The sequence below is a fragment of the Cellulomonas jepli genome, assembly GCF_047229345.1.
GTDB lineage: Bacteria > Actinomycetota > Actinomycetes > Actinomycetales > Cellulomonadaceae > Cellulomonas_A.
The window spans coordinates 1-55,574 of record NZ_JBFTER010000009.1 but is presented as its reverse complement, the minus strand read 5'-3'; the positions used below and the strand labels follow the sequence as shown (position 1 = coordinate 55,574).

56 protein-coding genes and 1 tRNA gene (1 of these 57 running past the window's edge) are annotated in these 55,574 nt (G+C 74.4%); 33 read left to right on the top strand and 24 right to left on the bottom strand.

Translation table 11 applies throughout. The features are described 5' to 3' along the window. The 3 genes in view from AB6N24_RS03790 to AB6N24_RS03780 are tightly spaced (at most 22 nt apart) and all read right to left on the bottom strand, a layout consistent with a single transcriptional unit that may run on beyond the window. A protein-coding gene (locus AB6N24_RS03790; protein WP_412868095.1) for an FUSC family protein crosses the window boundary here: on the bottom strand, positions 1-353 show its beginning. It extends 778 nt beyond the left edge of the window; the window shows 353 of its 1,131 coding nt (coding positions 1-353); its start codon is at positions 351-353; the stop codon falls past the left edge of the window. 22 nt (positions 354-375) lie between these two features. Further along, complete coding sequence (gene ygfZ / locus AB6N24_RS03785; RefSeq protein ID WP_412868094.1) at positions 376-1,671, bottom strand: CAF17-like 4Fe-4S cluster assembly/insertion protein YgfZ; 1,296 nt, start codon at positions 1,669-1,671, stop codon at positions 376-378. After that, positions 1,671-2,276 (bottom strand): heme-binding beta-barrel domain-containing protein, encoded by a 606-nt coding sequence (locus tag AB6N24_RS03780; protein ID WP_412868093.1) that lies wholly within the window; start codon positions 2,274-2,276, stop codon positions 1,671-1,673. The genes ygfZ and AB6N24_RS03780 overlap by 1 nt, the downstream gene beginning before the upstream one ends. A gap of 211 nt (positions 2,277-2,487) precedes the next feature. On the opposite strand from AB6N24_RS03780, the gene AB6N24_RS03775 reads away from it, so the two are divergent. After that, on the top strand, positions 2,488-2,859 hold the full coding sequence (locus AB6N24_RS03775; RefSeq protein ID WP_412868092.1) for a DsrE family protein: 372 nt from the start codon (positions 2,488-2,490) through the stop codon (positions 2,857-2,859). 33 nt (positions 2,860-2,892) lie between these two features. Here the strand turns inward: AB6N24_RS03775 and AB6N24_RS03770 are convergent, their stop codons facing one another. Continuing rightward, positions 2,893-3,657 carry a hypothetical protein gene (locus tag AB6N24_RS03770; RefSeq protein WP_412868091.1) on the bottom strand — a complete coding sequence of 255 codons (765 nt, stop codon included), beginning with the start codon at positions 3,655-3,657 and terminating at the stop codon, positions 2,893-2,895. A gap of 200 nt (positions 3,658-3,857) precedes the next feature. Here AB6N24_RS03770 and AB6N24_RS03765 point away from each other — a divergent pair, with 200 nt between their 5' ends. Both AB6N24_RS03765 and AB6N24_RS03760 read left to right on the top strand, forming a co-directional pair. Next, positions 3,858-4,604 carry a winged helix-turn-helix transcriptional regulator gene (locus AB6N24_RS03765; protein WP_258725787.1) on the top strand — a complete coding sequence of 249 codons (747 nt, stop codon included), beginning with the start codon at positions 3,858-3,860 and terminating at the stop codon, positions 4,602-4,604. 104 nt (positions 4,605-4,708) lie between these two features. Then, a complete protein-coding gene (locus AB6N24_RS03760; RefSeq protein WP_412868090.1) occupies positions 4,709-5,638 on the top strand; it encodes an alpha/beta fold hydrolase in 930 nt (309 codons plus the stop codon). A gap of 96 nt (positions 5,639-5,734) precedes the next feature. On the opposite strand, the gene nth is transcribed toward AB6N24_RS03760, so the two are convergent. After that, entirely contained in the window at positions 5,735-6,439 is a 705-nt protein-coding gene (nth, locus tag AB6N24_RS03755; protein ID WP_412868089.1) for an endonuclease III, read from the bottom strand. Positions 6,440-6,608: 169 nt separating this feature from the next. Between nth and AB6N24_RS03750 the strand changes: the two genes are divergently transcribed. Beyond that, the gene (locus AB6N24_RS03750) at positions 6,609-7,019 is read left to right on the top strand and encodes a hypothetical protein (protein WP_412868088.1); all 411 of its coding nucleotides are present in this window, start codon (positions 6,609-6,611) and stop codon (positions 7,017-7,019) included. Positions 7,020-7,073: 54 nt separating this feature from the next. Then, positions 7,074-7,751 carry a Crp/Fnr family transcriptional regulator gene (locus tag AB6N24_RS03745; RefSeq protein WP_309485051.1) on the top strand — a complete coding sequence of 226 codons (678 nt, stop codon included), beginning with the start codon at positions 7,074-7,076 and terminating at the stop codon, positions 7,749-7,751. Positions 7,752-7,870: 119 nt separating this feature from the next. Here AB6N24_RS03745 and AB6N24_RS03740 read toward each other — a convergent pair whose 3' ends face one another. From AB6N24_RS03740 to AB6N24_RS03730, 3 genes are read right to left on the bottom strand one after another with little or no spacing between them, the layout of a single operon-like run. Continuing rightward, positions 7,871-8,338, bottom strand: a complete 468-nt coding sequence (locus AB6N24_RS03740; RefSeq protein ID WP_412868087.1) for a RidA family protein — start codon at positions 8,336-8,338, stop codon at positions 7,871-7,873. Continuing rightward, entirely contained in the window at positions 8,338-8,496 is a 159-nt protein-coding gene (sp36, locus tag AB6N24_RS03735; protein WP_141371944.1) for a Sp36 family protein, read from the bottom strand. The genes AB6N24_RS03740 and sp36 overlap by 1 nt, the downstream gene beginning before the upstream one ends. Positions 8,497-8,506: 10 nt before the next feature. Further along, complete coding sequence (locus AB6N24_RS03730; RefSeq protein ID WP_412868120.1) at positions 8,507-8,797, bottom strand: WhiB family transcriptional regulator; 291 nt, start codon at positions 8,795-8,797, stop codon at positions 8,507-8,509. Positions 8,798-9,110: 313 nt separating this feature from the next. Between AB6N24_RS03730 and AB6N24_RS03725 the strand changes: the two genes are divergently transcribed. Further along, entirely contained in the window at positions 9,111-11,537 is a 2,427-nt protein-coding gene (locus AB6N24_RS03725; RefSeq protein ID WP_412868086.1) for a penicillin-binding protein, read from the top strand. Then, positions 11,537-12,478 (top strand): metallophosphoesterase, encoded by a 942-nt coding sequence (locus AB6N24_RS03720; RefSeq protein WP_412868085.1) that lies wholly within the window; start codon positions 11,537-11,539, stop codon positions 12,476-12,478. The genes AB6N24_RS03725 and AB6N24_RS03720 overlap by 1 nt, the downstream gene beginning before the upstream one ends. 149 nt (positions 12,479-12,627) lie before the next feature. Here AB6N24_RS03720 and AB6N24_RS03715 read toward each other — a convergent pair whose 3' ends face one another. The 3 genes from AB6N24_RS03715 to AB6N24_RS03705 all read right to left on the bottom strand — a co-directional run bounded on the left by AB6N24_RS03715 (position 12,628) and on the right by AB6N24_RS03705 (position 16,758). Further along, positions 12,628-12,993, bottom strand: a complete 366-nt coding sequence (locus tag AB6N24_RS03715) for a hypothetical protein (protein WP_412868084.1) — start codon at positions 12,991-12,993, stop codon at positions 12,628-12,630. Positions 12,994-13,288: 295 nt separating this feature from the next. Next, complete coding sequence (locus tag AB6N24_RS03710; protein WP_412868083.1) at positions 13,289-15,685, bottom strand: glycoside hydrolase domain-containing protein; 2,397 nt, start codon at positions 15,683-15,685, stop codon at positions 13,289-13,291. A gap of 14 nt (positions 15,686-15,699) precedes the next feature. Further along, positions 15,700-16,758 carry a hypothetical protein gene (locus AB6N24_RS03705; protein WP_412868082.1) on the bottom strand — a complete coding sequence of 353 codons (1,059 nt, stop codon included), beginning with the start codon at positions 16,756-16,758 and terminating at the stop codon, positions 15,700-15,702. A gap of 379 nt (positions 16,759-17,137) precedes the next feature. On the opposite strand from AB6N24_RS03705, the gene AB6N24_RS03700 reads away from it, so the two are divergent. Further along, positions 17,138-17,211, top strand: a tRNA-Pro gene (locus tag AB6N24_RS03700). A 159-nt stretch (positions 17,212-17,370) separates the two neighbouring features. On the opposite strand, the gene AB6N24_RS03695 is transcribed toward AB6N24_RS03700, so the two are convergent. Genes AB6N24_RS03695 through AB6N24_RS03685 form a run of 3 tightly spaced genes read right to left on the bottom strand, consistent with a single transcriptional unit; the run spans position 17,371 to position 20,992 of the window. Continuing rightward, the gene (locus tag AB6N24_RS03695; RefSeq protein ID WP_412868081.1) at positions 17,371-18,627 is read right to left on the bottom strand and encodes a DUF4097 family beta strand repeat-containing protein; all 1,257 of its coding nucleotides are present in this window, start codon (positions 18,625-18,627) and stop codon (positions 17,371-17,373) included. After that, positions 18,624-19,292: a response regulator gene (locus AB6N24_RS03690; protein ID WP_412868080.1), complete on the bottom strand. Its 669-nt coding sequence runs from the start codon at positions 19,290-19,292 to the stop codon at positions 18,624-18,626. The genes AB6N24_RS03695 and AB6N24_RS03690 overlap by 4 nt, the downstream gene beginning before the upstream one ends. Further along, complete coding sequence (locus tag AB6N24_RS03685; protein WP_412868079.1) at positions 19,280-20,992, bottom strand: sensor histidine kinase; 1,713 nt, start codon at positions 20,990-20,992, stop codon at positions 19,280-19,282. The genes AB6N24_RS03690 and AB6N24_RS03685 overlap by 13 nt, the downstream gene beginning before the upstream one ends. Before the next feature lie 448 nt (positions 20,993-21,440). Between AB6N24_RS03685 and AB6N24_RS03680 the strand changes: the two genes are divergently transcribed. Continuing rightward, entirely contained in the window at positions 21,441-21,908 is a 468-nt protein-coding gene (locus AB6N24_RS03680) for a hypothetical protein (RefSeq protein ID WP_412868078.1), read from the top strand. Positions 21,909-22,066: 158 nt separating this feature from the next. Next, a complete protein-coding gene (locus AB6N24_RS03675; protein WP_412868077.1) occupies positions 22,067-22,348 on the top strand; it encodes a hypothetical protein in 282 nt (93 codons plus the stop codon). A gap of 166 nt (positions 22,349-22,514) precedes the next feature. Here the strand turns inward: AB6N24_RS03675 and AB6N24_RS03670 are convergent, their stop codons facing one another. After that, positions 22,515-22,976, bottom strand: a complete 462-nt coding sequence (locus AB6N24_RS03670; protein ID WP_412868076.1) for a hypothetical protein — start codon at positions 22,974-22,976, stop codon at positions 22,515-22,517. Positions 22,977-23,635: 659 nt separating this feature from the next. Here AB6N24_RS03670 and AB6N24_RS03665 point away from each other — a divergent pair. From AB6N24_RS03665 to AB6N24_RS03650, 4 genes are all read left to right on the top strand, one after another. Further along, positions 23,636-23,872: a LuxR C-terminal-related transcriptional regulator gene (locus tag AB6N24_RS03665; protein ID WP_412868075.1), complete on the top strand. Its 237-nt coding sequence runs from the start codon at positions 23,636-23,638 to the stop codon at positions 23,870-23,872. Between the two features lie 294 nt (positions 23,873-24,166). Beyond that, positions 24,167-25,288 (top strand): suppressor of fused domain protein, encoded by a 1,122-nt coding sequence (locus tag AB6N24_RS03660; protein ID WP_412868074.1) that lies wholly within the window; start codon positions 24,167-24,169, stop codon positions 25,286-25,288. A gap of 80 nt (positions 25,289-25,368) precedes the next feature. Continuing rightward, positions 25,369-25,692 carry a protein kinase family protein gene (locus AB6N24_RS03655; RefSeq protein WP_412868073.1) on the top strand — a complete coding sequence of 108 codons (324 nt, stop codon included), beginning with the start codon at positions 25,369-25,371 and terminating at the stop codon, positions 25,690-25,692. Between the two features lie 152 nt (positions 25,693-25,844). After that, a complete protein-coding gene (locus AB6N24_RS03650; RefSeq protein ID WP_412868072.1) occupies positions 25,845-27,155 on the top strand; it encodes a HEAT repeat domain-containing protein in 1,311 nt (436 codons plus the stop codon). Positions 27,156-27,231: 76 nt separating this feature from the next. Here AB6N24_RS03650 and AB6N24_RS03645 read toward each other — a convergent pair whose 3' ends face one another. Next, entirely contained in the window at positions 27,232-27,441 is a 210-nt protein-coding gene (locus AB6N24_RS03645) for a hypothetical protein (protein WP_412868071.1), read from the bottom strand. A gap of 513 nt (positions 27,442-27,954) precedes the next feature. On the opposite strand from AB6N24_RS03645, the gene AB6N24_RS03640 reads away from it, so the two are divergent. From AB6N24_RS03640 to AB6N24_RS03590, 11 genes are all read left to right on the top strand, one after another. Next, a complete protein-coding gene (locus AB6N24_RS03640) occupies positions 27,955-28,656 on the top strand; it encodes a DUF6518 family protein (RefSeq protein ID WP_412868070.1) in 702 nt (233 codons plus the stop codon). Between the two features lie 184 nt (positions 28,657-28,840). Further along, on the top strand, positions 28,841-29,581 hold the full coding sequence (locus AB6N24_RS03635; RefSeq protein ID WP_412868069.1) for a hypothetical protein: 741 nt from the start codon (positions 28,841-28,843) through the stop codon (positions 29,579-29,581). Positions 29,582-29,716: 135 nt separating this feature from the next. Further along, on the top strand, positions 29,717-30,082 hold the full coding sequence (locus AB6N24_RS03630) for a YciI family protein (RefSeq protein WP_412868068.1): 366 nt from the start codon (positions 29,717-29,719) through the stop codon (positions 30,080-30,082). A gap of 158 nt (positions 30,083-30,240) precedes the next feature. After that, positions 30,241-30,897, top strand: a complete 657-nt coding sequence (locus tag AB6N24_RS03625) for a hypothetical protein (protein WP_412868067.1) — start codon at positions 30,241-30,243, stop codon at positions 30,895-30,897. 127 nt (positions 30,898-31,024) lie between these two features. After that, entirely contained in the window at positions 31,025-32,605 is a 1,581-nt protein-coding gene (locus tag AB6N24_RS03620; protein WP_412868066.1) for a collagen-binding domain-containing protein, read from the top strand. Between the two features lie 86 nt (positions 32,606-32,691). Next, positions 32,692-33,024, top strand: coding sequence for a YnfA family protein (locus tag AB6N24_RS03615; protein ID WP_412868065.1), 333 nt, complete (start codon positions 32,692-32,694; stop codon positions 33,022-33,024). A gap of 131 nt (positions 33,025-33,155) precedes the next feature. Next, complete coding sequence (locus AB6N24_RS03610) at positions 33,156-33,767, top strand: ATP-binding protein (RefSeq protein ID WP_412868064.1); 612 nt, start codon at positions 33,156-33,158, stop codon at positions 33,765-33,767. 129 nt (positions 33,768-33,896) lie between these two features. After that, entirely contained in the window at positions 33,897-34,757 is an 861-nt protein-coding gene (locus AB6N24_RS03605) for an alpha/beta fold hydrolase (protein WP_412868063.1), read from the top strand. Positions 34,758-34,767: 10 nt separating this feature from the next. Further along, positions 34,768-35,349 (top strand): TetR/AcrR family transcriptional regulator, encoded by a 582-nt coding sequence (locus tag AB6N24_RS03600; protein ID WP_412868062.1) that lies wholly within the window; start codon positions 34,768-34,770, stop codon positions 35,347-35,349. Positions 35,350-35,496: 147 nt separating this feature from the next. Next, on the top strand, positions 35,497-35,886 hold the full coding sequence (locus tag AB6N24_RS03595; protein WP_412868119.1) for a YciI family protein: 390 nt from the start codon (positions 35,497-35,499) through the stop codon (positions 35,884-35,886). A gap of 22 nt (positions 35,887-35,908) precedes the next feature. Further along, positions 35,909-37,114 (top strand): RNA polymerase sigma factor, encoded by a 1,206-nt coding sequence (locus tag AB6N24_RS03590; RefSeq protein WP_412868061.1) that lies wholly within the window; start codon positions 35,909-35,911, stop codon positions 37,112-37,114. 188 nt (positions 37,115-37,302) lie between these two features. Here the strand turns inward: AB6N24_RS03590 and cbhB are convergent, their stop codons facing one another. The 8 genes from cbhB to AB6N24_RS03550 form a co-directional block, all read right to left on the bottom strand. Further along, positions 37,303-40,275: an exoglucanase CbhB gene (cbhB, locus tag AB6N24_RS03585; protein ID WP_412868060.1), complete on the bottom strand. Its 2,973-nt coding sequence runs from the start codon at positions 40,273-40,275 to the stop codon at positions 37,303-37,305. A gap of 492 nt (positions 40,276-40,767) precedes the next feature. Then, on the bottom strand, positions 40,768-41,595 hold the full coding sequence (locus AB6N24_RS03580; protein WP_412868059.1) for an ABC transporter permease: 828 nt from the start codon (positions 41,593-41,595) through the stop codon (positions 40,768-40,770). A gap of 1 nt (position 41,596) precedes the next feature. After that, a complete protein-coding gene (locus AB6N24_RS03575) occupies positions 41,597-42,571 on the bottom strand; it encodes an ABC transporter ATP-binding protein (protein ID WP_412868058.1) in 975 nt (324 codons plus the stop codon). 188 nt (positions 42,572-42,759) lie between these two features. Then, complete coding sequence (locus AB6N24_RS03570) at positions 42,760-43,536, bottom strand: hypothetical protein (RefSeq protein WP_412868057.1); 777 nt, start codon at positions 43,534-43,536, stop codon at positions 42,760-42,762. Next, the gene (locus AB6N24_RS03565) at positions 43,533-44,522 is read right to left on the bottom strand and encodes an ATP-binding cassette domain-containing protein (RefSeq protein ID WP_412868056.1); all 990 of its coding nucleotides are present in this window, start codon (positions 44,520-44,522) and stop codon (positions 43,533-43,535) included. Before AB6N24_RS03565 ends, AB6N24_RS03570 begins: the two co-directional genes overlap by 4 nt. Next, positions 44,519-44,926: a GntR family transcriptional regulator gene (locus AB6N24_RS03560; RefSeq protein ID WP_412868055.1), complete on the bottom strand. Its 408-nt coding sequence runs from the start codon at positions 44,924-44,926 to the stop codon at positions 44,519-44,521. The genes AB6N24_RS03565 and AB6N24_RS03560 overlap by 4 nt, the downstream gene beginning before the upstream one ends. A 162-nt stretch (positions 44,927-45,088) precedes the next feature. Further along, a complete protein-coding gene (locus tag AB6N24_RS03555; protein WP_412868054.1) occupies positions 45,089-46,156 on the bottom strand; it encodes an aspartate-semialdehyde dehydrogenase in 1,068 nt (355 codons plus the stop codon). 2 nt (positions 46,157-46,158) lie between these two features. Next, complete coding sequence (locus AB6N24_RS03550) at positions 46,159-47,442, bottom strand: aspartate kinase (RefSeq protein ID WP_412868053.1); 1,284 nt, start codon at positions 47,440-47,442, stop codon at positions 46,159-46,161. Positions 47,443-47,697: 255 nt separating this feature from the next. Between AB6N24_RS03550 and AB6N24_RS03545 the strand changes: the two genes are divergently transcribed. From AB6N24_RS03545 to AB6N24_RS03510, 8 genes are all read left to right on the top strand, one after another. Next, on the top strand, positions 47,698-48,738 hold the full coding sequence (locus AB6N24_RS03545) for an ABC transporter ATP-binding protein (RefSeq protein WP_412868052.1): 1,041 nt from the start codon (positions 47,698-47,700) through the stop codon (positions 48,736-48,738). Continuing rightward, a complete protein-coding gene (locus tag AB6N24_RS03540) occupies positions 48,735-49,904 on the top strand; it encodes an ABC transporter permease (RefSeq protein ID WP_412868051.1) in 1,170 nt (389 codons plus the stop codon). The genes AB6N24_RS03545 and AB6N24_RS03540 overlap by 4 nt, the downstream gene beginning before the upstream one ends. A 146-nt stretch (positions 49,905-50,050) precedes the next feature. Then, positions 50,051-50,980: a 3-oxoacyl-[acyl-carrier-protein] synthase III C-terminal domain-containing protein gene (locus AB6N24_RS03535; protein WP_412868050.1), complete on the top strand. Its 930-nt coding sequence runs from the start codon at positions 50,051-50,053 to the stop codon at positions 50,978-50,980. A gap of 16 nt (positions 50,981-50,996) precedes the next feature. After that, complete coding sequence (locus AB6N24_RS03530; protein ID WP_412868049.1) at positions 50,997-52,367, top strand: preATP grasp domain-containing protein; 1,371 nt, start codon at positions 50,997-50,999, stop codon at positions 52,365-52,367. Next, positions 52,364-53,689 (top strand): type III PLP-dependent enzyme, encoded by a 1,326-nt coding sequence (locus AB6N24_RS03525; RefSeq protein WP_412868048.1) that lies wholly within the window; start codon positions 52,364-52,366, stop codon positions 53,687-53,689. Before AB6N24_RS03530 ends, AB6N24_RS03525 begins: the two co-directional genes overlap by 4 nt. A gap of 66 nt (positions 53,690-53,755) precedes the next feature. Continuing rightward, a complete protein-coding gene (locus AB6N24_RS03520; RefSeq protein ID WP_412868047.1) occupies positions 53,756-54,055 on the top strand; it encodes an acyl carrier protein in 300 nt (99 codons plus the stop codon). 11 nt (positions 54,056-54,066) lie between these two features. Continuing rightward, positions 54,067-54,945, top strand: a complete 879-nt coding sequence (locus tag AB6N24_RS03515) for a hypothetical protein (protein ID WP_412868046.1) — start codon at positions 54,067-54,069, stop codon at positions 54,943-54,945. Then, a partial coding sequence (locus tag AB6N24_RS03510; RefSeq protein WP_412868045.1) for a hypothetical protein occupies positions 54,942-55,574 on the top strand: 633 nt, incomplete at its 3' end. The genes AB6N24_RS03515 and AB6N24_RS03510, both read left to right, overlap by 4 nt.

Genomic DNA, 55,574 nt, shown 5'->3' with positions numbered 1-55,574 from the left:
GAGACGAACAGGACGAGCGCGATCTGCCAGGGGCCGCTCCCGATGACGTGCACGACGAGGTCGCCGAGCCCGACACCGATCGCGACGCCCACGGCGAGCTCCGCGACGCGCCGCACCTGCCGGTCCGCGCTGAACCCGAGCGCGACCCACGCGCAGACGGGTGCGAAGAACGGGAACTCGTGGCCGAGCGCGTAGTAGGCCAGCGCCCACGACAGGCCCGCCGCGACCGCGGCCTGGAGCGTCGGGACGAACGACGTCCGCACCCGCGCCCGGCCCTGGCGCACGCGCGCGGCGACCTGCACGCGGGCCGCCCGCCGGAAGCCCGGCTCGTCGGGCGTGGTCGCCTCGCTCACGCGCGCACCACCGCCCGGACGGTCACAGGCTCGGGCGCTGCCCCAGGCCGCGCGTCAGGGGCCCGCGGGCGGCGGGCCGGTCGGCCGAGACCCCCTCGCCCGCGACGACGACCTCCTGGCCGGCCGCGACCGCCCCGCCGTCGCAGTCGACGACGAGCTCGGCGTCCACCGGCGTCGAGCGCTTGACGACCGCGAGCGCGACGGGCCCGAGCTCGTGGTGCCGCGCGACGCTCGTGACCTGACCGACCGCGCGCCCGGCCTGGCCGCCGTTCGCGAGGTCCCCGAGCTCGCGGACCTCCGCGCCCGGCTCGGGCAGCAGGTGGCCGGACCCGTCGAGGTGCAGCATGACGAGCCGGCGCGGCGGTCGGCCGAGGTTGTGCACGCGCGCGACCGTCTCCTGGCCGCGGTAGCAGCCCTTGACGAGGTGCACCGCGGTGCGCAGCCAGTCCAGCTCGTGCGGGATCGAGCGGTGGTCGACCTCGCGGCCGAGCCGCGGACGCCACGCCTCGACGCGCACGGCCTCGCTGGCCCACGTGCCGACGAGCGGCCAGCCGGCGGCCTCGCGCGCGGCGACGGCCTCGGCGAGCTCGGCGCGCGGCACGAGCACGAGCCGCCACGCCCGGTCGAGCCCGGGGTGCTGCGCGTCGTCGGGCCCGTAGCGGGTGCCGCCCGGCGCGGTGTGCGGCCAGGGGTCGCGCCAGGTGATCGGCTCGCCCTCGGCGCCCTCGGCGGAGACCGGCTCGCCGATCGCAGCCCAGTCGTCCGTCACGTCGGCGACCTCGACGCGCAGCGTGAAGCGCATGCGGTCCAGCCACGCGGCGAGGGTCGGCGCGTGCGCGCCCTCGGTGATCAGCCAGGTCGCCTCGCCGTCGTCGACGACGCCCGCGGCGTGCTCGACGTGCCCCTGCGGGCTGAGCACGAGCAGCTCGGTCGAGGTCCGCGGCGCGAGGTCCGTGAGGTGCTGCGACGTGATCGAGTGCAGCCACGTGAGCCGGTCCGGGCCCGCGACGCGCACGACCCCGAGGTGGGACTGGTCGACGACCGCTCCCCCGCGGGTGAGCGCGCGCTGCTCGGCGGTCGGGTCCCCGTAGTGCCACGCGACGCCGGCGTCCGGCCCGGCGCCGGCGACGGCCCCGCGGCGGCGCAGCAGCGGCGAGGTGTGCCGGGGCGGTGCCACGACCGCCGTCGCGTCACCCTCGGTCAGGCCCTGCCCGACGGCGCCCGCGGCCCCGGTCAGCGTCCCGGCGCCCTCGGCGAGCGGGGTGTCCGGGGTGCCCGTGACGGCCTGCCCGAGCTCCGGCCCGGTGCCCGTGGTCATCAGGACCCGTCCCGGACGAGGCGCGCCGACGCGTACGACTGCATCGGGTGGCCGAACGCCGCGATGTCGTGGGCCCACATGAGGTCGCCCTCGACGAGCCCGTAGAGCCGCTTGCCGGCACTGACCTCGGCACCGGTCGCGGTGCGCGCGATGAGGTCGCTCACCAGGTCGATGCGCCCCTTGCCGACCGCGCCGACGTACAGCGCGACGTGGCCCGACGGGTCGGAGAGGAGCACCTCGACGGGGTGCTGCTCGTCGGTCAGCTCGTCCGTGCGCTCCGGCGGGACGCGCCAGTAGCCGGACTCGGTCGCCCACACGGGCCCTGGTCCGTCGACCGGGCCGGGCGGCACGTCGTCGTGCGCGGGACCGTCGGGCGTCACGCCGTCCGCGACGAGGGCGGCGGCGTCGTCGGGCACCTCCACGAGGCGGATGGTCGACGTGTACGCGAGGTACGGGCCGCCGTCGTGGGTGAACTCGACCACCTGCGTGAAGGGAGCCTCGTCGATGCCGGGGTACCCGACGACGCCCTCGCCGGACCAGCGTCCGACGAGCCACGCGAGCGGGTACACCTCGGGAGCGAGTCCCTCGGGCAGGGTGAATGCCATGGCTGCCTTCCTCTGTCGGACCGTGCGGGACGCGCCCGCAGCAGCCCGGCCTCAGGACCCGGTGGTCAGCGCTGGCCCTTGAACAGCCGGTACACCACGTACACCGAGAACCAGCCGATGGTCAGCGCGGAAGCGACCAGGAGACCGATGAACACTGCTTCGAGCGTGTGCATCCCCCGATCCTAACGACCCCCACCCCTACGCTCTTCCCGTGACGACCCCCAGGCGCTCGCTCGTGATCAAGTCGACATCCGGCACCGACCGGCCCGAGGCCGCGAACCAGGCCCTGACCGTCGCCGCCGCCGGTGTCGCGGCCGGCGTGGACGTCAGCCTGTGGCTGACCGGCGAGTCGGCGTGGTTCGGCGTCCCGGGGCGCGCGGCCGACCTCGTGCTCGAGCACGCCGCCGCCGCGCAGGACCTGATCGAGACCGTGCTCGAGGGGGGCCGGGTCACGGTCTGCACGCAGTGCGCGGCCCGCCGCGGCATCGGGCCCGACGACGTGCTGCCCGGTGTGCGGATCGCCGGGGCGGCGGTGTTCGTCGAGGAGTCGCTCGCGGAGGGCGCGCAGGCGCTCGTCTACTGACGCGCGGCGTCGAGCCGGCGCGCAGGCTCCGGCTCAGCCGACGAGCACGCGCCCGACGACGTAGACGAGGATCCCCGTGACCGGCACGGGCACGACGAGCGCCGCGATCGCCGCGGGCCGGCGCGAGAGCGCGGGCAGCCGGTCGAACAGCTCCTGGAGCGAGCTCACGAGCACCCCGACCCCGATGCCGAGCAGCGCACCGGCCAGCGGGTCGATCGACGGCAGCACGAGCCCGCCGACGGCCCCCGCGGCCGCCGCCACGCCGGTCGTCACACCGGCGCCCGTCCAGCCGTGGAAGGGCAGCGCGGACGCCGCCGAGCCCGCCGCGAGCGCGAGCGCCCCGGCCACGAGCAGGCTGGCCCCGCCGGGCGTGTGCTGCGTCGCGACCCAGCCCGCGGCGGTGACCGCGATGAGCGTCCCCGCGACCGTGCCCGTGACCGACTCGACGAGCCGCTCGCGCCCGCCGCGCCGCGCGAGCTCGTTGACGAACGCGAGCAGCACCGAGAACGCGAACACGACCGGCAGCCCGCGCAGGTACGGCTCGTCGACGGTCCGCTGGACCGTCGCGACGGCACCGACGCCGACGAGGGCGATCACGATCGACGAGCCCAGCCGGCCCGGGAGCTGCGCCAGGACCGGCCAGCCGATCGCGAACGCGACGGTGAGCAACGCCACGACGGCGGGCAGCGCGTACTGCGCGTACGGCACGTCGAGCACCGTCGGGTCGCTCACGTAGCCCGCGACGGCGACGAGCGCCGCGAGCGCGGCCGTGGAGACCGCACGTGTCGAGACCTGCACCGGGACCTACCGCACCCGTCCGGGGACCGTCGCCTCGCCCGGCACGGACGGCGCCGGGGTGGGTCGGCTCACGGGCACGGACGGGGTCGAGGAGCGGGGCACGGCGACGATTGTCGCAGACGGGCCCACCCGGACAGCCGCGTCGAGGACCGCGCCGAGCCTGTACCGTGAAGGCCACTCCCAGGCTAGGAGGTCCGCCGGTGGCAGATCTGCTGCTCCTCACACCGTCCTCCGGGGGCTCGGCACAGGTGCTCCCGGCACTCGGCCTGCTCTCGCACCGGGTGCGGGTCCTCCCGGTCGAGCCGTCGGCACTCGTCGACGCGCCCGACGCCGACATCCTCGTGCTCGACGCACGCCGCGACCTCGTGAACGCCCGCACCACGTGCCGGCTGCTGCGCGCCACCGGGCTGACCGTCCCGCTCGTGCTCGTCCTCACGGAGGGCGGCCTGACGGTCGTCACCGCCGAGTGGGGCGCGGACGACATCGTCCTCGAGCACGCCGGCCCGGCCGAGGTCGAGGCCCGCTTCCGCCTCGTCATGGAGCGCGCGGCGACCGCGGGGTACGACGACGCCCCGCAGGAGATCTCCTCGGGCGAGCTCACGATCGACGCCGGCGGGTACACCGCGCGGCTGCGCGGCCGTCCGCTCGACCTCACCTACAAGGAGTTCGAGCTCCTCAAGTACCTCGTGCAGCACCCGGGCCGCGTGTTCACGCGCGCGCAGCTGCTGCAGGAGGTCTGGGGGTACGACTACTACGGGGGTACCCGGACGGTCGACGTCCACGTCCGCCGGCTGCGCGCCAAGCTCGGCCCTGAGCACGAGCAGCTCATCGGCACGGTCCGCAACGTCGGCTACCGCTTCGACCCGCCCAAGGACCGCCGGACGGCCGCGTCCCTCGAGGCCGACGCCGAGCCGCTCGAGGACGCCGGGCTCCCCTCGGACGCCTGACGGCGCCCACCCGCCCACCTGTGCGCCACCGCGGTGCCCGCCCGGTCACCCCGGACGGATGACGGCGGCCCCTGCGGACCCCGCCAGGCGGTAGGTTCCCCGGGGTGACCGTCGACTCCTCCACCCTGCTCATCGACGGACCCTGGCGGCACCAGCACGTCGCCGCGAACGGCGCCCGCTTCCACGTCGCGCTCGCCGGGCCGGACGACAACGACGCCCCGCTCGTGGTCCTCCTGCACGGGTTCCCGCAGTTCTGGTGGGCGTGGCGGCACCAGGTGCCCGCGCTCGCGGAGGCGGGGTACCGGGTCGCCGCGATGGACCTGCGCGGGTCGGGCGGCTCCGACAAGCCCCCGCTCGGCTACGACGTGCCGACCCTCGTCCGGGACGTCGCCGGGCTCGTGCGCTCGCTCGGCTCGCAGCGCGCGGTCGTCGTCGGCAGCGGCACGGGCGGCGAGGTCGCGTGGGCGATGCCCGCCTACCAGCCCGACGTCACGCTCGCGGTCGCGGCGCTCTCCGCCCCGCACCCCCTGCAGGCCCGCTCGCAGCGCGGCGCCGCGCTCCGGCTCCGCGCGGCCCGTCACCTCGCGTTCTTCCAGCTCCCGCTCCTGCCCGAGCGCGCGCTGACCCGCACGGACCTCGTGGTCCGCCTCCTGCGGGAGTGGTCGGGCGGCACGGCGTGGCTCACGCCGGAGGTCGCGACCACGTACCGCCGCGCCGCGTCCGTGCCGTTCGCCGCGCACTCGGCGATGGAGCAGGTGCGCTGGCTCGTGCGCTCGGGCCCCCGCATGGACGGCCAACGCCACCTCGCGGCCCTGCGCGCGGCCGAGGCGGTCCCGGTCCTGCAGCTGCACGGCGGTGCGGACGGCTGCCGCTCGGCGCCCTACGCCGCAGCCACGGGGCGGGTCGCTCGCGGGCTCGGCGCCGGCTACCGGTTCGAGCTCATCCCCGGGAAGGGGCACTTCCTCGCCGAGGAGGCGCCCGAGCGGGTCAACGAGCTGCTGCTGCGGTGGCTCCGCGAGGTCGCGCCCGTCTGACTCCGCACGACCGGGACGGCGGCGCGGTCGTCGGGCGTGCTCGCCCTGCGGGAACGGGCATCGCGGGGGCCGCGGCGCGTGGTCGGGCCGCGGGCGTCAGCCCTTGAGCATCGCCTCGGCGCGCTCCGGGTCGGTCTCGCCCACCCCGTACGACGGGCAGTCGAGCGCGACCGGGCACGCCCCGCACGCGGGGTTGCGGGCGAAGCACGTGCGCCGGCCGTGGAAGATCAGCCGGTGCGACGCCATGGTCCACTCGCGCTTCTCGACGAGCTCGCCGAGCTCCAGCTCGACCTTGACGGGGTCCTCGGACTCCGTCCAGCCGAGCCGCCGGGCGAGCCGGCCGACGTGGGTGTCGACCGTGATCCCCGGGACGCCGAACGCGTTGCCGAGCACGACGTTCGCCGTCTTGCGGCCGACGCCCGGGAGCGTCACCAGGTCCTCGAGCCGCGCCGGGACCTCGCCGCCGAACCGCTCGACGAGCGCCTGCCCGATGCCGATGACCGCGTCGGCCTTGGCGCGGAAGAAGCCGGTGGGGCGCAGCACGTCCTGGAGGTCCTCGCGGTTCGCCGACGCGTACGCCGCCGCGTCCGGGTAGCGCGAGAACAGCTCGGGGGTGACCTGGTTGACGCGCACGTCGGTGGTCTGCGCGGACAGCACGGTCGCGACCAGCAGCTCGAGCGGCGTCGTGAAGTCGAGCTCGCAGTGCGCGTCGGGGTAGCGCAGCGCGAGCACCCGGTTGACGCGCCGGGCCCGGCGCACGCGCGCCAGGTGGGTCTCGGTGTTCCACCGGCGCGTCGTCACACGGGCAGCCTACGGGGCGGGGCGTCCGCGTGGTCCTCGTTGGGCCCGCCGGGTGATCGTGACCTGCCCGGACGCCACGCACCTCAAGTCCGCGCCCTCCCGCGTCGAACTACCGGGTGAACCGCCGACAGGGCGGCGGCGCAGAGACGGGAGCGGACGGATGTCGCTGGTGGTCGAGACCTCCGTGGCCGACCGGCTGAGCGACCACCGTGCAGCCCTGAACGCCGAGCGCCGGCGGGTCGCGCACTGGCGCCGGCTCGTCCGGGCCCGCCTGGACGTCGCGATCGCGGTCATCACGGTCCCCGAGCCGCTCGGGGTCGACGGCGAGACCCTCCTCCCGGCAGGCGCTGCCCCGGACATCCCGCGTCACGTCGAGCTGCTCCGCTCGCTGCGCGCCGGTCTCCCGATGGCCGAGGTGCACCAGCTCGAGGCGCTGCGCGACCTCGACGGCCGGCTCGCGCGCTACCAGGCGGAGGTGGACGTGGCGTTCGCCGCGGCGACCGACCGCTTCGTCGAGCACCTCGCCGAAGAGCCCGCCACGCCGCCCGCCAGGACCCTCGTCCGCCCTGACCGGGGCTGATGCGGCAGACTGTCCCCTGGCAGCAGTGTCCGGCGGAGCGGGTGGAGGTCCAGCGTGGAGGACGACGTCGTACTGTCGGCCCCGTTGTTCGTGAACATGGACCCCGAGGCGGCCCGTGCACTGATCGCGTCGATGTCCCCGATCGAGGTCAGCCGGGGTGACGTGCTCTTCCACGAGGGCGAGCGCGGTGACCGGCTCTTCGTGATCACGTCCGGGAAGATCAAGCTAGGCCGGCGCTCGAGCGACGGCCGCGAGAACCTGCTGTCCGTGCAGGGACCGGGTGAGATGTTCGGCGAGCTGTCGCTGTTCGACCCCGGCCCGCGCACCGCGACCGCCACCGTCGTGGCCGACGCGCGCCTGCTCGAGCTCGCCCACTCGGCGCTCATCGCGTGGCTCGAGGCGAACCCGACCGTCGCGATGCACCTGCTCAAGGCGCTCGCGCACCGGCTCCGGCGCACCAACGAGGCGCTCGCGGACCTCGTGTTCTCCGACGTGCCCGGCCGGGTGGCCAAGGCGCTGCTGGACCTGGCGACGCGCTTCGGCGAGACCGTCGACGAGGGCATCCGCGTCGCGCACGACCTGACGCAGGAGGAGCTCGCCCAGCTCGTGGGCGCCTCCCGCGAGACCGTGAACAAAGCGCTGGCCGACTTCGCCGCGCGCGGCTGGGTCCGCCGCGAGGGGCGCGCGGTCGTGCTCCTCGACGTCGACCGCCTGGAGCGCCGCGCGCGCTGAGCCGCACGCAGCACGCACCGACGAGGGCCCCGACCGCACGTGCGGTCGGGGCCCTCGTCGGTGCGGGTGCGGGCCGCCCCGGGCGGGCGGCGCCGTCGGGGGTCGGTCGGGCGGCGCCGTCAGGCGACCTCGGCGACGACCTCGACCTCGACGGGCGAGTCGAGCGGCAGGACCGCGACGCCGACCGCGGAGCGCGCGTGCACGCCCGCGTCCCCGAGGACGTCGCGGAGCAGGTCGCTCGCGCCGTTGATCACCGCGGGCTGCCCGGTGAACGTCGGGTCGCTCGCGACGAAGCCCACGACCTTGACGATCCGCACGACGTTGTCGAGGCCCCCGGCGACCGACGCGACCGCGGCGAGGGCGTTGAGCGCGGCCGTGCGCGCGAGCTCCGCGGCGTCCGCCGGGTCCACGAGACCCTCGCCCGTGCCGACCTTGCCGGTCCGGGGCAGAGCGCCGTCGACGAAGGGCAGCTGCCCGGAGGTGTAGACGTACTGCCCGGTCCGGACCGCCGGCGTGTACGACGCGACGGGCGCCGCGACCGGCGGCAGCTCGAGGCCGAGCTCGGCGAGCCGCTCGGAGGCCCCCATCACGCGCCCTTGGGTCGCTTCAGGTACGCCACGAGGCCCGCGTCGGGCCCCTGGATCACCTGGACGAGCTCCCAGCCGTCGGCACCCCACTGGTCGAGGATCGCCTTGGTGGCGTGGATGATCAGGGGGACGGTCGCGTACTCCCACGTGGTGGCCATGGGCCACACCCTAGCGGGCGGCCCCGACCGGCTCCCCCGTCCCGACGAGCTCTGCCCGCCACGACCGGACCTCGGGCCGCCGGCGCAGCAGCGCCCGGCGCTCGCGCTCCGTCATGCCGCCCCAGACCCCGAAGTCCATCCGGTTGTCGAGCGCGTCCGCGAGGCACTCGAGCCGCACCGGGCACCCGGTGCACACCGACCTCGCCTCCCGCTGGGCGGCCCCCTCGACGAACAGCGCGTCGGGGGACACCTTGCCGACGCCGCACGCGGCCCCAGCGACCCAGTGCGCGTCCTGCAGCATCGTCGCCACGCAGATACCTCTCGTCGACCTCCGCCGGTCGATCCGGCGCCCCGTAGCGCCTGAGCGCCCTGCGGGGACCGTAGTGCCTGGTGACACCAGCCCACAGTCCTCCGATCGGGTCATCTTCTGCCGTTTTCACCCGATTTGCCCCGTGCCGGGCTATTGGCCGCCCGCCGGACAGCACGACGACGGCTCGCGATCCTGTGCGGGCGCGGGAGGAGCGGCGGAGGAGGTGTGCAGGTCGCGTGGAGACGGGGACCTGCGTGACGGTCGCCACGTCGCGTCGTCAGCCGCCTCACGTACCCTACGGACCATGGCTACCTCTGTGCGCGGCCGTCAGGTCAACGCGTTCCAGGCGCTCGCGCTGCTCCTCGCGTTCGTCCTCATGGCCGGCGTCGGGGGCCTGCTCGCCGCCGGGCTCATCCTGCCGGCCGTCGCCGTCACGAACGGTGCGACCGACCTGACGGTCACCGCGTTCGACGACCTGCCGTCCGAGCTCGGGGAGCAGCGACCGCTGTCGGAGAAGTCGACGATGCTTGCGGCGGACGGCTCGGTGCTGGCGACCTTCTACCACGACAACCGCATCGTCGTCGCCCTCGACCAGATCGCGCCCATCATGCGCCAGGCGGTCCTCGCGGTCGAGGACAAGCGGTTCTACGAGCACGGCGGCATCGACCCCACCGGCATGGCGCGCGCGACCGTCAAGACCCTCCTGAGCGACCAGAAGGAGGGCGCGTCGACGCTCACGCAGCAGTACGTCAAGAACGTGCTCATCGAGAAGGCCAAGCGCGAGGACGACCGCGACGCGCTCGAGGCAGCCCGGACCGCGGAAGGCGCCGAGGGCATCAGCCGCAAGCTCCGCGAGGCGAAGCTGGCCATCGCGCTCGAGAAGAGCATGCCGAAGGACCAGATCCTCGAGAACTACCTGAACATCGCGCAGTTCGGCATCGCCATCTACGGCGTCGAGGCGGCAGCGCAGTACTACTTCAGCAAGCCCGCCGCCGAGCTCACCTACCTCGAGGCCGCGACGATCGCCGGGATCACGCAGGCGCCGACCAAGTGGGACCCCGTCAAGAACCCCGTCGACGCGACGAACCGCCGCGCGACGGTCCTGGGACTCATGCGCGACCAGGGGATCATCACGCCCGAGGAGCACGACGCCGGGATCGCGACGCCGATCGAGACCACACTCCGCGTGCAGAACACGAAGCTCGGCTGCAGCACCGCCGGTGAGGTCGTCCCGGGGTCCGGCTACTTCTGCGACTACGTCACGAAGGTCATGATCCACGACCCCGCGTTCGGGGCGACGCTCGAGGAGCGCCAGGAGCTGCTGTACCGCGGCGGGCTGACCATCACCACGACGCTCGACCCACGCCTGCAGGCCGCCGCGGACGCCGAGGTCAAGAACGGCATCCCCGTCGACGACGCGTCCGGGATCGGCTCGGCCATCTCGGTCGTCCGGCCGGGGACCGGCGAGATCCTCGCGATGGCGCAGAACCGCAACTACAACAACACCGCGAGCGCGACCGAGACGTCCGTGAACTGGAACGCGGACAACCTCTACGGCGCAGCGAGCGGCTTCCCGCCCGGTTCGACGTTCAAGCCGTTCACGCTCCTCGAGTGGCTCAAGCAGGGCCACAGCCTGCGCGAGCAGGTGAACGGTGCGGTGCGTCCGCTCAACGAGAACCAGTTCCGGGCGTGCGGCAAGAAGGGCAAGAACAGCCCGTACACGCCCGGCAACGCCGAGGGCAAGGGCGCCATGATGTCGGTGCTCGACGCGACGAAGAACTCCGTGAACCTCGCGTACCTCACGATGGCGACGCAGCTCGACCTGTGCAACATCATGCAGGGCGCCGAGCAGCTCGGGATCCACAAGGCGGGGGGCAATTCCGGGGACGGCACGTTCGACCCTTTCCCGGCGAATGTGCTCGGGACGAACTCGGTCGCGCCGCTGTCGATGGCCGAGGCCTTCGCGACCTTCGCCTCGGGCGGCACCCACTGCTCCCCGATCGCGATCACGAAGATCCTCGACGCCAACGGTGCGGAGCTGCCGGTCCCGTCGGCGAACTGCGCGCAGGCCATCGAGCCTCGGGTCGCCAACGCGATGAACTATGCCTTGAGCAACGTCTGGTCGGGTACCGCGAGCTCGGTCGACGCCCCGCCGTTCCCGTCGGCCGGGAAGACCGGTACGACCTCCGAGAACGAGCACACCTGGTTCGTCGGCTACACGCCCGTCATGGCGGCGTCGGTGTGGGTCGGCTACCCCGACGGGATGTTCCAGATGAAGAACGTCCGGGTCAAGGACAAGGTCATCCCTCGTATGTTCGGCGCGTCCGTGGCCGCCCCGACGTGGAAGCGGTTCATGGAGCAGGCCCTTGCGGGCCAGGAGGTCCCGGCGTTCGGCGAGGTGTCGCCGACGGACCTCAACGGCAAGCAGATCGGTGTCCCGAGCGTCCTCGGGTGGGACCCGGGCGAGGCGCAGCGCATGCTCGAGTCCGCCGGCTTCGCCGTGGTCGTCGACCCGACGCAGGTGCCCTCGACGATGGCCGCAGGACGCGTTGCGGGTCAGTCTCCGAGCGGTGAGGCACCGACGGGGGCGACCATCACGCTCACCGTCTCGAACGGGCAGCGGCCGCAGGACGGTCAGCCGCAGCCGGCGCCCGGCCAGGACGGCGGCCAGCAGGGCGGCGGCAACGGCGGCAACGGCGGCCCCGGTCGTGGGAACGGCGGCAACGGCTGATGCCGGCCGGTACGGCGCGGGCCCTCGGCGGGCTCGCGCTCGGTGGCGTGGGCGCGCTCGCGTGGGCCTCGCTCGTCGAGGTGCGCTGGTACGCGCTCCGTGAGGTCACGGTCCCCGTGCTGCCCGCGGGCGAGGCGCCGCTGCGCGTCCTGCACCTCGCGGACCTGCACCTCGTGCCCGGCCAGCGCCGCAAGGTCGACTGGGTGCGCGACCTCGCGTCGCTCGACGCCGACCTCGTGATCGACACGGGCGACAACTGGGCGCACCTCGGCGCGATGGGCCCGCTGCTGCACGCGCTCGAGCCGCACCTCGCGAAGCCCGGTGCGTTCGTGATGGGCTCGAACGACTACGTCGCCCCCGTCCCCAAGAACCCGGGCCGCTACCTGCTGCCGGACTCGCGCGGGACCCGACGCCAGACGCCCACGGAGCTCCCGTGGCGCGAGCTCGCTGCGCGCTTCCGTGGCGCCGGGTGGAAGGACCTGACCAACCGGCGCGACGTGCTCGACGTGGCGGGGCGGCGGGTCTCGCTCGTCGGGGTCGACGACGCGCACCTCGACCAGGACCGCTTCCCCGAGGCAGGGGGCACCGACGACGCGCGCACCGGGGCGACGCCCGTCGACCTGCACCTCGGCGTCACGCACGCGCCCTACCGGCGGGTGCTCGACGCGATGCACGCCGACGACGCGGACCTCGTCATCGCCGGTCACACGCACGGTGGGCAGCTCGCCGTGCCGTTCTACGGCGCTCTCGTGACGAACTGCGACCTCGACCGGGGGCGCGCCAAGGGTCTGCACGGCTGGCCGGGCGCGCGACCGGACCGCTCGGGCGGCGACGGGTCGACGTGGCTGCACGTCTCTGCGGGCCTCGGGACGTCGCCGTACGCCCCTGTGCGCTTCGCGTGCCGCCCGGAGGCGACGCTGATCACGCTCGTCGCGCGCTGACGCTGCACGGCGGCCACGCGCCCCGCACCGCGCTCCGGTCGCTGCCGTTCACCAGCCGCCCCGCCCGGGAGCGAGCAGTGCGCGCGTGCTGAGCGCCCTGACCGCTCCGCCGCGAGCTCGTCCCGCAGACGGGGACGCTCGTGCCACGCTCACTCGAGAGTGACCTCGACGAAGGTGTCGACGTACTCGGGAAGCGGGAGGCCGTCGGGGCAAGGCGCGCCGACGAGGTCGACCTGAGGGTCGTCGCCACCCCGCACCTCGAGCTGCGTGCAGAGCCGGACCACCACCTCGCTGGAGAACCACCCGCCCCCCTGGTTCTCCGACACGTCGTAGACCATGACCAGCTCGAGATCGCCGTCGCCGAGCTCGTGGATCGCTGCCTGCCGGCCGAGAGCCGTTCGCGACCACGCGTCCGTCGCGTCACGGACCGTCGCCGCGCCGCTGTGCGCGCGCATCGCCTCCCGGAGCGCAGCCGCGTCGTCGAGGGCGCCCGCCCGGGCGTCGGTCGTCGCCATGTCCACCGAGATCGACTCGTCCGGACCACAGCCCGTGGCGACGAGCGCGAGAACGCCGAGGCCGGCACCGCCCACGGCCCGGCGGAGCGCCGTCGGCCCGGGCCCCCGGGAACCGTCCGCTCGAGGAGCGTGGCGTGCTGCTCCCGCCCGAGGGCGACGGGTCGGCGACTTCGATGTGCCCTCCTGCACAGCGAAGGGGGAGGACGCCCCGCGTGCGCGAGCTGACCGGGAACAGGACCAGCGCCTCACCAGTCGCCTCACGAAGCCGCCCAGCCGAGCACCGGACTCGGCTGCTTCACGAGAGCGGGCGCCCCGCGAGCCGCCACAGCACGGTCACGAACGCCTGGGCGACCGCCCGGGCCTCGCCGCCGAGCTCGCGCCGGCTCGTGACCGCGGCGCTGCGCTCGCCGGGCCGCCGGGTGCCCGAGAACTGCGCGACCGGGCCGTCGCTCCACGGGGTCCGGGGGTCGACGAGCGCCGCCACAGCACTGCGGGCGGTCACGTGCCTGCCACCGAAGCGCGCGTCGAGGAACTCCGCGAAGCGCCACGTGGGGTCCAGGGCGGACCGCACGAGGATCTCGCGCACGACGTCCGCGACGCCCCGCGACGGGTCCGCCTCGCGGGCCCGCGAGACGAGGTACGCGTCGACGTCCGCGACGAGGTCGGCGCGGGTCAGTGCGCCCGTCCCCGTGCCGATCCGCTCCGCGAGCCAGGTCTGAGCACCGCCGCGCGGCTCGGGGCCGGACTCGCGGGCCGTGGCGTACTCGGCCCAGAGGGCGACGAGGTCCAGGGCCCAGCTGCCGAGGTCGCCGCGGCCGACGGTAGCCGGGTCGTCGCCGAAGCCCGCGATCGACCAGGCGCGCGCGCTCGCCGCGAGGTGCGCGAGGTCGCCGTCGTAGTCCACGGGACTCGCGGCGGGCGGCGGGGTGGCGAGGAACCGGGCGCGCGCCGCCGCGACCTCGGACGCCGCCGGCTCCGGGAGCCGGGTCTCGGCGAGCGGTGTGGACGCCGTCCAGGCGGCCGTCGCGAACCTGCCCGTCTGCGCGTGGTGCAGCACGAGGTCGTCTGCCTGGGCGCGGGCCTCGTCGGACGCGCCGCGGAGCGCGACCTCGGCCTCGAAGCGCAGCTGGGTCAGCGACCAGAACATCTGGTGGAAGCCCGCGTCGTCGGTGCCGCGCGGGGTCTCGACGAGCCCGTCGGCGCCGACCGGCTCGGCCCTCGGGGAGCGGATGACCTTGTCGATCGTCACGACGCCCGCCCCGGCGCCCACCGTGAGGGTCTGGACCTGGTCGTACGCCCACTGCGGGGGCAGCGGGAAGCCGAGGTTGCCGCTCCAGCCCCGGGACATGCCCGCGACGAACGCGCTCACGGCGAGCTCGCGGGCGCACACCCGCGCGCACACGTTCCGCGAGCCGTACACGCCGACGCGGTACTCCCCCGCCCGCGCGGCGCCGATCCCGCGGTTGACGCCCTCGAAGTAGCGGATGACCCGCGCGTCGATGTCGTCGTTCGTCGCGTCGTAGTCGACCGCGAAGTGGATGACGGCGCCGGGCAGGAACCCGAGCTGGCGGGCGCGGCGGGCGGCGGCCAGCCCGTGGCCGTAGCCGATCTCGTCGGTGAAGTACTTCGCCTCGTTGCCGAACTCCTGGTAGATCGGGAACGTGGTGAGCCCCGCGGCCAGCACGTCGTCGAGCTCCGTGCGCCGGTACCGCTTCGTCGCGACGCTCATGTAGCGCCCGACCGTCCGGTAGCCCGCGTCGCGCAGGGCGGTCGCCGTCGCGGGGGTCAGGGGCGTCGAGGTGTCCGCCGCGGTGCCGGGGCGGTCCGGGTCGCCCGAGCTCACGAGGAGCGAGGCCCAGGTGGCGAAGTCACCGACGCCGGTCGGGGTGAGCTGCACGAAGTCCTGGAACGCCGCCACGGCGTCCGACGTCGCGGTGCCGAACGTGCCGTCGAACGGGGTGTCGTAGCCGTTGCAGAGCAGCGCGCCCTGGAACAGCCGGACGAACGCCGCCCGCTCGTCGGTGCTGCCCGGCTCGACGTACGCGGGGCCGCGCAGACCGGCCTGCGTACCGGGACCGAAGTTGCCGTTCGCGACGCCGTCGGCCATCCCGATCTCGTACTGCACGCCGAGCATCAGGCCGCGCTGGAGGTCACGCGCGTAGCGCCCGTCGCACGGGACGACCGCGAAGTCGAGCCGGGGCAGGTAGCGCGCGTTGAGCCACTGCTGGAACGCCCGGACCTCGTCACGCCCGCCCGGCACCGTGAGGTAGGCGTCCATGCTGAGCAGGCTCTTCATCACCTTGACGTCGACCGCGGGGGTCGTGCCGGGCAGCCCGAGGTCCTGCAGGGCGCGGACGACCGCGAGCGCGAGCGCGTCGTCGAACACCCCGTCGCGCACGTCGCCGCCCTGGTAGCCCTTGCACCACAGCGCGCACCGCAGGATCCGCACGACGTTCGACGCGGGGCTCTGCGGGGTCAGCGTCCCGACCTGGGCGGCGAACCGTGCGCTCGTCGTCACGCCGAAGTTGTCCGAGAGCGCGGTGATCCCGAGCTCGACCTGGAGCCCGCGCGTCAGGGCGAAGACCGTGCGCCAGCCCGTCACGCCGTCGACCTCGACCGGCGTGTAGCCCGCGACCGCGCCGTACGTGCTGTTGACCCAGGCCTGCGCCTCCTGGACCCAGAAGTCCGCCATCGTCGCTCCCCCGCTCAGGTCGTGCCGCACGTGGCGGACTCGGCGTGCGGGGTGCCCGAGGACGTGAGGTCGCTCACGGAGTACCGGCCGGTGGCGCGCTGCGGGCGCGCGGCGTCGTCGACCCCGGCGAGCGTGACCGTCGCGTAGTGCAGTCCGGCGACGTCGTGGCCCGAGCCGGACGGGGTGACGTCGAGCGCGACGTCGAGCACCGCGTCCGCCGGGACCTCGTCGCGCAGGTGCACGACCGTCCGCAGCAGGTCACCCACGCGCGTCGAGACGACCTCCACGCGCGACCGGTCGAGCGGGGCGCCGTCGAGGCGCAGCTCGGACGCGGTCACCGCGGCGACGAGCCGGGCGTCGAGGTCGACCGTGACGCGCGCGCCCGCGGGGACGGGACCGGGCCCGACGCCGGCGACGCGGACGCCCACGGGGAACCGGTAGCTGCGCGCCGCACCGGCCGCGCCGACGCCGCACGACGTCCACGCGGCGGCGAGCTCGGCACCCCACGGCTCGCGCGGCGCGGTCGTCGACACGTCGGCCCACCGGTACTCGCCCGCGCCGCCCGTGAGCGTGAGCGCGAGCGGGACGACGTCCGCGACGTTCTCCAGGGGGTAGAGCGCACGCGGCACGAGCGGCAGGAGCACGAGCGTCGGGGCGTCGTGCGGCTCCGCGCCGGGCGCGCTCGTGAGCCCGAACCGCAGCTCCGTCGCGCCCTCCGGCGTGCGCTGCTCGGCGACCGGGACGGTCCAGACGCGGCCCGCGCTCGACAGCATCACGTCGCCGCGGCGTGCGAGGAGCCGGGGGTCGAACACCAGGACGCCCGCGAGCTCCGGGGTCGACGGCGTGAGGCCCCGCACCTCGAGGACCCGCGGGACCTCGGCGAGCGTCTCGGTCGCGAAGTCGGCGTCGAACCACGCGAGCGTCGTCGTCTCGACCGCGGACGACGACCACGGCCCGCCGGCCGGCACGGCCTCTGCCGCCGGCCCGTCGTGGCCGTGCGCGCTCGTCGCGAGGCCGACCGCGCCGGCCCCGGCCCCCAGGACCGCGAGCGCGGTGCGACGGGTGATGTCCACTGTGCCCCCCTCGGTCCAGGCCGGCGACGACCCTGTCGACGACAACGAGCGACGACCGGAGCCGCCGCGACGAAACACGGTGTCAGACGCGTACCGGATGAGGCAACCCTCATGCACCGCGCGTCGCGAGGGTTCCGCGGAGCGCGTAGGCGGAGTACCCGGCGGTCGGTGAGCGCCCTGTGCGCGGCGGCGTCCGGTGCGCGGCCGGCACTGGCCCCGGCCCGAGGCGCGGTGCGGGGATGCCCCCCCGGTGGGGCGGCGTCCCACACATCCTCGTCCCGTCGAAGGCGTCCCCAGCCGCCAGAGCACGCGGACGTCGTGGCCGTCGGGGGCCGTTTCGACCTGCGCCCCCGACTCCGCTATCCTGAGCAGGCTCAACCGGGGTGTGGCGCAGCTTGGTAGCGCGCTTCGTTCGGGACGAAGAGGTCGTGGGTTCGAATCCCGCCACCCCGACCGGGTGAGAGCAGAGGGCCCCGACCAGCGGACGCTGGTCGGGGCCCTCTGTCGTGCCACCCGCAGCCGGGCCTGCCGATCGCGGAGGCCGGTGCCGCGCACGGCGGGCCGGGCGGGGTGACGCCCGGCCCGGCCGGCGCGGTCCGGTGGTGCTCCGGTTCAGCGCGGCCCGAGGTAGGACACGTCGCCGCTGCCCGAGCGGATCGACACCGAGCGCGACGCCGACGGGTCGGTCGCGGCCTCGACGAACTGCTGGCCGTCGGCCGTCGAGATCTCGAGGCGGACCGGCGTGCCCGTGCCGTGCACCGTCACGGGGCCGTCGCTCGAGGACGCCTCGACGTTCCCCTGGACCGCCGCGACCGTGACCGAGCCGCTGCCGGAGACGGCCGTGGCGTCGCCCGTGACGTCGCTCACGTCGACCTGACCGTCGGACGACCGCGCCTCGACCCTGCCCTTCGCGCCGACGACCGCGACCTGGCCGCTGCCCGAGACCGCGAGCGCGTCGCCGTCGGCGCCCAGCACCTCGACGGACCCGTCGGAGCTCTGCGCCTCGACCCGGCCGCCGGCGTCCGCGACCGCGACGCGACCGCTGCCGGAGCGGGCCACGACCTCGCCGTCGGTGTCCCGCACGTCGACCGACCCGTCGCTCGTCCGCGCGTCGACGGTCCCCCGCACGCCCGCGACCTCGATGCCGCCGGACCCGGAGCCCGCGAGGACGTCGCCGCCCGCGTCGACGACCCGCACGTGCCCGTCCGACGAGCGCGCCTCGACGCCGCCCGTCGCGTCGTGCACCTCGACGCCGCCGGAGCCGGAGACCGCGAGCACCGTGCCGTCGATGCCGTCGACCGTCACGCTTCCGTCCCCCGAGCTCAGGTCGACGTCGCCGGCGATACCGGTCGCCACGATGCTCCCGGACGAGGACCGCACGACGACCTGGGTGTCCTCGGGGAGCCGCACGTCGAGGCCCGCGGTGCAGCTCCCGAACCAGATGCCCGTGCACCGGTGCTCCACGACGAGCCGGTCACCCTGCAGCTGGCCGCCGAAGGAGGGGTCGACGAACCCCGAGCGGCTGCGCGCCACGACCTCGACGTCCCCGGTGCCCACCGTGACCTCGACCGGGCCGTCGGCGACGAGCTCGACGACGTCCGCGGGTGCGAAGTCCCGCTGCTCGGTGGCGGTGCTCTGGGCGAGCGCGTCCGCGCCCTGGAAGCCCGCGAGGAGCAGGAGCCCTCCGCCGACGATCCCGCCGGCCCAGGTGAGCGCGCGGGCGCCCGGCCCGCGCGGGGACGGTGCGGGCGGCAGACCCGTCGGCGGCTGCCCGCCGCCGGGCGGCGGTGCGTCCGGCGTGCGCGGGGCGCCGGAGGCCCCCGGGGTGAGGACCGCGGTGTCCGCGAGCGGCTCGTGGTGCGTGGTCATGGTCGGTCTCCTCCGGTGGGTTCGTGCTCGAGCCAGCGCAGGACCGCGAGCACGCGCCGGTGGTCGTCACCGTCGGGGGCGAGGTCGAGCTTGGTCAGGATGGACGTGACGTGCTTCTCCACGGCGCCGAGGCCGATCACGAGACGTTCGGCGATGGCCGCGTTCGAGCGGCCCTCCGCCATGAGGCCCAGGACGTCGCGCTCACGCGCCGTGAGGGCGTCGAGCCCGGCGCGCCGGCCGCGGGCGAGCAGCTGCGCGACGACCTCGGGGTCGATCACGGTGCCGCCGCCGGCGACCCGGCCGACGACGTCGAGGAACTCGTCGACGTCGGCGACGCGGTCCTTCAGCACGTAGCCGAGGGCGCGCACGTCCCCGGCGAAGAGCTCCGCGGCGTAGCGCTGCTCGACGTACTGCGAGAGCACGAGCACCGGGAGCCGCTTGTGGATGCTCCGCAGGTGGACCGCGGCGCGCAGGCCCTCGTCGGTGTGCGACGGCGGCATCCGGACGTCGGTCACGAGCAGGTCCGGCAGGGCGTCGGCGCGGCTCATCGCGGCGACGAGCTCGTCGGCGGTCTTGTGGGGGGTCACCTGGTGGCCCTCAGCCTCGAGGAGCCGGGTCAGGCCGTCCAGCAGGAGGACGGAGTCCTCGGCGATCACGATGCGCACGGCACCTCCACGGTGAGTCGGGTGCCGCTGCCGACGGGGCTGTCGAGCGTCAGGGTGCCGTCGAGCACCTCGACACGGCTGCGCAGACCGTCGAGCCCGCTGCCGGGTCGGGCGGTCGCGCCGCCGCGGCCGTCGTCGACCACCTCGAGGCGGAGCACGGAGTCGTGCACCGTGGCACGGACGGTCGCGGTGCGGGCGCCCGAGTGGCGGGCGACGTTGGTGAGGGCCTCGGCGGTCACGAAGTAGGCGGCCGCCTGCGCGCTCGGGCCGGCGGCGGCGAGCGACGCCGGGTCGGGCACGTCGACCGTGACCGGGACGGTGCACCGCGCGGCGAGCGCCGAGAGCGCGGCGTCGAGCCCACGGTCGGTCAGCACGGCCGGGTGGATGCCTCGCACGAGGTCGCGCAGCTCCGCGAGCGTCTCCTTGACCTCGCGGTGCGCGTGGTCGAGCGCCGCGGCCGCGGCCACCGGGTCCTGCGCGGCGGCGCGCTTGGCGACGCCGAGCTCGACCCCGAGCGCGACGAGGCGCTGCTGGGCGCCGTCGTGCAGGTCGCGCTCGATGCGGCGGCGGTCGTCCTCGGCGGTGCCGACCGCGCGCGTGCGCGTCTCGCGCAGCTGCACGGCGCGAACCTCGGCCTGCGACGCCCGGTCCTGCGCCGCCTGGGCCGCGACCCGGGCGGCCTGCACCGCGGCGGCGCTCCGCGGCCACCCGAGCAGGCCCCGCGCGAGGCGCACGTGCAGCAGCGTGAGGGCCTGCAGCCCGAGCGGCCACACCCAGGTGCCCACCAGGCCGGCGAGGACGAAGAGCGGCACCCGGCTGACGGGGACGTCCGTCGACGCCACGTAGAGCGGGAAGGCGACCCCTGCGAGCGCGAAGCCGCCGAGCACCCAGATGAGCAGGGCCTGCAGCCCGGTGACGCCGAGACCCAGCAACGCGTACGCGAGGTGGGCCCAGCCCCGGACGTCCGTGAGCACGCCCCACGCGCGACGCCACAGGCGGGCATCGACCGCCCGGCGGTACTCGGGTGCGGGGATGTCGACCCCGAGCTGGGCGTGCAGCCGGCTGCGCTCGAGCCCCGCGAGCGGCCGGGCGACGAGCAGCGTCAGCGTGAGGAGCGGGATCCCGACGACGAGCAGCGCGAACGCGACGGAGAACGCGAGCGCCGAGACCAGCGCGATCGACGCGGCCAGGAGGAGCCACATCCCGACCGTCGCCTGCGACACCGCGCGCCACGTCGCGGCGCTGACCGGTGCGCGCAGCAGCTCGCGGCCGCCGGTGAGCGCGGGGGCGACGACGCGCAGGTCGTCGTCGACGCTCAGGGCGGGGGCAGCGAGCGGGTGCGGGGTCGCCGCGGGGACGCCCGTCGCGGCCCGTGCGCTGGGCGTCGGCGCGGTGGCGGCCGGAGCTGGTGCGCCGGTGGTCGGCACACCGCCGCTCGGCGCGGGAGCGGTGAGCACGGCCGTCGGCGTCACGTCCGCGGCCGCGGGGGCCGGACGTGCGTACGCGGGCACCCCCTGCGCGGCGGGCGTCACGGGCACGGCGGGTGCGCCGCCCGTGGTGGAGGCGGGCGTGGTCGAGGCGGGCGTCGGGGCGGTGGGGGGCGCGGCTGCCGCGGACGGCTCGGTGGCCGGGTCCGCGGGCCCGGCGGAGCCGCTCGGTGGGGCCGGCGCCGGGGTCGGCGCGGGGACGTCGGAGGTCATGGGGACGACGCTAGGCCCCGGCGTGCACGCGGCCCCAGCCTGCGGTCCCCCACGTCCCGGGTGGGGGCTGCCCCACCTCGCAGGGCGGTCGTGGCGTCGCGCTCCTGGTGCCGCGGCGGTGCGCTGAACAACCCGACACCAGCCTGGCCCTGTGCCGCTGACGACCTCGGCTTGCTGTCCCGGGGTCGAGCGCTTCGATGCACGGTCGACGACGGAGCATCTGATCTCCTCGGCGCACAGGCCGCCGGCAGCGCCACAGTCACACAACTCATCGGCACTGCACCGGAGCCGCCGGACGTTGAGTGCGCGAGTTCTGAACGCTGCCACGCCGAGCCGCCCCACGGACCTGCGGGCGTGCACTCGAACGATCGTTTGAGTACATCCGTGGGAGGGCACGACGGGTCGCGGCGCCTGACGCGTCTGCATGGTGACGGCTAGCGTCGCTCCGGTGACCATCACCCCGAGCCGCCCGCCAAGCTTGCCCACCTTCGCGGTCGGCGCCTCGGCCATCGCCGCCCTGCTGCTCGTCAGCGCGTGTGCCGACGGGGGCCTCGGGCGACGTGCGGCCGAGGACGCGCAGCGCAAGGCGCTGCTGGTGATTACCCGGGTCGACAACGCCGTCGCGGAGGAACCGGGGTCGCGCGGCCAGGTGCTCGCCGAGGCGGTGGCGGCCGCCGCGACGTCGATCGGCGCCTTCATCACGACGAGCGACGTGACCTCCTCCGGCGTGGAGCTCGGACTCGAGATCGACGGGAATGCGACCAGCGGCGGTGGGCTGTTCGTGAGCTCGGCGGACCGTCGGCTGTGCCTCGTGCTCACCGTGGATCCCCGCGAGGACCCGCCCTCGCGGCTCCAGGACGTGGAGTGCACCGACCTGCCGCCGGGCTACAAGGAGATCGACGTCGACGATCAGTGAGGTAGACGACGCTCCGGTGGCTGACAGCGCATGGGCATCGCCGAGCTTCCTGAGATGGTCCTCACGTAGCGTCTCGACACCGCCAATGGGCCCCTGTCTCGTGCTTGCCGTACCCAAACCTTCGTTCAGGTGCACCCGTCGGCCCGGAACGGTCGATCATGCGCCTCGTCGGCGGTGCGCAGTCAGCCGACGATCGAATGCTCCAGACCATGCTTCGACGTCGTCCCGGACCTACGGCTCCAGCAGAGGCCGAGTTCTCCGCCAACGTGATCGACGCCGTGACCTTGGCGCCGGACCAGCGCTCCCTGACGCTGATCATCGTGGCTGACGAGAGTCCCACGGGCTCCGACCGACAGACCGAGGCGCTGCAGTGGAGGGTGAACGACTACGCGGCCTACGCCCTCGTCGGGCAGATGGCAGTCGATTACCCCGGCTGGTGACCGCCCCGATCAGCACGAGCGATGGCCCCTCGTCACGGGGGCGGTCGTAGCCGATCGCCGTGCCGTCGGCTCAGTACACGTGCGGCATCACACTCCCCCTAGGCACGCGGCGACCAACTCGTCGCCGGACTCCACGCCGACGTCGCAGCGGCCGCCGCCGACCGGCTCACTTCCGGGTCATCGTGGAGTCGTACCCACCCCCGCCCGGGTACACCCAGGCGCCGTCGAGCACGCGGTCGCCGTCGCTGAAGCTGCCGCGGAAGTATGCGGGGCTGCCCTTCGGACCGCCCCAGATCGTCAGCGTGTCGCCCTCGAGCTCGTAGGTGTAGTCGAGGGTGTTGCCCTGCGAGTCGTAGAACCGCGACGCGAGGTCGGTTCCCGCGGGCTCGCCGAACGGGCGCAGGTGGCCGATGATCTCGAGCCCGGTGATCCGCTCGCCGTGCTGCTCGAGCTCGACGTGCTGGAGCAGGAAGTGCCGGCCCTCCATCCACTCGTAGCGCACCTCCCCCTCGGCGCCGCCGGTCACGGTCCACTCGCCCACGAGCCGGTCGAGAGCCGCCACGGCGGCGCTGGGCGCCGGTCCGTCCGCGCCACCGTCGGTGTCGATTACGTTCTGGTCGTCGCTCATGCCGTCCTCCACCTCGTCGAACGAACCGGTGCGGTCCGCTTCCCTGAAGCTAACGGACCGCTGCGGTCCGTTCAAGAGGTAGCCCGACCGACATGTCCGCGACCGCACCCCGGCGCGGCGGCCGCGCCCACGAGGCAGCAGTGAACGACGGGCGCATCTTCGACGCCGCTCGTGCAGTCCTCACCCGTGACCCACAGGCACCGGTCGCCGAGGTCGCCGCCGCAGCCGGCGTGGGCAAGTCGGCCCTGTACCGGCGCTACGCGAGCGAGGGTGCTCCTGCTCCAGGCGGTCGCCGTGGACATCACCCCTGCTTCATCGTCCTCATCGAGGACGCCCACCGGGCGCTCGACGACGGCGCGGACGGTCCCGCGGGCCGTGGTCGACGCGGATCTGCACGCGGTGCTCATCACACGGGGGCGCTTGCCGGGTCGCCAGGCCTCGGGTAGTGCATGAGTCCGAAGTGTGTCAGTCCGGCGGGCCATGCCCGGGGTCCGTGCGACCGGCTCGGCGGGCGGCACTCGGCGACGCTGCGGCGGAGCCACATTCGCCCGCGAACCCGCGTCACGAAGTCGTCGGTGGCCCATCTCCTAGAGCGAAGGCGCAGGCAGACCTCGGGGTAGTCACCCCGCACTGCGCACTCTGGCCCGGGGGGGACCACCATGACGATGCTCGACACAGACCGACCCACCACCGCAGCGGCCGATGTGCGCCTCACCGGCCGCGAACGGGTGGTGCTGCTCGAGCTGGCCGAGAACGTCACTCTCGAGGAGATCGCCGCCCGGCTGTGGGTCACCCGCAACACCGTCAAGACCCAGGTCCGGACCGCCTACCGCAAGATCGGGGCATCCACCCGCGCCGAAGCGGTCGCCTGGGTCCGGGCCTCTGGCCTGCGCTGACCCGCACACCGTCGCAACGGGGCCCAGGTCCTGACCGGCAGGGGCTAGCGTCGGCGTCAGGGCGCGGCGGGGAACCGGTCGGCAAGATGCGCCGCAACTACGGTCCGCTCCTCGGCGGTGAGGTCGCCGTCACGCGTGAGCATCTTGCCCAGTCCGCGGCGCCCGAGGAGCGGGACGTCCCCGATGCTGGCAGCTGAGCACCGCCATCCGCCGTGATCGTTCGACAGCACCCTCGCTCGTGGCAGGGGACTGCTTCACCTCGTGGCGGCGCTCCGCGCGCCTCGGGCTCAGGGGATGCTGGGACACGTGATTGTTGAAGGTGGCGCCCCGGGCATCGCCGCTGCGCTGCGTGCGTTGTACGGGCAGACGGAGCCGGACTTCCGCTGGGTGACCGAGCACCGCTGGCAGGACGGGGGCCCCGATCCGCTGGACGAGGTCCGCGTCTACACCCGGGCCGACCCGGTGCCGCACTGGCACTACGTCGCAGTCGGCTTGACCTCGACCGCGGTCGGCACGCCGGACACCCGCCACGTCCTCGACGATCCCGAGGACGGTCGCGGCTGGACCTTCGAGCTCACCGCCCGCCTGGCCCGCACCGACAGCCCCGAGCACGAGCACCCCCCGGTGTTCATGGCGAACCTGCTGCAGAACCTCACGCGCTACGTCGTGGAGACGTTCACCCCGTTCGGGCCCGGCCACACCATGGACCTGTACGGCCCGATCCAGCAAGACTCGACCACACCCGTCGGGCACGTCCTGTTCATGGAGGACCCCGAGCTCGGACGCGGCCCCCGCGGGGACACCCGAGAGGCCGGCGCCGAGGCGATCGACTTCCTGCAGGTGGTCGGCCTGACCGCCGACGAGGCTGCCGCGAAGAAGACCTGGACCGACACAGGGTTCGCTGCGCTGTACGAGCAGTACTACCCGCTCCTGGTGACTCGGCTCGACCGGGACTCGATCCTCACCGTCCCGCGCGCGCTCGCCGCTGTCGAGGCAGGCCGCGCCGCAGACGGGTCCTCCCTCGGGGGACTGGTCGTCGAGCAGCTCACCGTCACCCAGGCCAGCCGCCTCGCACGGTTCCGACGTCGAGCCCACCTGACCGTCACTCTCGGCGCCGACGTGGTGGAGACCCTGCGCGTCGCACTCCCCCTGCGCATCGGTGCCGGGGACGACTTCTCCCTCGAGAGCGAGCACGCCTGCGTGACGTTCTCACCCGAGGCGCACGTGGACCCGCACGAGCACGAGCCGGGCCACTGGGTCATCGCCCTGACCCCACACCAGGCCCACGCCGTGGCCGCGCAGCTGCTTCCCCGAGCCGGCACCTACCGCGCAGCCGAGCTGGCCACCGTCGACTTCCTCGTCGAACCCACCACGGTCCGCGACCACGACGACACGCCCCTCCGCACCATCGGCTGAGCGTGACACGCACCTCAACTTTCGTTTCGGTGCACGTAGCGCGCGTTCTCCTGCTCAGCGGTGTGCGGCATGCTCGCCCTGTGTCTGAGAGCCGCAACTCCTGGGGTGGGCTATCGGGCGAGCTGTTCGCAGACATGATCCTGGAGCGACTCGCCGGGGAAGGATTCGCTGGCGAGGTCGAGGTGATGCCGTGGTCGGAGCTCGAGGGCGGGTTCAGCGTCACGGTCCGGTCCCCGGAGCCGGGCGTCCTGTGCTGGGTCGTCGACTGGGTGGACGGCGTGCGGATCCTCGATCCCAACGCGGACGACCTCACCGTTGCACAGGCGATGGAGTACATCTGCCTGCGCAGCCACGGACACACGGCGAAGGAAGCGTCGAAGGCGGTTCGGCACCGCCCTCGGTGAACCCCGTCCGGTGACTGCCGTCGAGATCGGCGCGTCGCCGGACACCTCCGCCCCCACCCCCCGTGAGACCTCTACCCACTGGCGCACTTCGCGTTCCGCCGTCGGTGCGAGCGCGCCGCTGGTCCGAGGAGCACGGCGGCTACGGTGCCGTCGTGGACTCGCTCTCCGACCTGCCGCTCGCGACTCTCGTTGCGGCTGCGCTCGAGGAGGCACGCCACGGCACCAGCGACGCGCCGCCGCTCCACCTGCTCGAGCTGCACCGGCGCGCCACCGACGACGTGCTCGACCTCGCGCTGCGCTCGACGGCCAGTACCGACCCGGACGAGCGCGACCTGGGCATCAGCATCCTGCGCGAGCTCGGCCCCGCCGACGCGGCCCGCCGGCGTCCCTTCAGCGACCGGGTTGTCCCCCGCCTGCTCGCGCTGCTGCACGCGACGAGCGACCCGGCGACCGAGCGGAGCCTGCTGCAGGCGCTCGCCTTCAACGGCGCGCGAGAGTCGCTCGAGGAGTTCCTGCGCCGCGTCGACCACCCCGACGACGGAGTCCGCGTCACCGTGGCATTCCAGCTGCCGGGCCTGACGGACCCGGACCGTCCGAGCGCCGCGGTGCTCGACGCCCTCGAGCACCTCACCCACGACGCGGACGCCGACGTCCGGTTCTACGCGCTCTACGCCCTCGTGGCGGAGGACGGCTTCGGGGTCGATCCGGCACGCGCGCTGCGCGCCGCCCGACACCTCGTCGACGACCCTGACGGCGTCGTGCGCGATCTCGCTCGGGCCCACAGCGCGGAGCGGATCGCCACACCGCTCGGCCCGCTCGCGCTCCGCCTGACCTGCGGCGGGGTCCCGCTCGGGGTGCCGTCCGCATCGTCGGTCCTGCCGTCCGGGGCGCGCACGGCCCGGTGGGACGACGTCGGCGGCCTCACCATCGACGTCCTCGTCGTGCCCTACTCCTACGACAGCGTGCTCCTCGAGCACCCGCGGTGCACGTGCTGGGGCATCGAGTGGCGCCTGCACGCCCGGATCGACACCGGGACGATCCGTGTCCACGCGCAGCTGTCGGACGGCATGGAGGGTGTGCGCGGCGGCGGCTGGCACCTCGCGGCGACGCTGTTCGCGGACCCCGACCACGCGCTGGCCGTCGGCGGGCCCGCGCACGACGCCTTCGACGACGAGCTGGTTGCGGGGCTTCAGGCGCCGTCGTGGCGGGGGTCGTTCAGCGGGCAGACGCCGCCCTCCTACGGCGCGGAGGCGAACCTCCGCGGCCTCGGCTGGCTGTTGCCCGGGCTGCGCGCCGGCGAGAGCGCGGCGACTCACGTCGCGGTCGCCTGGACCCGACTCGGTCCGGAGAAGGCCGACGACGCGACGGAGTGCGCTGTCGACATCACCCGCGCGAGCCTGCGCCGGGACGCCGGAGTAGAGGCGCCGGGCGCCGCTAGTCATGAGAGCACCAGCGCGTCCTGAACCTCTCCCGGCGCCGAGAAAGGCCCTGGGCCGTGAGACATGCACCCGAACCATCGTCCAGGTACAGCGGAAACCCCTAGGGGCGCAGCCCGCGACGCTCCAGCTCAGCCTCGGCCGCCTGCAGCTTCGCCCGCCACATCCGGGCCGCCTTCGGGTTCCGACCCGCACCTCGAGCGACCGACTGCTCGGCGCTCTCCCGCGCCACCCGCACGCGGTCCCGGACGCCGTCGTTCGACAGGCCGGGAAGGTCGCTCTCCCACTGATCGATCAGTCGGCTCCTGGACATCGCCACCTCGCGCTCGTCGCTCTCTTCACGCTTCGCCCGCCGGGACACAGCGCCGCCCGCGCCCACCCGCCCGGGCAGCCGAGCTCGGTGCGCACCGTAGCTCGGCACCTTCTCGACGCACTGAGTTGGCCCAGCGCAGGCTCCCACGCGTACGGCTGTTCCGCAGGACCCTGGCACCCCGCTACGCGTACATGTACTCAAACTTTCATCGGCATGGCTGAGGAAGCTCGACGCCTTCGCAAGCTGGGGCTCCCCCTCATCACCGCGCAGCACCGGCCACTCGCCCGGAGAAACGTGCACCTAGACGATCGTCTCCGTGCACCCACCTGGCGGCGGGCTCATGTGTGCCGCTGGTCGGTGCGGCGCCGTCGCCGGCACCCCCGCTGCCGAGCGCGCGGCCGTGGGTGAGCGATGGCTGACGCCCGTCTGTCAGACCGCGGGATGAGGACCGTGCGTCGGTGATCCGACCACGCGGCGACGTCAGAGCCACCTGCTGTGCTGCAGCGTTCGACCATGAGCGAAACTGCCGTCACGACGATAGCCCCGCGCACCGCACCAGCCGGGGTCGGGCGGCGCCTCGGCCAGGGCGAGGGGTTGGGCGCAGCACTGGTGCTCGGCGCGGCGGTCGTGGTCGGTGTGGCGTGGGGGGCGGCGACGTCCGGCTTGCAGACGGTGCTGCCGTGGCCGTTCGCGGGACTGGCCAACGCGGTGGGCCCCTGGGTGGCTCCCGCATTCCTGGTCGGCGCGTGGAGCAGGCGACCCTGGAGCGCGGTCCTGGCGGGTGTCCTGGTGTGCTTCGGAGAGGTCGCCGGCTACTACGTCACGTCCGCGCTGCGGGGCTTCGGCGTCAACCCGGCCATGGTCCTGATGTGGGCCGCCACGGGTGTGCTCGGCGGGCCGGTGCTGGGGGCGGCCGGGTGGTGCTGGCGGCGTGCCCGTTCGCTGCGCACAGCCACGCTGGGGGCGGCGCTGCTGGGTGGGGTCTTCCTCGCCGAGGGTGTGGTCACATACGGCGTCTACCTGCGCTACCCGGGCGATGCCGTCGTCTTCTGTGTCCTCGGCGCCGTCCTGGTGGCGGGGCTCGGCGCTACGGCGTCAGCGGCGCGGGCGGCTGGTCCACGTGCTCGAGGCGTTCGCGCCGCTGCGGCGTGGCTGCTGCTGGTCCTGCCGCTGGGTGCTGCAGGAGAGGTGCTGCTGCACAGCGTTATGACCTGAAGGGCTGCGATCGGTCGGCAGCGTCCGGCTGACCATGAGCAAGCGAGCCTCCTCGGCACGACGAGTTCTTCGCCTTCGTCGAGGTGCACCGCCATCGGCGCCGGCGTCGCTGCGGTCCGAGCGGCCGACGAACTCACCCGTGCCGGGGCGCGTGGGTGCAGCACGGCTCTGGGAGGCTCGATCCATGACGGTCGCGGATCGCGAGCTCCGCGCCTCGGCACCCTCGCTGTCCGACGACGAGATGGGCGCCCTCGCCGCGGACCCGAGCCCGCGGGTCCGCCGGGTCGTGGCCGGTCGCGACGACCTGACCGCTTCTGCGGCCGGCGCGCTCGCCGGCGACCGGGACCGGGAGGTTCGCGAGCGGTTGGCGGACAACCCCGCATGCCCGGCCGGGCTCCTCGGGCACTTGATGGACGACCCTCTTTGGCGCGTGCGGTGGACCGCCGCCCAGAACACGTCCCCGGACCCGGCCGTGCGCGAGACCGCGCTGCGGTCCCCGCGCCCCGACGTACGCGAGGCACTTGCCCGACGACGGGACCTCACGCTGGAGATGAGCACGGCCCTGGCCGGCGACCCGCACGTCGACGTCCGCCTGCAGCTGCTGTGGAGCTCTCCGTGGCAGCAGATCCCGGTCCACCTCGCGGCGGATCCCTCTCCCCGAGTCCGCGCCGAGGTCGCCGGTTCCGACAGGGTGACCGGGACCCCGTTGCGCGAGCTCGCCAGCGACAAGACCGCAGCGGTGCGTGCGGCTGCCGCGGGAAACCCCCGTACCCCGCGCGACGTCGTCATGAACCTGGCACGGGACCGCTCGACGGCGGTGCGACGGGCCCTCGTCGCACTGCGTCCAGGCGACCCGGAGGTCTCCGCCGCCCTCCGCGACGACCCCGAGCCCGACATCGCGCGCCGAGCAGGCCGCCGCCCCTGACCCGCCTCGCACACCCGCGGAGCACGAGTCGCGCCCGACCAGGTCGTCGCCGGCTGTTGCGCCCGCGATGAGTTTCGGCAGGTCACGGGGTCGGAACCTTCGACAGCACCGACGGGACCACCTGGGAGGGACCCCATGCCGCAGTACTTCCTCACCGTGCCGCACGACTCCGCCGAGGAGCCGACCATGCAGTCGATGCAGGACATGGACCCGGCCGCGCTCGCGGCCGTGGTCGCCGAGATGGATGCCTTCAACGCGGACCTGACGAGCTCCGGCGCGTTCGTCGTCGCCGGCGGGCTCATGCCGCCGTCGACCGCCGTCACCGTCGACGCGACGGGCGGCACGACCGCTCGCACTGCCGGCCCCTTCGTGGACGCCCCTGCCTACGTCGGTGGCTTCTGGGTGATCGACGTCGCCGACGAGGAGGCGGCGGTGCAGTGGGCGGAGCGCGCTTCGAAGGTCCTCGAGTCCCGCATCGAGGTGCGTGCACTGCAGGGCTGACGCACGGACGGCGCCCGGTCCTCGCACACGGGGCCGGGCGCCGGTCCGTGGTGGTGTCGCGCCAGGGCCACCACGGACGGGTGCTTCCGCCCTCACGTCGGCGCATCGACTGTCGATCTACCCGGGGACGGCGTATCGACTGTCGAGAGGGAGCGGTGATGGCCACGTCGAGCGAGAGCCCCGCTCGGGAGCAGGGCAGCATGACGTCAGCGATCGTGGTCGGCGCGGTGACGGTCCTCGCCCTGCTGGGCATCGCTCAGGGCGTGAGCATCGCGGCGCGGGCCGCCACCGACGCGACGTGGGTCGTCTCGGTCCCCGTACGCGTGACGCCGTCCCTGCCCGACGACATGCCCCAGACGGGGCTGATCGTCGACGAGACGGCGACCATGGAGCGCATGCCGACCGCCCCGGGCGGCGGCCTGATGATGTGGCTCGAGCACGCCGACCCGCTCACCGCGCGTCTCGCCGCCGCGCCCGGCTGGATCGCGTGGCTGACCGCGGGCGTCGTCGTCCTGCTCCTGCTCCCCGTCGTCCGCTCCACCTCGAGCGGGCGACCGTTCGCCGCCGGCAACGCCGGCCGCGTGACCGCCACCGCCCTCACGGTCGCGGCCGGCTGGGCGCTGGCCACGGCCCTCCCCGTGCTGGCTGCGCGACGGGCCGTCGAGCGTGAGCTCGGCAACGTCCCCGCCGCCTGGTTCGAGCCGCGCCTCGAGCTCCAGTGGTGGCCCGTCGCCTTCGCCGGCGCGCTCGTGGTCCTCGCGCTCGCGGTGCGGCACGGCACGAAGGTCGTGGCCGACACCGACGCACTGGCCTGACGGAGCCTGAGCCGGACCACCGCGTCGTGTCCCACCTCGGCGCGCTGCTCGACGACCGCGGCACGACGCTGAGGGCCGTCCCACAGCCGGGGTTGCCTCACGGCCGACCCGCTGATTGCATCGGTGGATGCGGCGACGCCGAGGTCGAGGGCTGGGGACGCTCGCGGTGTGCTTCCTCGCGCTCACGGTGCTCGCGCCGCCGGCACGCGCGGACGTCCCGCCGGTCAACCCGGTGACGCTGGGAACCGTGCCCGCGGCCAACGGCGGGTTCTCGGTGTTCGTCGAGGGCGACACGCTGCTGGCGGCGGACGAGTCCGAGGGGTCGATCGCGACCGGCGGGGACCTGACGTTCGCGTCGACGTACAACGTCGCGTTCCAGACCGACATCGGCCGGACGGGCGGCATCGGCCTGCTCGTCGGGGGCGAGATCGTGTGGCCCGCCACCCAGAACATCCTCCGGGTCGAGCAGGGCCAGATCCGCGTCTTCGGCGACCCCGCCACGTTCGACTTGCGGAACACCGACCAGAACGGCGTCCCCGACCTGCCCTGGCGCGTCGTCCCCGAGGGGGCGGCCTACGAGTCGGAGCCGCGGGTCGAGGGCCGCATCGGGCAGGACCCCGCCACGGTCGACGACCCCGTGCCCGGCCTGGACCTCACCGCCGCGTTCACCCGCTACCGGGCCCTGTCCACCGAGCTCGCCGCGTGCCCGGTCAACACGCGCCTGCTCGACGCGAACGGCAACCCCGTGACCCTGCCCGCGCCGCCCGGCACCAACGCGGTCCTCCAGCTGACCCCGGGCGTCACGAACGTCCTGACGATCAGCGGCCCCGACCTCGGGAGCCTGTCGACGCTCGGCTTCTCGCCGGTGCCGACGGCGAGCACCCCGCTCGTGGTGAACGTCCTGGGCGAGCGGCTCGACGGACGTGCCCCTCAGCTCACGGGTGTCGGCGGTGTGCAGGCTCCGTACATGCTGTGGAACCTCCCGGAGGCCACGTCCGCGCGGTACACCGGCGCCGGAGCCGTCGAGGGGACCGTGTACGCCCCGTTCGCCGACCTGTCGTGGGACACCACGATCAACCTCCAGGGCAACGTCGTCGCCCGGAACTTCGAGCACGCCACGGGTGCGTTGGGCACCACCCCGCGTGAGCTGCACGACTTCGCCTTCGACACCACCGTGTCGTGCCCGTCCGCGACGGGCACGGTGACGCTCGTCAAGCAGACCGCGGGCGGCGGACCGGCCGCTCCCGAGGACTGGACCCTCACCGCGGACGGCCCGACGGCGGTGTCCGGGGCGACCGGGGACCCCGGCGTCGTCGCCGCCCCTGTGGCCCCGGGCGACTACGTGTTGTCCGAGTCCGGGGGCCCCGACGGGTACTCCCCCGGCGCGTGGACCTGTGACGGCGGGATCCTCTCGGACGACACCCTCACCGTGGCGGCCGGCGAGGTGATCGTCTGCACCGTGGTCAACACCTGGCTCGGCGGCGCGACGCCCACACCCACCCCGTCACCCACCCCGCCGGTCCCGTCCCCGTCCCCCTCGGCGCCCGGGCCCGTCGGTCCCGGCGCGCCCGGCACCCCGGACGACAGCTCCCAGCTCGCGGCGCTCCCCGCGACGGGAGGCCCGACGGGCTCGTTGCTGGCGCTCGCGCTCGGTACGACCGCCGTGGGCGCGGCGGTCCTGCTGCTCCGGCGCCGGGCCGGGAGCTGAGCCGACGGCACGCCGTGGCCCCGGAGGAAAGCATGTGCGGGTGCTCGCGCGCGACGGTCGGGAGCTGACCCCGGGAGACTGCACCCATGACGTTGCTGCGTTCCCTCACCCTCTTCGCCGTGGCGGCCCTCGCCGAGATCGGCGGTGCGTGGCTGGTCTGGCAGGGCGTCCGCGAGCACCGCGGCGCCCTGTGGATCGGCGCCGGCGTCGTGGCCCTCGGCGCCTACGGGTTCGTCGCGACCCTGCAGCCGGACGCGAGCTTCGGGCGCATCCTCGCCGCGTACGGCGGGGTCTTCGTCGCCGGCTCCCTGGCCTGGGGCATGGTCGTCGACAAGTTCCAGCCCGACCGCTGGGACGTCACCGGCGCCGCGATCTGCCTGCTCGGTGTCGCCGTCATCATGTACGCGCCCCGCCCCTGACCTCGCGCACCCCTCCCTGCAGGACGTCCGTCCAGATGTCCTACAGTCGCCGGGTCCGCCGCCGATAGATGAACTGTCAATCAAAATGGCGGTGGTCGGACCTCGGTCACCGCGAAGGTCCGGGGGGACTCATGATCGAAACGCTCGACCACGTGCACACGCTGACCCGTACCGGGGTGCACCCCGCATCCCGCCGCTCGACCCGGCGCACGCACGCTCCCGTGGGCCGCCCGGCCCGCCCGCGGGTCCCCACGGACGGCGCCCCGAGCGACCTCGCCCCCCGGGCGCAGCGCACCGCGCCCGTCCTGCCGGCGCCTCAGCCGAGCCCGGACGGCTTCGGCCTCGACCTCGGGGCGCAGGCCGGTCCCTGGCTCGTCACGTACGTGCGCCGGCGCATCGCCAGCAACGCCGCCTGCTGCTGGGCCACGCCGGACGAGAGTCTCGTCATCGAGCTCCTCGCCAGCGAGATCCTCACCAACGCCGTCATCCACGGCCCGGCGGGCGGTGATGTCGTGGTCCGCACCGCCTACCGCGAGGGCACGTTCAGCGTCGCCGTCAGCGACCAGAGCACCGAGCTGCCCGTGCTGCGCGACCCGCACCCGACCGCGACCTCGGGGCGTGGCCTCCACGTGGTCGACAGCTCGGCCGCCGCGTGGGGCATCGACCCGAGCGCCACGGGCAAGACGGTCTGGTTCACCTTCCGCCTCGCCCGCGGGTACGGGACGCACGCCCGGCAGCGCTGAGCCCGCCCGGAGCACCGAGAGCACCGGGAGCACCGGGAAGCACCCCGACCGCCTCCGCGACCTGGTGTTGACTCCGCTCGCTAACGGCATTAGCTTATGGCTACAGCCGTTAGCCACCTGGAGGACGTCGTGACCGCTCCCACCACCCACAGCCTCACCCTGGACGACGGCACCCTCGTCTACGACCTCGTCGGCGAGGGCCCGCTCGTCGTGCTCGCCCACGGGATGGGCGACAGCCGCCGGTCCTACCGCTTCCTGGCCCCCGCCCTCGCGGCCGCGGGCTACCGCGTGGCCAACCTCGACCTCCGCGGCTGCGGCGACTCCAGCCTCGCGTGGACCGGCTACAGCCGCACCGACATCGCCGGCGACCTGCTGGCCCTCGTCCGCCACCTCGTCGGGACCTCGGGCGACCGGGCCGTCCTCGTGGGCCAGTCGATCAGCGGTGGCGCCGCGACCGTCGCCGCTGCCGACGCACCCGACCTGATCGCCGGGGTCGTCGAGCTCGCCCCGTTCACCCGCACGCAGTCCGCCGACCTGGGCGGGCTGCTGCGGAGCAAGCGGTACCGCACGTCGGGGACCCTGCTGGCCCGGACCCTCCTCCTGGGGAGCCTGCCGGCGTGGATGGCGTACCTCGAGCTGGCCTACCCCACCAAGCCCGCCGACTGGTCCGACGAGAGCGCCCGCATCCGCGCCTCGATGAGCGAGCCCGCCCGGATGAAGGTGCTGCAGGCGATGGCGAGGTCCAGCCCCGCCGACGCCGGCGCCCGGCTCCCCGACGTGACGTGCCCCGTCCTCGTCGTGGAAGGCGGCCTCGACCCCGACTGGGCCGACCCCCGCGCCGAGGGTGAGCGCATCCTGGCCGACCTGCGCCCCGGTCTCGGTCAGCTGGCCGTGATCGACGAGGCCGGGCACTACCCGCACGCCCAGACGCCCGACAAGCTCCTCGCCCTCGTCCTGCCCTTCCTGACCCGGACGCTGGCCCGTGCCTAGGGCCGGGCTCGTGCCCGCCGTCGTCACGGAGGCCGGCGCCGCCCTGGCCGACGAGGTCGGCTTCGCCCAGCTCAGCATGGGCCTGGTCGCCGAGCGGCTCGGCGTGAAGACGCCCTCCCTCTACAAGCACGTCGGCGGGCAGGCCGACCTCGCCCACCGCATCGCCGTCCTGGCCTCCGACGAGCTGGGCGACGCGATGGGCGACGCGATCCAGGGCCGGGCCGGCGGCGAGGCCCTCGCTGCGGCCGCTCAGGCGCTGCGCACCTACGTCAAGGAGCACCCCGGCCGCTACGCCGCGATCAACAGCGCCCGCCCCACCGGGCCCGACGACCCGTTCGTGGCCGCGAGCCGCCGCGCGCTGAGCGCCCTGTCGGCGGTGCTGCGCGGGTACGACCTGCCCCCGGAGCAGGAGGTCCACGCGCTGCGGATGCTGCGCAGCGTGCTCCACGGCTTCGTCACCCTCGAGGTGTCCACCGGCTTCCGGTACGACACCGCCGTCGACGAGAGCTTCTCGTGGCTGGTCGGCTTCCTCGACCACGGCCTGCGGGCCACCGCCGCCCCGACCGACGGCGAGCCGGACCCCGCTGCGTGACCGGTCCGCGGGAGGTCGGCGCCGGCCCGGGGTGCGGGTCCACGACGGACCGCAGGACCATGTCGAGAACCGCGGGCCGGATGCGACACCCTGTCGAACGGCACCACCGAGGGGCCGTCACGACGAAGGAGACGCACCGTGCGCTACATGATCATGATGGACTACGGCGGCGTCGAGTCCGCGACCGAGCCGATGGACCGCTGGACCCCCGAGGAGCTCCAGGCGCACTTCGCGTTCCAGGCCGCGCTCCAGGCGGAGCTCGTCGAGCGCGGTGAGTTCGTCGACGGGCAGGGCCTCGCGTCGCCCGACCAGGCGAAGTTCGTCGTCAGCGACGGCGTCGGGGCACCGGTCGTCATCGACGGCCCCTACCCCGAGGGCAAGGAGCTGCTCGCGGGCTACTGGCTGGTCGACGTCGACTCGGTCGACCGGGCCGTCGAGATCGCGGCGTCCGCGTCGGCGGCGCCGGCCCAGGGCGGCCGGCCGATCCAGCAGCGGATCGAGGTGCGCGAGGTCATGAGCGCACCGTCGCCCGAGTGACGTCCCGACCGGCACCGCGACCATGACGACCGACGTCGAGGGCCTGCTGCGCCGGTGCGCGCCGCAGGCCCTCGGCGCCGTCGCACGGCGGCACGCCGACTTCGCCGCCGCGGAGGACGCCGTGCAGGAGGCGCTGCTCGCCGGGGCGCAGCAGTGGCCGCGCGACGGGGTCCCGGACAACCCGGTCGGCTGGCTCGTGCGGGTCGCGGTGCGGCGGCTCGCGGACGAGCACCGCGAGGTCACCGCCCGCCGGCGCCGCGAGGAGGTCGCCGCCGCGCGCGACGAGCGCCTGCCCGTCGACGTCGAGCAGCACGACGACACGCTCACCGTGATGCTGCTGTGCTGCCACCCCGCACTGACCCCGGCCGCGGCGATCCCGCTCACCCTGCGCGCCGTCGGCGGTCTGACGACCCGGGAGATCGCGGCCGCCTTCCTCGTGCCGGAGGCGACCATGGCGCAGCGCATCAGCCGCGCCAAGGCGACGCTGCGGAGGTCGGACGTCCCGTTCGCGATGCCCGCGCCCGGCGACGTCCCGCGGCGCCTCGCGCTCGTCCGGCACGTCCTCTACCTGCTCTTCAACGAGGGTTACGCGACGAGCGCCGGGCCCGACCTGCTGCGCGTCGACGTCACCGGCGAGGCGATCCGGCTGACCCGGCTGCTGCACGCGGCCGTGCCCGACGACGCGGAGGTGACCGGCCTGCTCGCGCTGCTGCTGCTCACCGAGGCCCGCCGGCCCGCGCGGTCCGGCCCGCACGGGGAGCTCGTGCCGCTCGCCGAGCAGGACCGCTCGCTGTGGGACCGGACGCTCGTCGTCGAGGGCGTGCGCCTCGCCACCGACGCGCTGCGCGCCGGACGCCCGGGCGAGCACACCCTCCAGGCCTGCATCGCGGTGCTGCACGACCAGGCGCCCAGCTCGGAGGCGACCGACTGGCCCCACGTCCTCGCGCTGTACGACCGCCTCCTCGCGCTCACGGGCAGCCCCGTCGTGGCGCTGCACCGGGCCGTCGCCCTCGCGATGGTGCACGGCCCTGCACGCGGTCTGGCCGCGCTCGACGGCGTGGCCGAGCGCCTCGGCGGCGGGCACCGGCTGCACGCCGTCCGGGCCCACCTGCTCGAGCTCGACGGCCGGCCGGGCGACGCCGTCGAGGCCTACCGGCACGCCGCCGCCGCCGCGACCAACCTCCGCGAGCGCGAGTACCTCACGCTCCAGGCGGCGCGCCTGGCCTGAGTCGCCGGGGCGGCTCGCCGCCCGACGCCGCGCGCACCCGGCGCGTCCTCGGGAGGTGAGGAGGCACGCCGACGCGGCGGTGCGTCGCTCGGAGCGGCCGGGCGGAGCCGGTCGCGCACGGCCGCAGAGCCGGTCCGGACGAGCGGACCGACCCTGCGGGGCGTGCGTGGTGCTCCGTGCTGCGGGCGTCAGCCCACGGTGCAGGGAGCCCCGTTGAGCGTGAACGCCGTCGGCTTCGGGTTCGAGCCGGTGTGCGACCCGTTGAACCCGACGTCGATCGTCCCGCCCGCGGCGAGGTTGCCGTTCCACGGCGCGTTGTCCGCGGTGACGGCGGTGCCGCTCTGCGACCAGACCGCGCTCCAGCCCTGCTGGACCTTCTGGCCGCCCGCGAACGAGAAGCCGAGCTTCCAGCTCGAGAGCGCCGCGCCGGTGTTGGTGACCTTGACCGACGCCGTGAAGCCGGAGTTCCAGTCGCTGGTCGTGTAGGTGACCTTGCAGGCACCCGGCGTGACCTCGGGGCTCGTCGTGACGCTCAGCGCCGCGGACGGCGTCGAGACGTTCCCGGCGGCGTCCTTGGCGCGCACGGTGTACGAGTACGCCGTGCTCGCCGTGAGACCGGTGTCGCTGTACGACGTCGTCGTGGCCGAGCCGACCCGCGTCGCGCCGCGGTACACGTCGTACCCCGTCACGGCCACGTCGTCCGTGGACGGCTGCCACGTCAGCGCGACGCTCGTCGCCGTCTTGCTCGGCGACGCGAGGCCGAGCGGTGCCGACGGCGGTGTCGTGTCGACCGTGCCGCCGCCCTCGTTCGTCGTGACGCTCAGCGCCGTCGACGGGTCGGAGACGTTGCCCGCCGCGTCCTTCGCCCGCACGGTGTACGAGTACGCCGTGGCGGCCGTGAGGCCCGTGTCGGTGTAGGTCGTGCCCGTCGCCGAGCCCACGCGGGTGGTGCCGCGGTACACGTCGTACCCCGTCACGCGGACGTTGTCCGTCGAGGCCGTCCAGCCCAGCGTGACACTCGTCGCCGTCTTGGCCGTCGAGGTCAGGGCCGTCGGGACGGTCGGCTTCTGCGTGTCGACGGGCGGCACCCCGCCGTCGCCGAACAGGCGGTCGTAGTCGGCCAGGGCCGTCGCGATCGCCGTCTGCGCCCAGAAGCGGTGGTAGTTGAACGTCGGGGCCGGTCCGCCGTCGAGGTATGCCTTGACCTTGGGCCACGCCGGGTCGTTCTTGAGGAAGCTGCGCATGTCGAGGAAGCTCACGCCCGGCTTGATGACGTCACCGTTGGGCATCGTGCCCGTCCAGCCGGCGGGGACGTAGACGCCGTCGCCGGTCGTCGAGGTCATGACGTCGTCGAGACGCTTGAAGTCCTCGCGGGTCTCCGTCGTGGAGACGCCGATCGAGTCGCGGTTGTTGGTCCAGATCGCGTCGAGCAGACCCTTGGCCGCGGCCTGCGCCTCGGCGTGGTCGGCCTTGGCGGCGTAGTACATGAGCGTCCGGGCGAGCGCGCCGGCGACGCCGACGTCCTGGCCCTGGCTGGCGACCTCGACGCGCAGACCGGCGTTGGTGCCGGGGCTCGCGGGGTTCCAGGTGTCCGGCTGACCGGTCCACCTGAGCGTCGACGGGACGGCCCAGTCGGCGCCGCTCGCCTTGGTGTGCGCGAGGGCCCACGGGACCCACTTGTCGAGCAGCGCCTTGGCCTTCGGGTTGCCGGACGCGTTGTAGAGCTGCGCGATGCGCTCCATCGACCACACCTGCATGCCGAACCAGGAGTTCGACGGCGGGTCGTGGTAGACGGGAGCCTCGGTGTAGCCCATGCCGTAGAACGTCGCGGTGCCGGCGGGCGGCGTCGCGTACGCGCCGTCCCAGCTGTTCGTCGCGCCACCGGCGATGCCGCCGTCGGCGGACTGCAGCCACTGGTAGAACTCGAGCTGGCGCTCGAGGCTCTTGGTCCAGTCGGACACGGCCGTCGCACCCTTGGGCTTGAGCGCCGAGTCGGTCGACAGGGCCCAGGCCGCCATCGGGTTCTGGTACCCGAAGTGGTTGTGGCTCGAGCCGATGCGCCACGCCCAGCCGGCGCTGGAGTCGGTCGCGCCGCCCCACGCGTAGTACCAGGAGAGCAGGTAGTGGGCGCTGTCCTTGCCGGTGCCCGCCGCGCAGCTCTTCGAGGTGCAGCCGATCTTCTTGAAGTACTTGTCGAACAGCGCGTAGCGCAGGTAGTCGCCCATCTTGGCGGCCTTGGCGACGGTGCCCGAGATCTCGGACGCCTTGCCCTGGTCGGTCGCCCACTGGTTGGCCCAGTACATGGCGTCGATCGCACGCGCGTCGGCGTCGGGGGCGTTCGTGTACTTCCACTGCTTCGCGTACGACGCGTCCTTGGTGAACAGGTCGAGGAAGCCGTTCTTGCCGCCGAACTCGAACTCGTCGCACGAGGGCTGCGGGATGGTCTCGTAGACCGACTCCTGCGGGCCGCGCTGGAACGTGTTGATGTACGACGTGCCGGCGCCGGGGCCGTTGGTGCAGCCCGCGCCCGGCGACGCACCGAAGCCGTAGACGTTGTCGACGTCCGCGAGCCAGTGCATGCCGTAGATGTCGTCGGTGCCGTGCGCTGCCTTGAGCTCGGCCGCGATCGGGTCGGGGCCGACCGAGACGCCCGACTCGAGCGCCGACGGGTAGTTGCTCGGGTGGTTGAACTCGCTCGCGTACGACGCCGGCGCCGAGGCCTTGTAGAACGAGTTGGTGGGCTGGTCCGCGGCCTGCGGGATCATGTACCGCTCCATCGTGGCCCACGCGTCGTTGAGCGGCTTCCAGTCGCCGGTCGCCTCGCCGTAGGCGCTCTCGAGCCAGATCCAGAAGCTGTACGCCTCGGACGTGGTCTCGTGCCCGTAGTCCGGGGCCTCGACGATGAACGTCTCGACCGAGTGGTACGGGATGCCCTGCGGGCTGAAGTAGCCGCTCGCCGGGTCCTTGATGTCCTGGTACATCTCGAGGAAGCGCTGCTGGTACTCGCCCCCCTCCTCGATCGCGGCGGGCGCGACCGCGGGTGCGGCGGCCGCGGGCGCGGGTGACGCCAGCGCGGGCTGCATCCCGCACACGGCTACGAGCGACGACACGCCCAGGGCGGAGACCGCCCAGGCGACACGTCGTCGGGTGAGTCCTGACATGCGAAGTTCCTCTCGTCGAAGGGCGCCGGTGAGGGCGCCCGGGACGCGGTCCCGCTGCGCCGGGAACGCCGGTGGCCCCGCCGCCGGGCCGTCCCGGCCGTGCCGTCCATGGCGCGACCGGAGGGTGGGCGGCCCGCGTCGCGCCGGCCCCGCGTCGCTGCGGGTCCCGGTCCTGCGCGTGCTGCCCGGCGTCGCCCCCGCTGCGGCAGCGGGGGCCTCCTGCACGCCCGCCGTCGACGTCGATGGGAGCGCTCCTACAACCTTGCGGCCGCGGGCGTTCGTCCGGGGCCGTCCGCCCGGCGGCCGTGCGGACCGGGCCGTCGTCGGCGCGGTCCACGCGCCCGGCGCGCGAACAGCGCCCACAGTGGCACCCGCCCTCACCGGCGACAGCCCCGTGAAACGATTCGGCGTCCGCGGGGGCCTGGCACGTGCGCGTACCGGGGGCGCGACGACGCCCGGGCGACGGTTCGCCCGGGCGTCGTGGAGGGGGCCTCAGGACCAGCGGAAGATCTTCGCGGCGACCGGCACGCCCACGAGCGTCCACGCCGCCATGACGAGGAGCTCAGTCGCGGGGAACGGCTGGCCGTACCAGCCGGCACCCATCGCCTGCGAGGCCGCGCCGACCGGCGTGTACTGGCTGATCGTCTGCACGACCTCCGGCATGAGCGGCAGCGGCATCCACACGCCGGCGAAGAACAGCGAGACGAAGTACAGCAGCATCCCGACGCCGTTCGCCGAGGCGGTGTTCGGCGCACGGGCCGCGATGAGGCACCCGACCGCCATGGTCGACGTCGCCCCGAGCACGAAGCCGAGGACGAGCGCGAGCGGGTCGGCCGGCAGGGAGATGTCGAGGACGACGACGCCGAGGACGACGGCGAGGACCGAGGCGACGAGGAGCGTCGCGACGTTGACCAGCACCTGCGCGGCGAGCACGCGGGAGCTCGGCAGCGGCGTCGTGGCGAGCCGGCGCAGCACGCCGTTGCCGCGGTACGTGGCGATGGGGGTCGGGAACGTCGAGAACCCGACCGTCGCGATCGCGAGCGCCAGGACGATCGGGGTGTAGCCCGTGATGGCCGTGATCTGCGACAGCACCGGGTCCTTGTCGTCGAACGGCTGGTCGGCCCACGGCATGAACAGCCCGAGGACGACGAGCAGCACCGCGGGGAACGCGAGCCCGAAGAAGGCGGCCGACGGCTCCCGGAGGAACAGCCGGGCCTCGGTCCGGGTCACGTGCGCGAGCACCCGGCCGCTCGTGGCCGTCGTGGTCGCGGTGCGCGCCGGGGCGGGCGCGGGGGTCGGGGTCAGCGGGGCGGCGGTCATGTCAGGCCTCCGAACGGGTCAGCAGGGAACGGGAGCGACGGCCGGTGCCGGCGTCGCGCGACCGGTCCTGGCCGGTCAGGGTGAGGAACGCGTCCTCGAGGGTGCCGCGCTCGAGCCGCACGTCGTTCGCGCGCACGCCCGCGGCCGACAGCGCGACCATGACGTCCTGCACGATCTCGGGGCCGCCGCGCACCTCGTAGGCGAGCCCGTCGTCGGGCCCCTCGACCGCGTGCACGTCCGGGACCCCCGCGAGGACCGCCGCGACGCCCGGCTCCGGGGAGCGGAACCGCAGCACGTGCTCCCCCGCCGACTGCGCCGCGAGCTCGGCCGGGGTGCCCGTCGCGACGACCCGGCCCGCGTCGATGAGGACGATGCGGTCGCACAGCCGCTCCGCCTCCTCCATGAGGTGCGTGACCAGCAGGATCGTCACGCCGCGGTCGCGGACCTTGCGGACCACGTCCCACGTGTCGCGCCGCGCCTGCGGGTCGAGGCCCGTCGTGAGCTCGTCGAGCACCGCGACCTGCGGGTTGCCGACGAGTGCGAGCGCGATCGACAGGCGCTGCTTCTGGCCGCCCGAGAGCGCCCGGAACTGGGCGTCGCGCCGGTCCGCGAGCCCGAGGTCGTCGAGCAGCTCGAGCGGGTCCGCGGGATCGGCGTAGAACGACGCGTACAGCTCGGCGGCCTCGCGGGCCGTGATGCGCGCGGGCAGCTCGCTCTCCTGGAGCTGCATGCCGAGCACCTCGCGCAGCGCCGCACGGTCCCGGGCGGGGTCGAGGCCGAGGACGTCGACGCGGCCCGAGTCGCGGTCGCGCAGCCCGGCGAGGCACTCGACGGTCGTCGTCTTGCCGGCGCCGTTCGGCCCGAGGATCCCGACGATCTCGCCGCGGTGGACGGTGAGGCTGACGTCCTCGACGGCGAGCGTCGAGCCGTACGACTTGCGCAGGTGCTCGACCTGGATGACAGGTGTGGCGGTCATGTCGTCCCTCCGGGGTTCGGTGGTTCGCGTGGTGCTGCGGTGCGCACAGGGGGCCCCTGCGCGGCGGTGCGTGGTGGTGCGTCGGGACGTGCTGAGGGTGTGCGGACCCGCGGGTGCGGCGGTGCGCCGTCCCGTGGGGCTGCGTGAGCGGGTGGTGCGGGCGGGCCGCCGTGACGACCCGCCCGGGCTCAGGTCGTGACCGGGTTGAGCGCCGCCCGCCGCGTGATGCGGTGGAACGCGGCGGCCTGCGCGGCGATGATCAGCACGCAGAGCGACACGCGGGCGAGGGCGTCGTCCCCGCCGGGACCGAGGCGCTCGACGACCCAGGCCAGGTCGAACGGTCCGGCGTCGCTCGCGAGGAGCGCGGTGACGAGGAAGAGGGGACCGATGGTCAGCGGGAGCGCGAGGGTCCCCCACCACCCGCCGGCCCGGTAGTAGACGATGCCGACGAGCAGACCGCTCACGACGCCGCTGCCGAACATGAGCAGGTAGTCGAGGAACAGGCGGCCCAGGTCGACCGCCGTGCCCGAGGACGTCGCCGAGAGGCCGATGTCCGTGAGGGCGTGCGTCCAGCCGGCCCGCTCGTAGACCAGGCGCTCCACCTGGATCAGGAGCGTCAGCACCCCCGCGTAGACCGCGGCGGTGACGACGGAGGCGACGAGGGCCGCCGTGGCGAACGCCCTGCGGGTCATCCCCGCGGCGACGTGCGTCGGGAGGTAGGTCGTCGCGATGATGATCGTGAGCGAGAAGGGGAACCAGATCCCGCCCTGCCGCGCGAACTGCACGACGCTCGTCGTGACGTCCCCGAACCGGTCGACCAGCAGGATCGCGACCGTCAGGACGACGACCGCGATGCCCCAGAACCACACCGCGAGGTACAGCAGCATCGTGAGCAGGTGCCGCGCGGTCCGGGCCGTCGGGGTCCGGCGGCGGACGGCCGGGCGGGCGAGGGTCGTGGTGCTCATCGCGGGACCTCCGTGACGGTCGGGTCGGAGCCGGTCGCGCCGGTGCCGGTCAGGGACCCGGTGGGAGCGGCGGAGTCGTCGGACGATGCGTCGGCGGCGGTGCCACCCGCCGCTCCGCCGCGGGCCGTCAGGTGCACGAACAGGTCCTGCAGGTCCACGGGCCCGAGCTCGACGCCCAGGTCGCGCGCGCGCGCGTCGTCGTCGCCGGCCGGCGGCCCGAACAGGGTGACCTGCGCGGTGCGGCCGAGCTGCTGGCGCCCGACCACGGTGCGCCCGGCGGCGAACCGCTCGACGGCGTCGGACGGGCCGGTCGCGGTCAGGCCGCGCGTGCGCAGCTCGTCGGCGGGCTCGGCGAGCAGCAGCGTGCCGTGGTCGATCACGACGACGTGCTCGAAGAGCCGCTCGATCTCCTCGATGAGGTGGCTCGACAGGACGATCGTGCGCGGGTGCTCGACGTAGTCGGCGAGCAGCGCGTCGTAGAACGAGTACCGCGACGGTGCGTCCATGCCGAGGTAGACCTCGTCGAGCATCGTGAGCTCGGCCCGGCTCGCGAGCCCGACGACGGCGCCGAACGCCGACTTCTTGCCGCGCGAGAGCTTGCTCTGCTTGGCCTTCGCGTGGAGCTCGAACGTGTCGAGCAGCCGCTCGGCGAGGTCGCGGGAGAAGTGCGGGCGGGCCTGCTCGACGAAGTCGAGCGTCGCGGACAGCTTCTCGTCGGCGAGCACGTCGCCGCTCTCGCGGATCAGGCACGTGCCGGCCATGACGCGCTCGTTCTCCCACGGGTCCTCGCCGTCGACGAGCACCTGGCCCGACGTCGGGCGCCGGAACGCCGCGAGCGTGGACAGGAGGGTCGTCTTGCCCGAGCCGTTGCGGCCGAGCAGCCCGGTGATCGAGCCGGCCGGGATGTCGACGGTGAGCCCGTCGACCGCGGTGTCGTCGCCGTAGCGCACGGTGAGGTCGCGGACCTGCACGCCGAAGCCGCTCACCGGGCACCTCCCTGGGCGACGCCGCGGGCCGCACCGTCGGGACCGAGCCGGGCCGCGCGGTCCTCGATGCGCTTGACGACGTCGGCGACCTCGATGCCGAGCACGTGCGCCTGGTCGACGACCGGGTCGACGACCTCGGCGAAGAAGCGCTCGCGCCCGTCGGCCTGGAGCGCGCTGCGGGCGCCCGTCGCGACGAACATCCCGACGCCGCGGCGCTTGTAGAGCACGCCCTCGTCGACGAGCTCGGCGAACGCCTTCGCGGCGGTCGCCGGGTTGATGCGGTACGTCGTCGCGTACTGCGTGGTGGACATGACCTGCTCCTCCTCCTGCAGCGTCCCGTCGAGGATGCTGCTGCGGATCTGATCGGCGATCTGCAGGTAGATGGGGTCCCGGCCATCGAACACGGCGTCCGCCCCCTCGTCTCTGGTCTGGTGGTTCGTTACTGGACTAATGAACCACAGGACCGGCGCGGGCACAAGGGGTCCTGCCCCGACGGGCGGTCACGGACGCACGGAGGCCCGGTCCACACGTGGACCGGGCCTCCGGAGACGCTGGGGTGCGGGCGGTCAGACGCCCGTGCGCAGCCCCGCCGCGACGAGCTCCGCGACCTGCACCGCGTTGAGCGCGGCACCCTTGCGGAGGTTGTCGTTGGAGATGAACAGCGCCAGGCCGCGACCCTCGGGCACGCCCGGGTCCTGGCGCAGGCGGCCGACGAACGACGGGTCGGCACCCGCGGCGAGCTGCGGCGTCGGGACGTCCGCGAGCTCCACGCCCGGTGCGCCGGTGAGCAGCTCGCGCGCGCGCTCGGGCGAGAGCGGGCGGGCGAACTCGGCGTTGACCGACAGCGAGTGCCCGGTGAAGACGGGGACGCGCACGCACGTGCCCGAGACCAGCAGCTCGGGCAGGCCGAGGATCTTGCGGGACTCGTTGCGGAGCTTCTGCTCCTCGTCGGTCTCGTGCGAGCCGTCGTCGACCAGGTTCCCTGCGAGCGGGATCACGTTGAACGCGATCGGCGCGACGTACTTCTGCGGGTCCGGGAAGGTCACCGCGCGGCCGTCGTGCACGAGGGCCACCGTGTCCTGGTCCTGCACCGCGCGCACCTGCGAGTCGAGCTCCTCGGCGCCCGCGAGCCCGCTGCCCGAGACCGCCTGGTACGTCGAGACGATCAGCCGCTGCAGGCCGGCCTCCTCGTGCAGCACGCGCAGCACCGGCATCGCGGCCATCGTCGTGCAGTTCGGGTTCGCGATGATCCCCTTGCGCGCCTCACGGATCGCGTCCGGGTTGACCTCGGACACGACGAGCGGCACGTCGGGGTCCATGCGCCACGCCGACGAGTTGTCGATGACCGTGACGCCCGCGGCGGCGAACCGCGGCGCCTGCGCCTTGGACGTCGCACCCCCGGCGGAGAACAGCGCGATGTCGAGCCCCGTGGGGTCGGCCGTCGCGGCGTCCTCGACGACGACGTCGGTGCCCTTCCACGGCAGCGTCGTGCCCGCCGAGCGCGCGGAGGCGAAGAAGCGGATCTCGGCGACCGGGAAGTCGCGCTCCTCGAGCAGGCGGCGCATGACCGCCCCGACCTGCCCGGTCGCGCCGACGACGCCGACGCGCAGGCCGTTCCCCTGGGTCTCGCTCATGGTCAACGCCCCGTCCCGCCGTAGACCACGGCCTCGTCCTCGGTGGAGTCCAGCTCGAACGCGGTGTGGACGGCGCGCACCGCGTCGTCCAGGCTCTCCGCGCGCGTGACGACGGAGATGCGGATCTCCGAGGTCGAGATCATCTCGATGTTGATGCCGGCGTCCGAGAGCGCCTCGAAGAGCTTCGCCGAGACGCCCGGGTGCGACTTCATGCCCGCCCCGATGAGCGAGAGCTTGCCGATCGCGTCGTCGTACTGCAGCGACGCGAAGCCGATCTCGCCCTGCTGCTCGGTCAGCGCCGTGATCGCCGCGGCCCCGTCGGACTGCGGGAGCGTGAACGAGATGTCCGTCCGGCCCGTCGCGGCGGCCGAGACGTTCTGCACGATCATGTCGATGTTCGCGCCCGAGGCCGCCACGACGTGGAAGATGCGCGCGGCCTTGCCCGGCACGTCGGGGACGCCGACGACCGTGACCTTGGCCTCGCTGCGGTCGTGCGCGACGCCCGCGATGATCGGCTGCTCCATCTGGCCTTCTCCTTCGGGTCCCTCGGCGGGACTGTTCGTCACCAGTGTTCCGGTGTGGCCCGAGAACGACGAGCGCACGTGCACGGGCACGCCGTAGCGGCGCGCGTACTCGACGCAGCGCAGCACGAGCACCTTGGCGCCGCTCGCCGCCATCTCGAGCATCTCGTCGTAGCTGATCCGGTCGAGCTTGCGGGCGCTCGGCACGATGCGCGGGTCCGCGCTGAACACGCCGTCGACGTCCGTGTAGATCTCGCAGACGTCCGCGCCCAGCGCCGCCGCGAGCGCGACCGCCGTCGTGTCCGAGCCGCCGCGGCCCAGCGTCGTCACGTCGTTCGTGTGCTGCGTGACGCCCTGGAAGCCGGCGACGATCGCGACCGACCCGTCGTCGAGCGTCGCGCGGATGCGGCTCGGCGTGACGTCGATGATCCGGGCCTTGCCGTGCGCGGTGTCGGTGATGACCCCGGCCTGCTGCCCGGTGAACGACTGCGCCTCGACGCCCAGGTTGGCGATGGCCATCGCGAGCAGCGACATCGAGATGCGCTCGCCCGCGGTCAGCAGGATGTCCATCTCGCGCGACGGCGGCAGCGGCGTGATCTGGTTCGCGAGGTCGATGAGCTCGTCGGTGGTGTCCCCCATGGCGGAGACCACGACGACGACCTCGTTGCCGGCGCGCTTGGCCTCCGCGATCCGCTTCGCCACGCGCTTGATGCTGGTCGCGTCGGCGACGGACGAGCCGCCGTACTTCTGCACGATGAGGGCCACGGGGTGTGCTCCGGGGGAGTCGACGGGGGCGGTCGACGGCGAGGGCCGGCGGCGCCCGGCGGGGCGGGGTGCGGGCGGACGCACCGCTGCCGGACAGGACGGGGCGAGTGTAGATCGGTCCGGTGGACGGACCGTCGCGATTTCGCATGGCGGGACCGCCGTCCGGGTGGAGCCTCCGTACCGCTCCGCGGCGCGCACAGGATGTGCACAGCGTCCGCGCCCGGCGGCCCCGGCCGCTGCCCTAGCGTGACCGTCATGTCGCTGACCGCGGGAGACGCCGCTCTCCCACCTGCCGCGCCGCACCCCAGCCAGCCCGTGCCGGGCGGCCCGCTCGGGCGCACGGGCGTCGTCGTGCACGACGTGCACCGCGCGTTCGGTGCGGTGCGCGCGCTCGACGGCGTCTCGTTCGAGGCCCGGCCCGGGCGCGTGACGGCGCTCATCGGCCCCAACGGCTCGGGCAAGACGACGCTGCTGCTCGTGCTCGCCGGGCTCCTCGTGCCGGACTCCGGGCACGTGCGCGTCGGCGGCCACGACCCGGTGACCGACGGCGTCGCGGCGCGCGCCCGCACCGGGTGGATGCCCGACGCGTTCGGCACGTGGGACTCGCTCACGGCGCGCGAGGTCCTGCTGACGTTCGCCGCCGCCTACCGGATCCCCCCGGCGCCGGCCCGCGCGCGTGCCGCCGAGCTGCTCGAGACCGTGCACCTCACCGAGTACGCCGACCGGCCCGCGAGCGTCCTGTCCCGCGGCCAGAAGCAGCGCCTCGGGCTCGCACGAGCGCTCGTGCACTCCCCCGACGTGCTCCTGCTCGACGAGCCGGCGAGCGGCCTCGACCCGCGCAGCCGTGTCGACCTGCGGGTCCTGCTGCGCTCGCTCGCGGAGCGCGGCACGACCGTGCTGGTGTCGAGCCACGTGCTCTCGGAGCTCGACGAGCTCGTGGACGACGCCGTGTTCCTCTCGCGCGGACGCACCGTGACGCCCGAGGTCCTCACGGCACCGGGCAGCCGGCGCCCGTGGCGGGTGCGCGCGCTCTCCCGCACGGCGCTCACCACGTGGCTCACGTCGGTCGGCGCCGCGTGGACGCCCGACGACGCCGCCGAGCCCCCGACGGGCTTCGAGCCGCCCGAGCCCGGCGCCCCCGACCCGGGGAGCGTGCTGCTCGACGTCGACGGCGACGAGGGCGCCGCCCGGCTCGTGCGCGACGCCGTCGCCGCGGGCGTCCCGATCGTGTCCCTCGCGCCCGCGGGCGGGGCGCTCGAGCAGGCCTACCTGACGCTGGACGAGGAGCGACGATGAGCACGGTCACGACCGGCGGCGCGGCCGTCCCCGACGCACCCGCACCCGTCCCCGCCGCGCCCGGCGGCCCCTCCGGACCCGGCACCTGGCGGGTCACGTGGCAGGGCGTGCGGACCGTCGCGACGCTCGAGCTGCGCCAGCGCGTGCGCTCGACGCGCTGGAAGATCGCGCTGCTCGTGTGGTTCCTCGTCGTGGGCGCGATCACCGCGCTCGCGTGGGCCGCGATGGCGTCGGTGTCGTCCGGGACGGGCATCGAGCAGGAGCCGCTCGGGCCGGCGATCTTCGGGCTCGTCGTGTTCTTCGTGCTGTTCCTCGGCCTCGTCGTCGCGCCCACGCTGAGCGCGACCGCGATCAACGGCGACCGCTCGGCGGGCACGCTCGCGATCCTGCAGGTCACGCTCCTGTCCCCCGCGGAGATCGTGCTCGGCAAGCTGCTCGCGTCCTGGACGGCGGCGCTCGCGTTCCTCGTCGTGAGCGTGCCGTTCCTCGTCGCCGGCCTCGCCGCGGGCGGCACCCCGGTGCTCAGCGTCGTCGTGTGCCTCGTGGTGCTCGCGCTGCTGCTCGCGGGCGTCTGCGCGATCGGCCTCGGCTTCTCGGCGCTCACCGCGCGCTCGGCGGGCTCCGCGGTGCTGACCTACCTCGCGGTCGCGGGGCTCACCGTGCTGAGCCTGCTCGTGTTCGGCCTGACGATCCCGGCGGTGTCGAACCAGCCGCAGGAGGTGCGCGTCTGGACCGTGCCGAGCACGTACGACTGGGAGGACGGGCGCGTGCCCGAGTGCGTCTGGGAGACGCAGACCCAGTACGTGAGCCACACCGAGCGCACGTGGTGGCTGCTCGCGATCAACCCGTTCGTCGTCGTCGCGGACGCCGCCCCCGCGGCCGAGCGGGACGACGCGTCGATCGGTCTCGACCTGCTCGGCGGCATCCGCCTGGGCGTCCGGGCGCTGCGCGCCGGGCCCGCCCCGGAGCAGGACCGCTGCTGGACGGGTCAGGAGAGCGGCGAGTCGTACGTCTCGCCCGTCGCCGAGCGCGACATCGACGACAGCGCGGTGTGGCCGTGGGGGCTCGCCGCGAACCTGCTGCTCGGCGCGGCCGGCGTCGCGCTCGCCGTGCGGCGGCTGCGGATCCCGCAGCGCACCCTCGCGCGGGGCACCCGCGTGGCCTGAGGCGCCCTTCCGGGCCCGCACCGGGCGGGTCGCCCCACCCCCGGAGGTGACGTCACCGGTTCGTCAGTCAGTGGTCAGCGGTCTGTCAAGGCGCGTTCGTAGCGTCTGCCCCGAAGGCCGACCACGACCGACCGGGGGACCGACGCATGACCGCGATCGTCGACGTCGCGACGTACCTGCCCCGGCAGGTGCCGCTCGCACAGCGCCAGGAGGCGCTCGGCATCTCCGACCAGGACCTGCGCCGCTACTCGCGCGCCTTCGGCTACGAGCAGGTGTGCTTCGACCCCGACCAGTCCGAGGCGCAGATCCTCCTCGGCGCCGCGACCAAGCTCACCGGCCTCGCCGGCTGCGAGGACCGCGTCCGGTACGTGCTGCGTCCCCGCACCGTGCGCTCCGCCTCGCCCTACCCGCACTCGCCGCTGCGCGAGGTCACGCAGGCGCTCGGCCTCGAGCACGCGGAGGTCTTCGCGCTGACCGAGCAGGCGTGCGCCGCGGGGCTGCTCGCGATCGACACCGCGGGTGCCCTCCTCGCCGCCGACCCCGACCCGCGGGCCCTCGCGCTGGTGCTCGTCGGGGAGAAGACGCACGGGACCGTCGGGCAGCTCATCCCCGGCATGGCGGTGCTCGGCGAGGCCACCGCGGCGGTGCTCGTCGCCGCCCACGGCGACCGCGACGTGCTCCTCGGGTACAGCGCCTCGATCGAGCCCATCCCGGGCTCGGGCCTCACGATGGGCCCCGACGCCGTCGCCGCCTTCGGGGCCGTCTACGGGTCGTCGCTCGCGGCGGTGATCGACTCGGCCCTCGGTGCGGCCGGCCTGACCGCGGACGACCTCGCGCTGTACCTGCCGCACAACATCAGCAAGATGCTGTGCCTGCGCACCGCGAGCAACCTCGGGCTGCGCCGCGACCAGGTCGTCACCGAGAACATCGCCGAGACGGCGCACTGCTGGGGCGCCGACACGTTCCTCAACTACCGCACGGCCGTCGACGTCGGCCGCCTCGAGCCCGGCGACCACTACCTCATGACGTCCGTCGGCCTCGGCGCGACGTTCTCCGCCGCCGTCTTCCGCCACTGAGAGCAGCCGACCCCCGATGACGACCCCACCCTTCACCACCCGGCTCAGGAACGCCGTCACCGGCGACCCCGGCACCCCGCTCGTGCTGCTCGGCAACTTCGAGGTCGAGCAGCAGTGGGCGCGCGGCGAGGTCACGCTGCCGCGGCTGGCCGCCGCCTCGGGCACCGCCGTCGTCAACCGGCTGGACGAGCTCGCGCTGCTGCTCGGCACGTCCGGCGACCGTGTCGTGGTCAAGGACGCCCCCGACCCCGGGTTCCTCGAGGACCTCGCGGACCTCGGGTTCGACCTGCCGACCGTCGTCGTGGCGACGAACCACCCCGAGCGGTCGGTCACGCAGGACGCGCTCGACGACCCGGCCGTCGTCGCCGCGCTCGGTGCGCTGCGCGGGTCCGGTCACCAGCTCCTCGCGCACGGGGTGTCCGACGTCGAGGCCCGGCTCGCGCATGCCACGGGCCTCCCGCTCGCCGCTCCCCCGCCCGACCTCGTGCGCCGCGTGAACTCCAAGGTCTACAGCCGGCGCCTCGCCGACGCCCACGGCATCCGGCAGCCGCAGGGCTGGGCGTGCAGCACGGTCGACGAGTGGGAGGCCGCCGTGGACGCCGCGGCGCCGCTGCTCGCCGAGGGCCCGCTCGTCGTCAAGGAGGCGTTCGGCGTCAGCGGGAAGGGCATCGCCGTCGTCGAGGACGAGAAGCGGCTGCGGCGGGTCGCGCGGCTCGTGTCCTCGCGGGCGGCCGACGGCCGGCTGGCGTTCTGCCTCGAGCGGTGGCTCGACAAGGGCCGCGACCTGAACTACCAGCTCACGGTCGGCCGTGACGGCTCCGTCGAGCTCGACTTCGTCAAGGAGGCGCTCACCGAGCAGGGGGTCCACCGCGGCCACCGCTTCCCCGCGCACCTCGACCCCGCGCACGTCGCCGAGCTCACCTCGACCGGCGCCGCCGTCGGTGCCGCGCTCGCCACCGACGGGTTCTACGGCGTCGTGGGCATCGACGCGATCACGCTGACGGACGGCACCCTGCACCCGCTGCTCGAGATCAACGCCCGCAGCAACATGTCGACGTACCAGCTGCCGCTCCAGGAGCGCCTCGTGCGCGAGGGCGCCGTCGTGCTCGCCCGGCACTTCACGGTGCGCTCGCACGAGCCGGTCGACTACCGGGCCGTCCGTGCGGCGCTCGGCGCCGACCGGTACGACCCGAGCACCGGCACGGGCGTCGTCGTGCACAACTTCGCGACCGTCAACGCCGCCTTCGCGGCCCGCACCGCCGACGACCTCGGCCGGCCCGCGACGGGGCGGCTCTACACGCTCGTCGTGGGCCGCGACGTCGACCACCTCGACCGGCTCGACCACCGCGTCGGCGCCGCGCTCGCCCTCCTGGAGGAAGCAGCATGACCCTCACCACCGCCGTCCCGACGGGCACCGAGCTCGTCGTGCAGGGCGTCTCGGTCAACGAGATCGCGCGCACGTTCGGCACGCCCTGCTACGTGTACGACGGCGACGTGCTGCGCGAGACGCTCACGACGCTGCTCGCGGCGCTGCACCCCCGGGTCGAGGTGTTCTACTCGCTCAAGGCCAACCCCAACGTGTCGGTGTACGCGGTGCTGCACGCGCACGGCGCACGCGCCGAGGTGTCCTCGCTCGCGGAGCTGCGCACCGTGCTCCTGGCCGGCACCGAGGCGCGCGACATCCTCTTCCTCGGTCCCGGCAAGAGCCGCGACGAGCTCGTGGCGTGCCTCGACGCCGGGATCCACGCGATCGTCTGCGAGTCGCTCGAGGAGCTCGCGCTCATCGACGACCTCGCGGCGGAGCACGGCCGCCGCGCACGCGTGCTGCTGCGCCTCAACCCGAGCTTCTCCGTGAAGGGCTCGGGGCTGACGATGGGCGGCAAGCCGCGCCAGTTCGGCATCGACGACGTCCAGCTGCTCGACGGGCCGCCCCTCGGGCCGGCGCACCCCCACGTGGACCTCGCGGGGGTGCAGGTCTACATGGGGACGCGCATCCTCAGCGCCGCCGCCGTCGCCGAGAACACCCGGAACATCCTCGCGCTCGCCGAGCAGGTCGCCGAGCACCACGGGTTCCCGCTCGAGACGGTCGACGTGGGCGGAGGGCTCGGGGTCGCGTACTTCGACGGCGAGACGGACCTCGACGTCGACGAGCTCGCGGCGCTCCTCAACCCGGTGGTCGAGGAGTTCGCGGCCCGGCGGCCCGGGACCCGCATCCTCATGGAGCTCGGCCGGTACCTCACCGCGCACGCGGGCACCTACGTGACGCGCGTGCGGTACACGAAGACGTCGCGCGGCGAGCGGTTCGCGGTCGCGGACGGCGGCACCAACCACCACATGGCGGCCGTGGGGATCGGCTCGTTCGTCAAGCGCAACTTCCCCGTCGCGCTCGTGAGCCGGACGACCGCGGAGCCGCTCGAGGCGTGGAACGTCACCGGGCCGCTGTGCACGCCGAACGACGTGGTCGCGAGGAAGGCCGACCTCCCGCCGCTGCGCACCGGCGACCTCGTCGGGGTGCTGCGCTCCGGCGCCTACGGCCCGACCGCCTCGCCGGTGCTCTTCCTCAGCCACGGGTACCCGGCGGAGGTCCTGGTCCTCGACGGTGTCCCGCACCTCGTCCGCGAGGCCGACACCGTCGACTCGCTCCTCGGCCCGCAGCGCCTCGTCGACATCGGGGCGTCGAGCCCGGCGCACGAGCCCGCCCGGCCCTGACCGCTCCCGCCCCCGCCGCGTCGGCGCCACCCGGCGTCGACGCCCGCCCGCTCCGGAAGGACCCCCATGACCACGCTCGCCGGCCCCGCCGACACGACCGCCCCGACGACCGACGCCGCGCCCGACCCCGTCCTGGACGCCGTCGTCGCCGCGCTCGAGGAGGTGCTCGAGCGCCCGGTGACCGGGGTGAGCGCCGAGACGTCGCTGTTCCAGGAGATCGGGCTCGACTCGACCGGCGTCCTCGACCTGCTCATGGTCCTCGAGGAGTCCCTCGACCTGGAGCTCGACATGGAGAACCTCGAGATGAAGGACTTCGCGACCGTCGGGACGCTGCGCGACTTCCTCACGGACCAGCGGGCGGGCTGAGCGTGTACACGATGACGCCGCCGCGACCGTCCCCGGCGGGCACGCGCGGCCACGTCGCACGGTTCGCGGTGACCGCGGTCGCCGCCCGGACCTTCGGGTCGCCGACGCGCGAGCACGACGAGGCGACGCGGACGTTCCTCGAGGCCGCGGTCCCGGCCGTCGGGATCGACCTCGACGGCGACCGGCTGCGCGACGCCCGCGGGCACGCCTACGCCGACATGGCCGCCGCGGTGCTCGCCGACGTGCTCGGGGGCCGGCGGCTGGACCTGCTCGTGCTCGCGCACGTCGTGCCCGACCTCGCGCTCTCGGACATCGCGACGATCTCCGCCGGCGAGGCGGTCGGCGGCGTCGGCGCGTCCTTCGGCGTCTCGGACCAGGGGTCCCTCGCACCGTTCAGCGCGCTGCGGCTCGCGGACGTCTTCGCGGAGCGGCAGGGCCTCGAGCGCGCCGCGGTCGTCGTCGTCGACCAGCACGTGCTGCCGTACACGACGACGCGCTCGCCGCTGCAGGAGCTCGCCGGCGACGCCGCCGTGGTGCTCCTGCTCGAGCGCACGCAGGCCCCCGCGCTGCGGCTCGCCCACCGCTCGGGCCTGCGCCGCGCGGACGGAACCGCGTGGGCGGATGCCGTCGCGGACGTGCACGCCGACCTGACGCCCGACGACCCCGCGCCCGTGCACGTCGTCGCCGGGGCGGGGATCGACCCGGCGTGGCTCGACCGGCTGCCGCTCGCGGGTGCGCTGCACGCGGACCCCGGCTTCCCGTGCAGCGGGGTCTGGCAGCGGCTGGCCCGCGACGCCCGGCCCGGACCCGGTGCGCGCACGCTCGTCCTCGAGGCCGACCCGCTCGTCGGCTCGGTGCACGGCGCCCTGCTCGGCTCGCTCGCGGGATGACGCTCACGTACGCGGGCGCCCGGGCGCTCGCCCGCCGCGACGGTGCGGTGGCGGCGCTGCGCGAGCTCGGCGACGCGCCGGACGCCCTCACGCTGCTCGGGGCGCGGCTGGGCGCGAGCGAGCGGCTGCGCGACCTCACCGTCGCGCACCTGCGCACGCGCGCGAGCGGCGGGTCGACGCTGCTGCTCCAGCCCGTGCTCAAGACCCAGCTCGTCGAGGCCCTGACGACGCACCTGGAGGTCGACGCGGCGGCCACGCTCGTGCTCGCCGGCCGGCCGGACCACGACGACCCGGACGGCTCGGGCGGCCCCGGCGGACCGGGCGGACCCGTCGAGGTGGGGGTGGACGCGGGCGCGCACGCGGCGGACGCGGCGGACGCGGCCGACGCGGCGGACGCGGCGGACGCAGCGGACGCAGCCCAGCACGTCACCGCGCTGCACCGCGCGGTCACGGCGGTCGACCGCCTGCTGCTGCGGTGCTACGGCGCCGCGGGCTACCTCCGGGGCGGCGTCGGCGAGGACATCGCCGCGAGCGAACGGACCGCGGACCGCCTCGACCGGGGGCCCGGCGCCGCCGCGGGCGTCCTCCCCGCCGGCGCGAGCGTCCTCCCCGCCGGCGCGGGCGCCCTC

Coding starts and splice junctions, on each gene's coding strand:
- ygfZ (WP_412868094.1), bottom strand. CDS start 1,671: ATGACCACGGGCACCGGGCCGGAGCTCGGGCAGGCCGTCACGGGCACC.
- AB6N24_RS03780 (WP_412868093.1), bottom strand. CDS start 2,276: ATGGCATTCACCCTGCCCGAGGGACTCGCTCCCGAGGTGTACCCGCTC.
- AB6N24_RS03740 (WP_412868087.1), bottom strand. CDS start 8,338: ATGGGGGCCTCCGAGCGGCTCGCCGAGCTCGGCCTCGAGCTGCCGCCG.
- sp36 (WP_141371944.1), bottom strand. CDS start 8,496: ATGGCCACCACGTGGGAGTACGCGACCGTCCCCCTGATCATCCACGCC.
- AB6N24_RS03730 (WP_412868120.1), bottom strand. CDS start 8,797: ATGCTGCAGGACGCGCACTGGGTCGCTGGGGCCGCGTGCGGCGTCGGC.
- AB6N24_RS03725 (WP_412868086.1), top strand. CDS start 9,111: ATGGCTACCTCTGTGCGCGGCCGTCAGGTCAACGCGTTCCAGGCGCTC.
- AB6N24_RS03720 (WP_412868085.1), top strand. CDS start 11,537: ATGCCGGCCGGTACGGCGCGGGCCCTCGGCGGGCTCGCGCTCGGTGGC.
- AB6N24_RS03715 (WP_412868084.1), bottom strand. CDS start 12,993: ATGGCGACGACCGACGCCCGGGCGGGCGCCCTCGACGACGCGGCTGCG.
- AB6N24_RS03710 (WP_412868083.1), bottom strand. CDS start 15,685: ATGGCGGACTTCTGGGTCCAGGAGGCGCAGGCCTGGGTCAACAGCACG.
- AB6N24_RS03695 (WP_412868081.1), bottom strand. CDS start 18,627: ATGACCACGCACCACGAGCCGCTCGCGGACACCGCGGTCCTCACCCCG.
- AB6N24_RS03685 (WP_412868079.1), bottom strand. CDS start 20,992: ATGACCTCCGACGTCCCCGCGCCGACCCCGGCGCCGGCCCCACCGAGC.
- AB6N24_RS03675 (WP_412868077.1), top strand. CDS start 22,067: ATGCGCCTCGTCGGCGGTGCGCAGTCAGCCGACGATCGAATGCTCCAG.
- AB6N24_RS03670 (WP_412868076.1), bottom strand. CDS start 22,976: ATGAGCGACGACCAGAACGTAATCGACACCGACGGTGGCGCGGACGGA.
- AB6N24_RS03665 (WP_412868075.1), top strand. CDS start 23,636: ATGACGATGCTCGACACAGACCGACCCACCACCGCAGCGGCCGATGTG.
- AB6N24_RS03660 (WP_412868074.1), top strand. CDS start 24,167: ATGCTGGGACACGTGATTGTTGAAGGTGGCGCCCCGGGCATCGCCGCT.
- AB6N24_RS03645 (WP_412868071.1), bottom strand. CDS start 27,441: ATGTCCAGGAGCCGACTGATCGATCAGTGGGAGAGCGACCTTCCCGGC.
- AB6N24_RS03640 (WP_412868070.1), top strand. CDS start 27,955: ATGAGCGAAACTGCCGTCACGACGATAGCCCCGCGCACCGCACCAGCC.
- AB6N24_RS03635 (WP_412868069.1), top strand. CDS start 28,841: ATGACGGTCGCGGATCGCGAGCTCCGCGCCTCGGCACCCTCGCTGTCC.
- AB6N24_RS03630 (WP_412868068.1), top strand. CDS start 29,717: ATGCCGCAGTACTTCCTCACCGTGCCGCACGACTCCGCCGAGGAGCCG.
- AB6N24_RS03625 (WP_412868067.1), top strand. CDS start 30,241: ATGGCCACGTCGAGCGAGAGCCCCGCTCGGGAGCAGGGCAGCATGACG.
- AB6N24_RS03620 (WP_412868066.1), top strand. CDS start 31,025: ATGCGGCGACGCCGAGGTCGAGGGCTGGGGACGCTCGCGGTGTGCTTC.
- AB6N24_RS03615 (WP_412868065.1), top strand. CDS start 32,692: ATGACGTTGCTGCGTTCCCTCACCCTCTTCGCCGTGGCGGCCCTCGCC.
- AB6N24_RS03610 (WP_412868064.1), top strand. CDS start 33,156: ATGATCGAAACGCTCGACCACGTGCACACGCTGACCCGTACCGGGGTG.
- AB6N24_RS03595 (WP_412868119.1), top strand. CDS start 35,497: ATGATCATGATGGACTACGGCGGCGTCGAGTCCGCGACCGAGCCGATG.
- AB6N24_RS03590 (WP_412868061.1), top strand. CDS start 35,909: ATGACGACCGACGTCGAGGGCCTGCTGCGCCGGTGCGCGCCGCAGGCC.
- cbhB (WP_412868060.1), bottom strand. CDS start 40,275: ATGTCAGGACTCACCCGACGACGTGTCGCCTGGGCGGTCTCCGCCCTG.
- AB6N24_RS03580 (WP_412868059.1), bottom strand. CDS start 41,595: ATGACCGCCGCCCCGCTGACCCCGACCCCCGCGCCCGCCCCGGCGCGC.
- AB6N24_RS03575 (WP_412868058.1), bottom strand. CDS start 42,571: ATGACCGCCACACCTGTCATCCAGGTCGAGCACCTGCGCAAGTCGTAC.
- AB6N24_RS03570 (WP_412868057.1), bottom strand. CDS start 43,536: ATGAGCACCACGACCCTCGCCCGCCCGGCCGTCCGCCGCCGGACCCCG.
- AB6N24_RS03555 (WP_412868054.1), bottom strand. CDS start 46,156: ATGAGCGAGACCCAGGGGAACGGCCTGCGCGTCGGCGTCGTCGGCGCG.
- AB6N24_RS03545 (WP_412868052.1), top strand. CDS start 47,698: ATGTCGCTGACCGCGGGAGACGCCGCTCTCCCACCTGCCGCGCCGCAC.
- AB6N24_RS03540 (WP_412868051.1), top strand. CDS start 48,735: ATGAGCACGGTCACGACCGGCGGCGCGGCCGTCCCCGACGCACCCGCA.
- AB6N24_RS03535 (WP_412868050.1), top strand. CDS start 50,051: ATGACCGCGATCGTCGACGTCGCGACGTACCTGCCCCGGCAGGTGCCG.
- AB6N24_RS03530 (WP_412868049.1), top strand. CDS start 50,997: ATGACGACCCCACCCTTCACCACCCGGCTCAGGAACGCCGTCACCGGC.
- AB6N24_RS03525 (WP_412868048.1), top strand. CDS start 52,364: ATGACCCTCACCACCGCCGTCCCGACGGGCACCGAGCTCGTCGTGCAG.
- AB6N24_RS03520 (WP_412868047.1), top strand. CDS start 53,756: ATGACCACGCTCGCCGGCCCCGCCGACACGACCGCCCCGACGACCGAC.
- AB6N24_RS03515 (WP_412868046.1), top strand. CDS start 54,067: ATGACGCCGCCGCGACCGTCCCCGGCGGGCACGCGCGGCCACGTCGCA.